Source organism: Mycobacterium sp. NGS41 (assembly GCF_059812725.1).
This window is the reverse complement of record NZ_JCALDF010000006.1, coordinates 172,595-226,894: the sequence shown is the minus strand read 5'-3', so window position 1 is coordinate 226,894 and position 54,300 is coordinate 172,595. Positions and strand designations below refer to the sequence as shown.

Annotated in this window: 44 protein-coding genes and 2 pseudogenes (1 of these 46 running past the window's edge); 13 read left to right on the top strand and 33 right to left on the bottom strand. The window is 65.4% G+C overall.

Annotated elements, in window-relative coordinates; translation table 11 throughout:
- Both AC5Y21_RS08765 and AC5Y21_RS08760 read right to left on the bottom strand, forming a co-directional pair.
- On the bottom strand, positions 1–6,315 hold a 6,315-nt coding region (locus tag AC5Y21_RS08765; protein ID WP_499911347.1), incomplete at its 3' end, for an amino acid adenylation domain-containing protein.
- On the bottom strand, positions 6,285–6,584 hold the full coding sequence (locus AC5Y21_RS08760) for an MbtH family NRPS accessory protein (protein WP_499911345.1): 300 nt from the start codon (positions 6,582–6,584) through the stop codon (positions 6,285–6,287). The genes AC5Y21_RS08760 and AC5Y21_RS08765, both read right to left, overlap by 31 nt.
- A 683-nt stretch (positions 6,585–7,267) precedes the next feature.
- On the opposite strand from AC5Y21_RS08760, the gene AC5Y21_RS08755 reads away from it, so the two are divergent.
- Genes AC5Y21_RS08755 through AC5Y21_RS08740 form a run of 4 tightly spaced genes read left to right on the top strand, consistent with a single transcriptional unit; the run spans position 7,268 to position 13,815 of the window.
- Positions 7,268–7,543 (top strand): hypothetical protein, encoded by a 276-nt coding sequence (locus AC5Y21_RS08755; RefSeq protein WP_499911344.1) that lies wholly within the window; start codon positions 7,268–7,270, stop codon positions 7,541–7,543.
- Complete coding sequence (locus AC5Y21_RS08750) at positions 7,540–7,959, top strand: MmpS family transport accessory protein (RefSeq protein ID WP_499911375.1); 420 nt, start codon at positions 7,540–7,542, stop codon at positions 7,957–7,959. Before AC5Y21_RS08755 ends, AC5Y21_RS08750 begins: the two co-directional genes overlap by 4 nt.
- On the top strand, positions 7,956–10,841 hold the full coding sequence (locus AC5Y21_RS08745; protein WP_499911342.1) for an MMPL/RND family transporter: 2,886 nt from the start codon (positions 7,956–7,958) through the stop codon (positions 10,839–10,841). Before AC5Y21_RS08750 ends, AC5Y21_RS08745 begins: the two co-directional genes overlap by 4 nt.
- A 28-nt stretch (positions 10,842–10,869) precedes the next feature.
- Positions 10,870–13,815: an MMPL/RND family transporter gene (locus tag AC5Y21_RS08740; RefSeq protein ID WP_499911340.1), complete on the top strand. Its 2,946-nt coding sequence runs from the start codon at positions 10,870–10,872 to the stop codon at positions 13,813–13,815.
- Between the two features lie 24 nt (positions 13,816–13,839).
- On the opposite strand, the gene lipL is transcribed toward AC5Y21_RS08740, so the two are convergent.
- The 4 genes from lipL to mutA all read right to left on the bottom strand — a co-directional run bounded on the left by lipL (position 13,840) and on the right by mutA (position 20,361).
- Positions 13,840–15,123: an esterase/beta-lactamase LipL gene (gene lipL, locus AC5Y21_RS08735; RefSeq protein ID WP_499911337.1), complete on the bottom strand. Its 1,284-nt coding sequence runs from the start codon at positions 15,121–15,123 to the stop codon at positions 13,840–13,842.
- 63 nt (positions 15,124–15,186) lie between these two features.
- Positions 15,187–16,176, bottom strand: a complete 990-nt coding sequence (meaB, locus tag AC5Y21_RS08730; RefSeq protein ID WP_499911336.1) for a methylmalonyl Co-A mutase-associated GTPase MeaB — start codon at positions 16,174–16,176, stop codon at positions 15,187–15,189.
- A 13-nt stretch (positions 16,177–16,189) separates the two neighbouring features.
- Complete coding sequence (gene scpA, locus AC5Y21_RS08725; RefSeq protein ID WP_499911334.1) at positions 16,190–18,463, bottom strand: methylmalonyl-CoA mutase; 2,274 nt, start codon at positions 18,461–18,463, stop codon at positions 16,190–16,192.
- Positions 18,464–18,468: 5 nt separating this feature from the next.
- A complete protein-coding gene (gene mutA / locus AC5Y21_RS08720; protein WP_499911332.1) occupies positions 18,469–20,361 on the bottom strand; it encodes a methylmalonyl-CoA mutase small subunit in 1,893 nt (630 codons plus the stop codon).
- Positions 20,362–20,544: 183 nt separating this feature from the next.
- Between mutA and AC5Y21_RS08715 the strand changes: the two genes are divergently transcribed.
- On the top strand, positions 20,545–21,312 hold the full coding sequence (locus AC5Y21_RS08715) for a TVP38/TMEM64 family protein (protein WP_499911330.1): 768 nt from the start codon (positions 20,545–20,547) through the stop codon (positions 21,310–21,312).
- A 6-nt stretch (positions 21,313–21,318) separates the two neighbouring features.
- Here AC5Y21_RS08715 and AC5Y21_RS08710 read toward each other — a convergent pair whose 3' ends face one another.
- Positions 21,319–22,815 (bottom strand): sensor histidine kinase, encoded by a 1,497-nt coding sequence (locus tag AC5Y21_RS08710; RefSeq protein WP_499911328.1) that lies wholly within the window; start codon positions 22,813–22,815, stop codon positions 21,319–21,321.
- The gene (locus tag AC5Y21_RS08705; protein ID WP_499911326.1) at positions 22,812–23,555 is read right to left on the bottom strand and encodes a response regulator transcription factor; all 744 of its coding nucleotides are present in this window, start codon (positions 23,553–23,555) and stop codon (positions 22,812–22,814) included. Before AC5Y21_RS08705 ends, AC5Y21_RS08710 begins: the two co-directional genes overlap by 4 nt.
- A gap of 180 nt (positions 23,556–23,735) precedes the next feature.
- Between AC5Y21_RS08705 and AC5Y21_RS08700 the strand changes: the two genes are divergently transcribed.
- Together AC5Y21_RS08700 and AC5Y21_RS08695 are read left to right on the top strand one after the other, a co-directional pair.
- Positions 23,736–24,242, top strand: coding sequence for a hypothetical protein (locus AC5Y21_RS08700; protein WP_499911324.1), 507 nt, complete (start codon positions 23,736–23,738; stop codon positions 24,240–24,242).
- A 115-nt stretch (positions 24,243–24,357) separates the two neighbouring features.
- Positions 24,358–24,825 carry a nitroreductase family deazaflavin-dependent oxidoreductase gene (locus tag AC5Y21_RS08695; protein WP_499911323.1) on the top strand — a complete coding sequence of 156 codons (468 nt, stop codon included), beginning with the start codon at positions 24,358–24,360 and terminating at the stop codon, positions 24,823–24,825.
- Here the strand turns inward: AC5Y21_RS08695 and AC5Y21_RS08690 are convergent.
- The 4 genes from AC5Y21_RS08690 to AC5Y21_RS08675 are packed head-to-tail and all read right to left on the bottom strand — an operon-like array spanning position 24,822 to position 27,762.
- On the bottom strand, positions 24,822–25,760 hold the full coding sequence (locus AC5Y21_RS08690; protein WP_499911321.1) for an NHL repeat-containing protein: 939 nt from the start codon (positions 25,758–25,760) through the stop codon (positions 24,822–24,824). The genes AC5Y21_RS08695 and AC5Y21_RS08690 overlap by 4 nt on opposite strands.
- A 12-nt stretch (positions 25,761–25,772) precedes the next feature.
- Complete coding sequence (locus AC5Y21_RS08685; protein WP_499911318.1) at positions 25,773–26,129, bottom strand: DoxX family protein; 357 nt, start codon at positions 26,127–26,129, stop codon at positions 25,773–25,775.
- Positions 26,130–26,138: 9 nt separating this feature from the next.
- Positions 26,139–27,284, bottom strand: coding sequence for an SPFH domain-containing protein (locus AC5Y21_RS08680; protein ID WP_499911316.1), 1,146 nt, complete (start codon positions 27,282–27,284; stop codon positions 26,139–26,141).
- 43 nt (positions 27,285–27,327) lie between these two features.
- Entirely contained in the window at positions 27,328–27,762 is a 435-nt protein-coding gene (locus AC5Y21_RS08675) for an NfeD family protein (RefSeq protein WP_499911313.1), read from the bottom strand.
- A 57-nt stretch (positions 27,763–27,819) separates the two neighbouring features.
- On the opposite strand from AC5Y21_RS08675, the gene AC5Y21_RS08670 reads away from it, so the two are divergent.
- Complete coding sequence (locus AC5Y21_RS08670; protein ID WP_499911311.1) at positions 27,820–28,677, top strand: Rv1486c family protein; 858 nt, start codon at positions 27,820–27,822, stop codon at positions 28,675–28,677.
- On the opposite strand, the pseudogene AC5Y21_RS08665 reads toward AC5Y21_RS08670, so the two are convergent.
- The 3 genes and pseudogenes from AC5Y21_RS08665 to fabG1 all read right to left on the bottom strand — a co-directional run.
- Positions 28,646–29,709 (bottom strand): annotated as a pseudogene (locus AC5Y21_RS08665) (ferrochelatase); the annotation flags it as partial. The gene AC5Y21_RS08670 and the pseudogene AC5Y21_RS08665 overlap by 32 nt on opposite strands.
- Before the next feature lie 22 nt (positions 29,710–29,731).
- Positions 29,732–30,541, bottom strand: a complete 810-nt coding sequence (gene inhA / locus AC5Y21_RS08660; RefSeq protein ID WP_499911309.1) for an NADH-dependent enoyl-ACP reductase InhA — start codon at positions 30,539–30,541, stop codon at positions 29,732–29,734.
- A 24-nt stretch (positions 30,542–30,565) separates the two neighbouring features.
- The gene (fabG1, locus tag AC5Y21_RS08655) at positions 30,566–31,315 is read right to left on the bottom strand and encodes a 3-oxoacyl-ACP reductase FabG1 (RefSeq protein WP_499911307.1); all 750 of its coding nucleotides are present in this window, start codon (positions 31,313–31,315) and stop codon (positions 30,566–30,568) included.
- A 146-nt stretch (positions 31,316–31,461) separates the two neighbouring features.
- Between fabG1 and AC5Y21_RS08650 the strand changes: the two are divergent.
- Positions 31,462–32,280, top strand: a pseudogene (locus tag AC5Y21_RS08650) (type IV toxin-antitoxin system AbiEi family antitoxin).
- Positions 32,281–32,389: 109 nt separating this feature from the next.
- On the opposite strand, the gene AC5Y21_RS08645 reads toward AC5Y21_RS08650, so the two are convergent.
- The 6 genes from AC5Y21_RS08645 to AC5Y21_RS08620 all read right to left on the bottom strand — a co-directional run bounded on the left by AC5Y21_RS08645 (position 32,390) and on the right by AC5Y21_RS08620 (position 38,552).
- Positions 32,390–33,397 carry a VWA domain-containing protein gene (locus tag AC5Y21_RS08645; protein ID WP_499911305.1) on the bottom strand — a complete coding sequence of 336 codons (1,008 nt, stop codon included), beginning with the start codon at positions 33,395–33,397 and terminating at the stop codon, positions 32,390–32,392.
- A complete protein-coding gene (locus AC5Y21_RS08640; protein WP_499911373.1) occupies positions 33,394–34,305 on the bottom strand; it encodes a DUF58 domain-containing protein in 912 nt (303 codons plus the stop codon). The genes AC5Y21_RS08645 and AC5Y21_RS08640 overlap by 4 nt, the downstream gene beginning before the upstream one ends.
- Before the next feature lie 50 nt (positions 34,306–34,355).
- Positions 34,356–35,477: a chaperone MoxR1 gene (gene moxR1, locus AC5Y21_RS08635; protein ID WP_499911303.1), complete on the bottom strand. Its 1,122-nt coding sequence runs from the start codon at positions 35,475–35,477 to the stop codon at positions 34,356–34,358.
- A 140-nt stretch (positions 35,478–35,617) separates the two neighbouring features.
- On the bottom strand, positions 35,618–36,331 hold the full coding sequence (gene ripB / locus AC5Y21_RS08630; protein WP_499911302.1) for an NlpC/P60 family peptidoglycan endopeptidase RipB: 714 nt from the start codon (positions 36,329–36,331) through the stop codon (positions 35,618–35,620).
- A gap of 9 nt (positions 36,332–36,340) precedes the next feature.
- Complete coding sequence (gene ripA, locus AC5Y21_RS08625) at positions 36,341–37,765, bottom strand: NlpC/P60 family peptidoglycan endopeptidase RipA (RefSeq protein ID WP_499911300.1); 1,425 nt, start codon at positions 37,763–37,765, stop codon at positions 36,341–36,343.
- A 247-nt stretch (positions 37,766–38,012) separates the two neighbouring features.
- A complete protein-coding gene (locus tag AC5Y21_RS08620) occupies positions 38,013–38,552 on the bottom strand; it encodes an Rv1476 family membrane protein (protein WP_499911299.1) in 540 nt (179 codons plus the stop codon).
- 219 nt (positions 38,553–38,771) lie between these two features.
- Here AC5Y21_RS08620 and AC5Y21_RS08615 point away from each other — a divergent pair, with 219 nt between their 5' ends.
- Complete coding sequence (locus tag AC5Y21_RS08615) at positions 38,772–41,603, top strand: aconitate hydratase (protein ID WP_499911297.1); 2,832 nt, start codon at positions 38,772–38,774, stop codon at positions 41,601–41,603.
- Between the two features lie 32 nt (positions 41,604–41,635).
- Positions 41,636–42,199: a TetR/AcrR family transcriptional regulator gene (locus AC5Y21_RS08610; RefSeq protein WP_499911295.1), complete on the top strand. Its 564-nt coding sequence runs from the start codon at positions 41,636–41,638 to the stop codon at positions 42,197–42,199.
- Positions 42,200–42,292: 93 nt separating this feature from the next.
- On the opposite strand, the gene AC5Y21_RS08605 is transcribed toward AC5Y21_RS08610, so the two are convergent.
- The 4 genes from AC5Y21_RS08605 to trxA form a co-directional block, all read right to left on the bottom strand.
- Positions 42,293–42,487 carry a helix-turn-helix domain-containing protein gene (locus AC5Y21_RS08605; RefSeq protein ID WP_499911371.1) on the bottom strand — a complete coding sequence of 65 codons (195 nt, stop codon included), beginning with the start codon at positions 42,485–42,487 and terminating at the stop codon, positions 42,293–42,295.
- Between the two features lie 112 nt (positions 42,488–42,599).
- A complete protein-coding gene (locus AC5Y21_RS08600; protein WP_499911293.1) occupies positions 42,600–44,237 on the bottom strand; it encodes an ABC-F family ATP-binding cassette domain-containing protein in 1,638 nt (545 codons plus the stop codon).
- Between the two features lie 17 nt (positions 44,238–44,254).
- Positions 44,255–45,064, bottom strand: a complete 810-nt coding sequence (locus AC5Y21_RS08595) for an enoyl-CoA hydratase (protein WP_499911291.1) — start codon at positions 45,062–45,064, stop codon at positions 44,255–44,257.
- 40 nt (positions 45,065–45,104) lie between these two features.
- Positions 45,105–45,455 (bottom strand): thioredoxin, encoded by a 351-nt coding sequence (gene trxA, locus AC5Y21_RS08590; RefSeq protein ID WP_499911290.1) that lies wholly within the window; start codon positions 45,453–45,455, stop codon positions 45,105–45,107.
- Positions 45,456–45,616: 161 nt separating this feature from the next.
- Between trxA and AC5Y21_RS08585 the strand changes: the two genes are divergently transcribed.
- Positions 45,617–47,446 (top strand): acyl-CoA dehydrogenase, encoded by a 1,830-nt coding sequence (locus tag AC5Y21_RS08585; RefSeq protein WP_499911370.1) that lies wholly within the window; start codon positions 45,617–45,619, stop codon positions 47,444–47,446.
- On the opposite strand, the gene AC5Y21_RS08580 is transcribed toward AC5Y21_RS08585, so the two are convergent.
- Entirely contained in the window at positions 47,418–48,086 is a 669-nt protein-coding gene (locus AC5Y21_RS08580; RefSeq protein ID WP_499911287.1) for a hypothetical protein, read from the bottom strand. The two genes, AC5Y21_RS08585 and AC5Y21_RS08580, sit on opposite strands and share 29 nt — an antisense overlap.
- A 4-nt stretch (positions 48,087–48,090) precedes the next feature.
- Between AC5Y21_RS08580 and AC5Y21_RS08575 the strand changes: the two genes are divergently transcribed.
- A complete protein-coding gene (locus AC5Y21_RS08575) occupies positions 48,091–48,312 on the top strand; it encodes a hypothetical protein (protein WP_499911286.1) in 222 nt (73 codons plus the stop codon).
- Positions 48,313–48,345: 33 nt separating this feature from the next.
- Here AC5Y21_RS08575 and AC5Y21_RS08570 read toward each other — a convergent pair whose 3' ends face one another.
- The 7 genes in view from AC5Y21_RS08570 to AC5Y21_RS08540 are tightly spaced (at most 57 nt apart) and all read right to left on the bottom strand, a layout consistent with a single transcriptional unit that may run on beyond the window.
- Positions 48,346–48,693 (bottom strand): metal-sulfur cluster assembly factor, encoded by a 348-nt coding sequence (locus AC5Y21_RS08570; protein ID WP_499911285.1) that lies wholly within the window; start codon positions 48,691–48,693, stop codon positions 48,346–48,348.
- The gene (gene sufU / locus AC5Y21_RS08565; protein WP_499911283.1) at positions 48,690–49,181 is read right to left on the bottom strand and encodes a Fe-S cluster assembly sulfur transfer protein SufU; all 492 of its coding nucleotides are present in this window, start codon (positions 49,179–49,181) and stop codon (positions 48,690–48,692) included. Before sufU ends, AC5Y21_RS08570 begins: the two co-directional genes overlap by 4 nt.
- 5 nt (positions 49,182–49,186) lie before the next feature.
- Complete coding sequence (locus tag AC5Y21_RS08560) at positions 49,187–50,440, bottom strand: cysteine desulfurase (protein WP_499911281.1); 1,254 nt, start codon at positions 50,438–50,440, stop codon at positions 49,187–49,189.
- Positions 50,441–50,442: 2 nt separating this feature from the next.
- A complete protein-coding gene (gene sufC, locus AC5Y21_RS08555) occupies positions 50,443–51,279 on the bottom strand; it encodes a Fe-S cluster assembly ATPase SufC (protein WP_499911279.1) in 837 nt (278 codons plus the stop codon).
- Entirely contained in the window at positions 51,276–52,466 is a 1,191-nt protein-coding gene (gene sufD, locus AC5Y21_RS08550; RefSeq protein ID WP_499911277.1) for a Fe-S cluster assembly protein SufD, read from the bottom strand. The genes sufC and sufD overlap by 4 nt, the downstream gene beginning before the upstream one ends.
- On the bottom strand, positions 52,463–53,908 hold the full coding sequence (gene sufB / locus AC5Y21_RS08545) for a Fe-S cluster assembly protein SufB (protein ID WP_499911275.1): 1,446 nt from the start codon (positions 53,906–53,908) through the stop codon (positions 52,463–52,465). Before sufB ends, sufD begins: the two co-directional genes overlap by 4 nt.
- Before the next feature lie 57 nt (positions 53,909–53,965).
- Positions 53,966–54,300, bottom strand: the 3' end of a protein-coding gene (locus tag AC5Y21_RS08540; protein ID WP_499911368.1) for a helix-turn-helix transcriptional regulator. Its footprint extends 466 nt past the window's final position; the window shows 335 of its 801 coding nt (coding positions 467–801); its start codon lies beyond the right edge, outside the window; its stop codon occupies positions 53,966–53,968.

Sequence of the window (54,300 nt, the reverse complement as noted above, 5' to 3'; positions counted from 1 at the left end):
AATCAGATACGCGATATCGTCGGGTGCCGGCGCCGCCAACCCCGTACTCGGTTGCGCGTCGATTCTGGGGTCGTCGACATCCAGGACCGCCACCGCACACCCATCCAGGCGCCCCCGCAAATCCGCGGTCGTCAGCGCCACCACCGGGGCGGCATCGGCGAGCATGAACTCAATCCGCGCCCCCGGCAACGCCGGATCAATCGGCACATACGCCGCCCCCGACTTAAGCACCGCCACAATCGCCACAATCGCCTGCGTCGAGCGCGACAACAACAACGCCACACACTGCCCCGGGCCCGCACCGTGTTCAACCAGCAGATGCGCCAACCGCGTCGAAGCCTCATCAAGCTCCCGATACGTCAACGAGTGGCCTTCACACGTGAGCGCCACCGCCTCGGGCGTGCGGGCGACCTGCGCGGCAAACACCTGCGGAATCGACACAGACACCCCAGCAGGCCGGGTCAACACCGCACAATTACCCCAACCGTTTAGCCGGGCCAGCTCGTCGGCATCGAGCAAATCGATCGTGGACAGCCGCCGGGCCGGATCGGCGGTCATGGCCACCAGCACCCCGCGCCACCGTGCGAACAGCGCCTCGACGCCGGCCGCGTCGAACACCTCGGGGTCGTACTCGACACGGAGGCCCAGTTCGTCGCCCGGGATGGCCGCCACCGTCAACGGATAGTGGGTGGATTCGTGGAGGGCGAATTCGGTGATGGCCAACCCTTGGTCGCCTACCAACTCGGCGGTGTCCACGGGATAGTTCTCGTAGACGAACAAGGTGTCGAACAACTGGTCGTGACCGGTGAGGCGGTGGATTTCGGCCAGCGCCAGATGCTGATGTTCGAGCGTGTGGTTGTGGGCCTCTTGCAGCTGATCCAGCAAGCCTGCGATGGTGGTCGCCGCAGTGCTGTGGGCCCGCACCGGCACCGTATTGATCAACAGCCCCAGCATCGAGTCCGCGCCGGCCAGCTCGGCCGGCCGCCCCGAGACCGCGGTGCCGAAGGCGACATCGTGCTGGCCGGTCAGCCACATCAGCAGCTGCGCCCACGCGGCCTGCAGCACGATGTTGACGGTGGTGTGCTGCGCGCGCGCCAATTCGCCAAGAGCCCGGGTGGTCTCCCTAGACACCCAGAACAATGCAGCGTCTCGCCGCCCCTGCCCTAACCGATTCAGCCGAGCAAGCAGGGTGGGGGTGTCAAAATCGGCCAGCACTTCGCGCCAGGCAGCGTGGGCCGCGCCGCGATCCCGCCCGGCCAGCCAGGTCACAAAGCTGCGATACGACGCGGCCGCGGGCAGGCGCTGTTCGTAATAGGCGGCGAAGATCTCCCGCAGCAGGATCGGCAGCGACCACCCGTCGAGCACGATGTGGTGATTGGTCAGCACAAATCGGTGCCGATCTGCTGCGATGCGGATCAGCGCCGCCCGAAAGGCCGGCGGGTCACCGAGATCGCACACTGCGGCACGCTCAGCCGCGCACACCTCTTGGACCTGCTCGTCGACATCTGGGCCGTCGACGTCAATGACGTCCAAGTCGACATACCGCCAGGGCAGCACCGGATCGGCCGGGATGACCTGCACCGGCTCGTCGAACTTGGCGCAGAAGCGCGCCGCCAGGTTCGGATGGCGAGCCAGCACGGTGTGGACCGCGTCGCGTAACCGCTGTGAATCCAGAGCGCCGCCCAAAGCGATGTCCAGCTGCACGGCATACACATTGTCGCCGCCCTGCGTGGTGCTGGCATGAAACAGCAGACCCTGCTGCAATGGTGTCAGCGGCAACACATCGGCGACCCGGTCGTGCTGCTGGAGTTCGTCGAGCTGCTGCTGGGTAAACCGGGCCGGCGCGATGTCCGACGGCGTCAACCCGCCCCCACCGCGGCGCACATGCGCGCAGATCCCGGCCAGGGCCTCGAACCACAACCGGCCAAGACGACTGACCTGGCCGTGATCCAGCGCCGACGGCGCCCACGACCAGTTCGCGTCCAATCGCGGTCCGGCGTCGGTGTCAACGGCGCCGGCGTTGAGCTCCACGGTATGCAGCAGGGGCATAGGTATAGCCGCGGCAGCGCCGGTCAGCGACAACGCGTCCTGGGCGAGCCGCCACACATCACCGGAATCCTCGGCTTCTGCCCCCAGCCGCCCCAGATAGTTGAACCCGATTACCGACACCGCGCCGGCCAGCTCAACATCGGGGTTCAGATACCGCAGCAGACCGTAGCTCAGCGGGTCGGGCAGCGCGCGCAGCTGCTCTTTGGCATCCTTGACCAGCGCCCCCAACGCCGCCTCGCCGGCCATCACCTGCGCCCAGGTCACATCGCCGTCCGGTCCCCCGACAGTCAAAGCCACCGGATATTTGGTGGTGAACCAACCCACCGTTCGGGTCAGGTCCACATCGGCGGCCAGCTCCTCGTGCCGCCCATGGCCCTCGACGTCGATGCCGATCGGCGCGCCACTGCTGCCGACAAACTCGGCGATCGTCAGCCCGAACGCGATCAACAAAATGTCGTGCACCCCGGCATGGAACGCCGCCGGCACCTCGCCCAACAGCATCCGCGTCGTCTCGGAATCCAGCGACACCGACAGGTGTCCGGCCGTGGCGAACGTATCGACCTCAGGCTGCACCGCCGGCAACGCGGGCGGGGTCGCCGCCACCTGACACCACGTCTCGGCCTGATCCACCACCGCCGCAGTGCGTGCATGCTCGGCCAGCAGCGACGCCCACCGGGCAAACGACGTCCCCGCCGCCGGCAACGCGATCGGCTGCCCGCTGTGATGCTGAACCCAGGCGATATTGACGTCTTCCACCAACACCCGCCAGGACACCCCGTCGACGGCCACGTGGTGAATGACCAACGCCAACTGGCCAGTCGACGCCGCCCACACCGCGCTCAGCATCACCCCGGCGGCCGGGTTCAACCGCGAGCGCGCCTCGACCAGCGATTCCTCCGACAGCACGTCCACCGCCCGCAGGCACCCGCGGGCATCCACCGACCCCACTTCGGGCACCTGCAGCGTCCAGCCGCCGGAGCCGTCGTCATCGACCCGCAGCCGCAACATGCCATGCCGATCCACCAGCGCCTGCAACACCGCCACCACGTCGGCCTCGGTCACCCCCGCAGGGGCCCGCAGCACCATGGTCTGGTTGAACTGCTCGACCGGCCCATCGACACTGGCCAGCCAGCGCATGATCGGCGTCGCCACCACCGGCCCGATACCCTCGTCGACCGGCCCACCGGCGCCCTCGGCCACCCCCGCCACCCGGGCCAGCTGGGCCACGGTCTGCTGGACGAAAACATCGCGCGGCCGAAACAGCAGACCGGCCGCCCGCGCTCGAGTCACCACCTGCATCGACAAGATGCTGTCGCCGCCCAGCTCGAAGAACGACTCGTCGACGCCGACTCGATCCAGCCCGAGCACCTGGGCGTAGATGCCGGTCAGGATTTCCTCGATCGCGCTGGCCGGTGCCCGATAACGGTCGCCGTCCTGGTATTGCGGGGCCGGCAGGGCGCGGACGTCGAGTTTGCCGTTGGCGGTCAACGGCAGCGTTTCCAGCACCACCACCGCGGCGGGCACCATATATGCCGGAAGTCGTTCGGCCAGCGCGCTCCGCACGCCGGCCGGGTCGGCGGTGCCAATGATGTAGCCGACCAGACGCTTGTCGCCGGGACGGTCCTCACGCGCGATCACCGCCGCCTGATCCACCCCGTCCAGCCCGCAAAGCGCCGCCCGGATCTCACCCAGCTCGATCCGGTACCCGCGGACCTTGACCTGCTCATCGGCACGACCCAGGTAGACCAGCTGCCCGTCAGCACCCCAATACACCAGATCCCCGGTGCGATACATGCGCTGTCCGGCGCCGCCAGCGCCGCCGAACGGGCATGCCACAAACCGCGACGCGGTCAACCCCGCCCGGCCGACATACCCACACGCCACACCCCGGCCGGCCACATACAACTCGCCCACCACACCGGCCGGCACCGGACACAACCACCCGTCCAGCACAAACAAGGCCGCCCCGGGTACCGGCGAGCCAATCGGAACCGTCCCCGACCCCGCCGGCAGCGGCGCGCTGAACGTCACAACCATTGTCGTCTCGGTCGGGCCGTAGGCATTGCGCATCAGCCGCCCCGGCGCCCACCGATCCACCACCTCAGTCGGACAGGGCTCGCCGGCCACCGCCAACGCCAGCTGCCCCAACCCCTGCGGCGACAACACCCCCAACGCCGACGGGGTACGGGCCAGCGCAGTGACCCGCTCAGCTACCAGCAACGCGTGCAAGTCGTCCGGCGAACTGGCCACCGAGTCGGGCACCACCACCAGCCGCCCACCATGGAGCAGCGCACCGAAAATCTCCCACACCGAGGAGTCGAACCCAAACGAATGACACTGCGTCCAGACCCCCGACGGCAGGTAGCTGTCCACGACCTCCAGCAACTGGGTCGCGTTGCGGTGGCTGACCGCCACTCCCTTAGGCACACCGGTCGTACCGGAGGTGTAAATGAGGTAGGCGATGTCGTCGGCCGCGGGCGCCGGCAAATCCGTGCCCGGATAGGTCTGGACACGCGGGTCGTCGACATCGATGACCGCCAGATCATGCTCTTCCAGCCGCGGCCGCAGGTCCGCCGTGGTGACCGCGGCCACCGGAACGGCATCGGCCAGCATGAACTCCACTCGCGCCGCCGGAACCGCCGGGTCGATCGGCACGTAGGCCGCCCCCGTCTTCAGCACCGCCAAAATCGCCACAATCGCCTCAGCCGACCGGGGCAACAGCAGCGCCACCCGCTCACCCGGGCGCGCACCGTGCGCGGACAGCATGTGCGCCAACCGATTTGCGGCTTCGTCAAGCTCCCGGTAGGTCATCGAGCGACCATCACAACCGAGCGCCGCCGCGGCCGGGGTTCGCGCCACCTGCGCGGCAAACAACGCCGGAATCGACCTCGGGGTGCTCGCGGGCTGAGTCAGCGCCGCCCGGTTACCCCACTCCTGCAGCCGGGCATGCTCAGCCGCATCGAGCAGATCGAGCGAGATCAGCCGCCGCCCTGGATCGGCGGCCATTGCCGTCAACAGCCGCTCCAACCTTCCCGCCAGATCAGCGACGTCATAATTCGAAAACGGCTGCCCAGCGCCCGCTGTACTGAGAAAGAGGTCGTCGCCGTCGCTGGAAAACAACAGTCCAAAGCCGCTAACCAGGCCGCTGTAAGTCAGTGACGCCGATGCCGTGACGCCGCCGAAGGCCACGGTGAACCTGGACGGAAGAAAATTGATGGTCACCCGGTCGGGTGGTGGCTGTCCGACCCCGCGATGGCGGGCTTTGCGCTCCAGGGCCTGTACCGGAAATCGCTGGTGCTGCACCGCTTCCCGTATTCGGGAGTCAACATATCTGCACAGGCCGGCAGCCGTAGCTTCCGGCGATATCTCCAGCACCAGCGGCACGACGCCGGCAACCATGCCGGGAAGCGTCTTCGACTCCGGAGACACGCGCCTGCTGACTGGGAAGTCGAACACCACCTCTGAATTCCCGGCGCGCCACCCACGCACTAATAGCGCGCAGGCCGCGGTGATCACCGATGATCGAGGCACATTCCACATGCGGGACAACGCCTCGACTCGGCGAAGGACCACCGGGTCCAATCGAACCGGCGCAGAAGGCCAGTACGGATCACGCTCGCCCGCAGCTGGGGGCAGCGGATCGTGGACGGCGCTTTCCGCTGGAAGATTCCTGGTCCAGTAGTCCTGATCCGCCAGATAATCCTTGGATTCTTCGTATCCGAGCTCGCAGTCAATCAAGTCCTGCAGGGATCCGAAAAACGCGGCCGGGATTGGTGTGCCAGAAACAATTGCCGAGTAGAGCGCTGCAATCCGCTGACCAATCAGCGCAATGCCTGATCCGTCCGCGACGATGTGATGGCAGCACCAGAATAGGTAGAACTCATTGGGTTGCACCTCAAACAATGCGAATTTGAATAATGGGCCGGTAATCGGCATTGGCGTGCGCTGGATCGATGCCGCGATCTCGTGAGCATCGTGAAGCGGATCGCTCGAGCCGCACAGATCATGGAAGGCCACCGTGACATCAGGGTCATCGATGACCGTTTGGAAAACCTCGCCATCCGCCTCGAAAAAGCCGGCCCTGACTGGTTCGGCCTCGTTTACGGCCCGCCGGATCGCCCACTCCAACGCGTCACGTTCAACCGGACCGTCGATCCGCAAGAAAAGGCCGAGTTGCCACTCCGTACCGAGCTGAGCCGTTTCCTGCGCAAGCCAGATTTCCAGCTGGGCCCGCGTCAGCGGAAGCGCCCGGTCCCTAGGCTCCATAGACTCCCCCAAGTCACACGGCTTATTTCTGTGAAAACCCCACCCGCTGGTAATCGCTCGCACCGACTCAACGGCCAGATATCGGCCCAGTTCTGTTGGATGTAGTCGAAACGCGCAGCGGGATCGGCTTCGCGGTAAACCACCCGCCAACTGACTGGAACATCGGTAAAGGCCGGCCACTGGCTGTGTTGCTGCTCGTCGTTGATCAAAACGACGCTGACCAAAACCAAAGAGCTTCCGCTGTCGTCGTCGAACGGATTGATGCTCACAGGTTCCCCAGACGGCCTAGTCGATACAAGTGAAACCGTCCCAAACCCTAGTGGAGGGCAGCAGGGCCTGTGCGGGTTTCGCCAAACATTCTGGTGTGGCACTTTCCTGTGCCGCAATAATCTGTGTGCACTTGGTTTCGGGTGCTGTGAACTGCAGCGATGGGTACGGTTGTGGTGTTTCGCCACTCCGCGGAGAGCAGCCCGTCAGGCGTCCGCGGCGCCAAAAGCACAACCGAATCGAGAGTGGTTACGCGCTAAAAGAATTAACGGCTTCTTCAATATTCATGGCGCAGCGGCCGGCCGGTGTTCTTGGCTCCCGGTCGGCCTCGCGTAATACGAAGACCAAGTAGCCGCGCCAACCTCAGCCGCGCTTTGTCAATGTCGTTAGTCGGTTCGCGAAGCCGCTGTTCGCGTCTGCTCCGGAGAGCGCCGGACGGTAACGACACGACCGCCGCGGACGATGCACATCACGTGATTTGCGAGTGGATGCGGCAGGTCGGTTGCGTGCCGTGCGCGCGGCGTGCATTACGATCCCATATCGCGTTGGAAACGGCTCGATATGGACGTCACCGACATGGTTTACTCGGCAAGATCGGGTTGCGTTCACCGATGCGCTGCAGGGCTGTAAAAACCGTCGCACGGTTCGCCTGCGACGACAACCACATTCCATGTACCGTCGACGGGTGTTGCAGCCGGGTCGTAGTTTCGCACTGGGCGGCTGCGACGACGCCGGCTCTGGAACGGGTGGGAGGTTGATGCGGTGGTGGAACGCGGTGTGCATGATGTTGCGCAGGCGCGGACCGATGTCGCTAACGTGGGTGCTCCCGACGTTGGCCAACAATCAGGTCACCGACCTACTCAATGGCGACGTGCTGACGAGCCTGCAGCCGCGCCTCCAACGCCGAACGGATCTCGGCAGAGTCGTCGAAATCGGGGGTTTCCAATTACCAGGGTGCTGAGGCGGCTGTGGGTCCTGCTCGTCATAGTCGCGGTGGTGGTAGCCGGCGGCTTCACCGTGTCGCGATTGCACGGCATCTTCGGCTCCGAGAAGCGACTCTCGTATGGGGACACCAGAATCGACGAAAACAAGCCGTACAACCCCAAGCACCTGAAGTACGAGGTCTTCGGAGCCCCAGGAACGGTGGCCGACATCAGCTATTTCGACGCCGAGGGCGAACCTCGACAGCTCAAGAAGCAACCCCTGCCGTGGACGCTGGACTTCCCGATCAGCGCGGCGACGGCCGTCGGAAATGTCATGGCGCAGGGCGACAGTGACAGTATTGGCTGCCGCATCTCGGTCGACAATGAGATCAAAGCCCACAACGACTCGAACGAAACCAACGCGTTCACCTACTGCCTGTTGAAGGCAGCATGAGCGCCAACCACGTGGACACCCAGCACGCGGAGCGACCACCCGCAGCACGGTGGATTTACCGGCTGTCGGTCCCGATCATCTTGGCGTGGTTGTTGATAACCGTCATCGTGAGCGTCGTTGTCCCGCCCTTGGAGCAGGTCGAGAAAGCGCATTCGCTATCGCTGAATCCCACCGATGCACCGTCGTTCAAGGCGATGACCCGCATGGGCCAGGACTTCGGGGAAAAGACTTCCGACAGTGTGGCGATGATCGTCCTGGAGGGTCAGCAGCCCCTACGCGACGAAGCGCACCGGTACTACGACAGCCTGATTAATCAGTTACAGGCCGATACGAAACATGTGACGCACATCCAGAACTTCTGGGGCGATCCACTCACGACAGCCGCAGCGCAAAGCTCAGACGGCAAGGCCGCATATGTGCAGCTAGACCTGGCCGGCAGGCCGGGCTCGACCCTGGCGAACGAATCGGTCGAGGCGGTGCGGACCGTTGTCGACCGCACCAAGCCCGTCCCGGCGGGGGTCAAGGCGTACGTCACCGGGCCGGCGGCGATCGTTGCGGAGATGAGCACCAGTGGTAACCGCACGGTCGTCATGATCACGCTGGTGAGCCTCGCGGTCATCTTCACTACGTTGCTGATCGTCTACCGTTCGGTTATCACCGTAATTCTTTTACTGGTAATGGTCGGAATAGAATTGCAGGTGGCGCGAGGAATTGTCGCGCTCGTCGCCGATCACGGTTTCATCGGACTTACTACATTCGCCATTAATCTCGTGGTATCCATCGGGATCGCGGCGGGAACCGACTACGGAATATTCTTCTTCGGTCGATATCACGAGGCGCGCCAAGCGGGTGAAGACCGGGAAACGGCCTTCTACACTACATATCACGGAGTCGCAAAGATCGTCTTAGCCTCCGGTTTGACGATCGCCGGCGCGCTCTTCTGCCTCAAGTTCACCCGGCTGCCCCATTTCCAGGCGCTCGCCATTCCGTGCGCACTTGGTGTGATCGTTGCGGTCATCGTCGCGCTCACGCTCGTTCCGGCAGTTATTCATGTCGGGGGTAGTTTCGGTCTGTTCGATCCCAAGCGGCGGTTCTCAGCACGCGGCTGGCGACGAATAGGCACATCGATCGTCCGGTGGCCGGCGCCTATCCTCATCGCGACAACGGCAGTCGCGCTTATCGGGCTATTGACGTTGCCGGGATACAAGCCCAGCTACAACGATATGAAGTTCCTCCCGAAGAATATCCCTGCCGCGCTGGGGTACGAGGCTGCACAGCGGCATTTTCCGCAGTCGCGAATGATGTCGCCCGAGGTCCTGTTGATCGAGGCCGACCACGATCTGCGAAACTCGGCGGACGCGCTGGTATTGCACAAGGTGGCCAAAGAGATCCTCGCGGTTCCGGGCATTTCCCGCGTGCAAAGCCTGACCAAGCCCGAGGGCACCCCGATCGCCCACACGTCGATACCGTTCCTGCTCAGCATTCAGAACGCTGCGCAGCTGCAGATGATGCCATTCCAGAAGGCCCGCATGAATGAAATGCTCACGCAGGCCGACGAATTGGCGAAAACAATCGACATCATGCGCAACATGTATAACGTCATGCAGCAGCTCGTGGCCACCACTCATCACATGGTGGGCAATACGCACGAAATACAGGCGATCACCGAAGAGCTGCGCAACCATATTGCGGACTTTGAAGATTTCTGGCGGCCGATTCGCTCCTACTTCTATTGGGAAAAGCACTGCTACGATATTCCGATATGTTGGTCGCTGCGATCCGTATTCGACGCACTCGACGGTGTCGACTATATCGATGACAACCTGAGGAATCTGGTTGGCGACCTCGATCACCTGGACACGATTCTGCCGCAAATCGTCACGCAATTCCCGCCGATGATCGAGACCATGCAGAGCATGCGGACCATGATGCTGACCATGCACAGCACCATGAGCGGGATCTTCAACCAGATGGATGCCGCCGGCGACAACGCGACAGCCATGGGGAAAGCTTTCGACGCATCCAAAAACGACGATTCCTTCTATATCGCACCGGAAGTCTTCAACAACAAGGACTTCAAGCGCGTCATGAAGATATTCCTGTCACCAGACGGGAAAGCAGCCCGCATGCTGATCACGCAAAGAGCCGACCCGGCGTCGCCAGAGGGAGTGACCCGAGTCGACGCGATAAAAACTGCGGCCGAAGAGGGCCTCAAGGGGACTCCCCTGGAAGACGCGAAAGTTTACCTCACCGGCACGGCAGCAATGACCAAGGATATTGTTGACGGCTCCAAGTTCGATCTCATGATCGCGGGAGTCGCGGCGGTCTGCCTGATTTTCATCATCATGCTGATCATGACGCGAAGTTTCGTCGCCGCCCTCGTTATCGTAGGCACGGTTTTGCTCTCGCTGGGCGCGTCCTTCGGCCTCGCCGTTCTACTCTGGCAATATCTACTGGGCATCCAAATACACTGGCTCGTGCTCATCATGGCGGTGATAGTCCTGCTGGCAGTGGGGTCCGACTACAACTTGCTATTGGTAGCCCGTATGCAAGAAGAAGTGGGCGCCGGCATAAAGACGGGCATCATTCGCGCGATGGGTGGCACCGGCAAGGTGGTGACAAATGCGGGCCTGGTGTTCGCGTTCACCATGGCGTCCATGATCGTGAGCGACCTGGTGGTCATCGGTCAGATCGGCACGACCATCGGTCTTGGTCTGCTGTTCGACACACTGATCGTGCGCGCCTTCATGACGCCGTCCGTGGCCGCACTGCTGGGGCGCTGGTTCTGGTGGCCCCAACGGGTGCGCCCCCGGCCCGCAAGCCAGCTACTTCGGCCGTCGGGACCCCGTCCGCTGGTACGCGCGTTGCTGAGACAGCCGTAACTGGCTGTGGTAATCGGTTGAACGCCGCATGAGTATCCAGCGCATGGACACCCAGGACCCCCAAGCTCCGTCGTCGTTAGCGCGGACGATCCGCAAGCTTTCGCTGCTCATCATCCTGGCTTGGGTAGCACTGACTCTGATTGTGACTCTGGCGGTTCCATCGCTTGAGCGCGTCGGCGAAGAGCATTCGGTACCGCTGAGTCCCCAAGACGCCCCGTCGGTTCAGGCCATGAAGCGTATGGGCAAGGACTTCAACGAATCCAATTCGGACAGTTTCGCGATGGTCGTGCTCGAGGGGCAAAAGCCTCTGGACGAGCAGGTTCACGCCTACTATGCCAAGTTGATCAGCGCGCTCAAGGCCGACAAGACGCATGTCCAGCATGTGCAGGATCTATGGGGAGACCGATTAACGGAGGGCGGCGCGCAAAGCGCGGATGGAAAGGCCGCGTATGCGCAGCTGAACCTGGCCGGCAACCAGGGCACGACGTTGGGCCAGGAATCGGTGCAGGCGGTCCGGAATATCGTTTCGCGGTCGCAGCCGCCGTCCGGCGTGAAGGCGTACGTCACCGGCCCCGCGGCGCTCGTCACGGATTTGCAGGGCAGCGGTAACAAGTCGATTTTGAAGATCACCGCGATCACCGTCGCGATGATTTTCGTGATGCTGTTCCTGGTCTACCGTTCGATCACCACCGTGATCCTGTTGTTGGTGATGGTTGGCATCGAATTGGGCGCGGCTCGGGGCATAGTCGCGTTTCTCGGCCATAACAATCTTCTTGATCTATCGACATTTGCCATCAACCTCTTGGTGTCTTTAGGACTCGCGGTCGGAACCGACTACGGAATATTCTTCTTCGGTCGATATCAGGAGGCACGGCAGGCCGGCGAGGATCCGGAAACGGCTTACTACACGACCTACCGCGGCGTCGCTCCTGTGGTTTTGGCCTCCGGTCTGACGATCGCCGGGGCGCTCTTGTGTCTGAGCTTCACCCGGATGCCCATCTTCCAGACCATAGGCGTGCCGTGCGCAGTGGGCATGGTCGTTGCGGTATTGGTCGCCCTCACGCTGATTCCGGCAGTTCTGACCCTTGGCAGCCGGTTCGGGCTATTCGACCCCAGACGCCGGATCGGCTCCGGTCGATGGCGCCGGGTCGGCACGGCGATTGCCCGCTGGCCCGCCCCCATCCTGGTCACGACGCTAGCGATCGCAATCATCGGTCTGCTGACTCTGCCGGGCTACAAAACCAGCTACAACGACCGGCTGTATATGCCCGGCGATATTCCGGCCAATATGGGGTACGCCGCCGCCGATCGTCATTTCTCCCAATCTCGGATGATGCCCGAGATTTTGATGATCGAATCAAATCACGATATGCGCAACCCGGCAGATTTTCTGGTGTTGCACAAGCTGGCCAAGTCGATCTTCCGAGTTCCAGGCATTTCTCGGGTGCAGGGCATAACCAGGCCCGAGGGAACCCCGATCGAACATACGTCGATACCATTCTTGATCAGCATGCAAAGCGTGAGCCAGTTGCAGGCCATGCATTATATGAAATTACGCATTGATGACTTGCTCAAGCAGGCCGACATACTGACCTCACAGATCGCGAGTTTGAAGCGCATCTATGCACTGCAGCAGCAGATGACGGAGATCACCCACCAAACCATCGCCGAAACCAAAGAAACGGTCGCCATTGCGAACGACTTAAAAGACCGCATTTCGGTGTTCGATGATTTTTTCAGGCCGATTCGGAGTTACTTCTTCTGGGAAAAGCACTGCTACGATATTCCGATATGCTGGTCGTTGCGATCAATATTTGAAGCAATCGACGGTGTCGACATGCTGAGCGATAAACTCGGCGATGTTGTACAGGACCTCGACAAGACGGACGCGCTGCTACCCCAGTTGTTGGCGCAATTCCCGACGTTTATCGCGACCGCGGAGCATGCGCGCACGATGATCCTGACCGCGCACAGCACCATGTCGGGGACGTTCAAGCAGATGGACGAGGGGACCGCGAACGCTACCGCCATGGGACAGGCGTTCGACGCGTCCAAGAACGACGACACGTTCTATCTGCCGCCCGAGGCGTTCAACAACAAGGACTTCCAGCGCGCGGAGGCTTCCTTCCTGTCTCCCGACGGGAAAGCGGCTCGATTCATCATTTCGCATAAGGGCGATCCCGCCACACCCGAGGGCATCGCGCGTATCGATCAAATTAAGACGGCGGCCGAGGAGGCGCTGAAGACCACGCCGCTCGAAGACGCCAAGATCTATATGGCCGGCACCGCGTCAACCTTCAAAGACTTCCGAGACGGCGCCAGATACGACCTATGGATCGCCGGAATCGGCGCGCTCTGCCTGATTTTCATCATCATGCTCATCATCACCCGAAGTTTTGTTGCCGCCCTGGTGATCGTGGGTACGGTCGCAATTTCATTGGGTGCGTCATTCGGGCTATCGGTACTGATTTGGCAGTACGTGCTTGGCATCAAATTGCACTGGATGGTGCTTCCGATGTCTGTCATAGTCCTGCTGGCGGTGGGGTCTGACTACAACCTGCTGTTGGTCTCCCGGATGAAAGAAGAAATAGCCGGCGGTATCAACACCGGCATCATCCGTGCAATGGGGGGCACCGGCAAAGTCGTTACCAACGCGGGCCTGGTGTTTGCGTTCACTATGGCGTCGATGGTGATCAGCGATTTGCGGATCATCGGTCAGGTCGGTAGCACGATCGGCCTGGGCCTCTTGTTCGACACCTTAATCGTGCGGTCCTTCATGACGCCGTCGATCGCCGCGCTGCTCGGGCGTTGGTTCTGGTGGCCGCAGCGGGTCCGCCCGCGTCCGGCCAGCACCATGCTTCGGTCGGAGGCCCCACGTCCGGTCGCGCGGGCGTTGCTGCTGAGGGAGCCGGAGCCCCCTCGCGACGACGACCCGGACACCGCCCCGATACCGATAGCGCCGCGATACCGATAGCGTCCCGCTAGGGCGAAGGGCAGGTCAGCCGGCGACGGCTCCCGTCTTGGGGAATGGCGACCCGGACTCGGTGATCGACCGGTATCCGCGCTTGCGGGCCCTCGCGACACCCTGCCGGATCAGGTTGCCCAACGTGGCGAGCCCGACATGATCGAGCACCACGAACGGCGACAGCAGCCGGTTGTGCACGAACGCGAAAGCCAGCCCGGCCGCCGGGTCCGCCCACCCAACTGAGCCACCCAGCCCGGCGTGGCCGAAGCCTGGCGGGTTACCGAAGGGCACGCTGTGGTAGCCGAGGTGGAATGACAACGGCACCATGATGTTCCGGTCCCGGTGCCGGTTGCGCTGACCGGTCAGCCCCGCGACCAGCGCGCGCGACAAGAACTGGGTGCCGTCGATCTCACCGCCGTTGGCGATCGCACCGTACATCCGGGCCAGAGCCCGGGCCGTCATCACTCCATTGGCTGCCGGCATTTCGGCGTCGAGCAGCGGAATTTCACCCTTGACCGCGGCCAGCACGCCGCTGAAGTACATGGAGCGGAATCCACCGGAGAACGTGTCGGCGACCTTGCACGCGACCTCGTTGATGAGCGGTAGACCGGCGAAGTTCTGCGGCATGATGATCTGCGCGACCCGCGTCTTCGAGTCGGCGGGCGGCCGGCCCAGATGCATGCCGTCCGCGCCCAACGGCTCGGCGATCTCCTCGCGGATCAGCGTGCGCATGCCTTTTCCGGTCACTGCCCGGGCCAGGCCCGATGCCAACCAGCCATAGGTCAGCGCGTGGTATGCGGGTTTGCCCAGCAATCGTCCTGGAGCCGCGGCGGCCAGCCGTTCCTCCATCGCGAGATGATCCAGCAAGTCTTCCTGAGTGGCACCCCGCAGGCCCGACAAGCCCGCCTGGTGTCGCATCACCTCACGAATCGTCATCTCCGACTTGCCATTTGCGCCGAACGCCGGCCAATAGTCGGCGACCGGAGCGTCATAGTCGAGCAGCCCCCGGTCGGCCAGTCGGTGGATCACGGTAGAAGCGACGCCCTTAGTTGCTGAGAACACCATCGGCGCAGTGTCCGCGGACCACGGCACTTCGCCACGTCGATCGGCCCAGCCCGTCCATACGTCGACGACGGGCTGCCCGTCCAGGTACACGGCCAGAGCCCCGCCGCCGAATCTGCGGCCGGGGAACATACGGGCAAAGCTGCGGACGGCGCAGGAGAAGTTGGAGTCCGCCGCACCGGACACACGATGACCTGCGTCAACACCATCGTGGCGAGGGACCGCGCGGCGAGCGACCCGGGGTGGAAGCTTCACGTCTTCAATTTACTTGCTCTCCGGCGCGACTCACGGGCAAACAAAGATTAAGTTACCTTTCTGTTAAACTGACGCAGCCTTCAAAATTTGCTGAGCAGCCATGGCCGGGGTCAGCTCGCCGGTCTTGACCTGGCGCTCCATCTCGGCGCGCATCTTGCGGACCTCCGGGTTGGACAGCAACCGGTCCAGCACGGTGTCGCGGACCATCTGCCAGGTCCAGTCGACTTGCTGTGCCCGCCGGCGGGCCTCGAACTCCCCCGCATTGCTGAGTACCTGGCGATGACGCTCCACGGTGTCCCACAGCTCGGACAAACCCGTCTCCTCCACCGCACTCATGGTGAGAACCGGTGGCCGCCATAATGTTTCGCGCGGGTAGATCAACCTGATCGCCGACGAGAGCTCCCGCGCGGCGGACCGCGCCTCGGACAGGTGATTGCCGTCGGCCTTGTTCACCACCACGATGTCGGCCAGCTCCAGCACGCCCTTTTTGATGCCCTGCAACTGATCGCCGGTGCGCGCCAGGGTCAGGAGAACGAACGTGTCGACCATGTTGGCCACCGCGACCTCGGACTGCCCGACGCCGACGGTTTCGATCAGGATCACGTCGAACCCGGCAGCTTCCAGCAGCACCACCGTTTCCCGAGTGGCCTTTGCCACGCCGCCGAGCGTGCCCGACGTCGGCGAGGGCCGGATATAGGCGTCCGGATGCACTGCCAGCCGCCCCATTCGGGTCTTGTCACCCAGAATCGACCCGCCGGTACGGGTCGACGACGGGTCGACGGCCAGCACCGCGACCCGGTGCCCCCGCTCGATCAGATGCATGCCGAGCGCGTCGATGGCGGTGGACTTGCCCACCCCCGGCACCCCGGTGATACCCACCCGATGGGCGTTCCCGGAGTCCGGCGTCAACTCCAGCAGCAGCTGCTGCGCCTGCTCACGGTGGTCGTCGCGGGTGGACTCCAGCAGCGTGATGGCCCGCGGCAGCGACGCTCGATCACCATCGCGGACAGCCCGGACCAAGTCGTCGACGGTGTGGTTGTTCTGCGACGTCATCTAGGTTCGGACACTAGCCAAGGTCGCCGAAGTCGTAACCCCGCCGTTCGGCGAGCTTGTTCAGCAGGCCGATCGCGGCGTCGGCGATCACGGTCCCGGGCGGATAGATCGCGGTGGCGCCCGCCTCGTACAGCTCGTCGAAGTCACCGGGCGGAATGACGCCGCCGACCACGATCATGATGTCGGGCCGTCCCACCTCGGCCAGCGCCGCACGAAGTGCCGGCACCAACGTCAAATGCCCTGCGGCCAGCGACGACACCCCCACCACATGCACGTCGTTGTCCGCAGCCTGGCGGGCCACCTCCTCCGGCGTGGAGAACAGCGACCCGACATCGACGTCGAACCCGATGTCGGCGAACGCCGTCGCGATCACCTTCTGACCGCGGTCGTGGCCGTCCTGGCCCATCTTGGCCACCAGAATTCTGGGCCGGCGGCCGTCGGCGTCGGCGAACTTCTCGACCAGCTCGATAGCGCTTGCGATGTTGGAGGCCTTTCCGACTTCGTCACGGTAGACCCCGGAGATGGTACGGATCTCCGCTTGGTGACGCCCGTACACCTGCTCCAGCGCGTCGGAGATCTCGCCGACGGTGGCCTGGGCCCGGGCCGCGTCGATGGCCAGTGCCAGCAGGTTGTTGCCCAGCCCGTCTCGATCAGACGCGCCGCCTCCGCCGGACTGTGCCGCGGCGGCGCGTCTCAACTCGGCCAGGGCGGCTTCGACCGCCGCGGAGTCCCGGCCGGCGCGCAGCTCCTGCAACTTGGCCAGCTGCTCGGCACGCACCCGGCTGTTTTCGACCTTGAGCACCTCGATCTCTTGGTCCTCGTCGACCTGGTACTTATTGACCCCGATCACCGGCTGCTGACCGGAGTCGATGCGGGCCTGGGTGCGCGCGGCCGCCTCCTCGATGCGCAGCTTGGGGATGCCGTCGCTGATGGCCTGGGCCATGCCGCCGTGCTCGGCGACCTCAGCGATGTGGGCACGCGCCCGCTGCGCGAGCTGATGGGTCAGCCACTCCACGTAGTACGAGCCACCCCACGGGTCGATCGGCCGGGTGGTGCCCGACTCCTGCTGCAGCACCAGTTGGGTGTTGCGGGCGATTCGGGCGGAGAAATCGGTCGGCAGCGCCAGCGCCTCGTCCAGGGCATTGGTGTGCAGCGACTGGGTGTGACCCTGGGTCGCGGCCATCGCCTCGATACAGGTGCGGGCGACGTTGTTAAAGGCGTCCTGCGCGGTCAGCGACCAACCGGAGGTCTGCGAATGAGTACGCAGCGACAACGATTTAGCGCTTTTCGGGTCGAACTGCGCGACCAGTTCGCTCCACAGCAGCCGGCCGGCCCGCAGTTTGGCGACCTCCATGAAGAAGTTCATCCCGATGCCCCAGAAGAAGGACAGCCGCGGCGCGAACTTGTCGATGTCCAGGCCCGCGTCCAGGCCGGCCCTGATGTAGTCCACCCCGTCGGCCAGCGTGTACGCCAGCTCCAAATCCGCTGTGGCACCGGCTTCTTGGATGTGGTAGCCGGAGATCGAGATGGAGTTGAACTTCGGCATCTTGGCGCTGGTGTAGGCAAAGATGTCGGAGATGATCCGCATCGACGGCTTCGGCGGGTAGATGTAGGTGTTGCGGACCATGAACTCTTTGAGGATGTCGTTCTGGATGGTGCCGGCCAGTTTCTCCGGCGGCACTCCCTGCTCCTCGGCGGCCACCACGTACAGCGCCAGAATCGGCAGCACGGCACCGTTCATGGTCATCGACACCGACACCGCAGACAGATCGATGCCGTCGAACAGCTGTCGCATGTCCAGAATGGAATCGATTGCCACACCGGCCATTCCGACGTCACCCTGCACGCGCGGATGGTCGGAGTCGTAGCCCCGGTGGGTGGCCAGGTCGAAGGCCACGGACAGACCCTTCTGACCCGCGGCCAGATTGCGGCGGTAGAAGGCATTGGAATCCGCCGCGGTGGAGAACCCGGCATATTGCCGAATCGTCCACGGCTGGTTGACATACATCGTCGGGTAGGGCCCGCGCACGAAGGGCGGCTCGCCGGGGAAACTGTTCAGCGGATAGCCCTCTTGCTCGGCCGCATGACGGTCCTGCGCGATGTAGACCGGGTTGACGTCGATGCCTTCCGGCGTCTGCCACACCAGCTGATCGGGTGTGTACCAGTGCGCGGCTGCGGCGGCTTCAACCTGCTCCTTGACCGCGGCTTCGGTAGGCGCTGCCACCGCCCGATCGCCGCGCAGCGGGATGTCGGCGAAATTGCCGATAACGGGCGTACTGGTCGTCATCGTCGCTAGGCTCCCAACCGGGTGAGCAGATTCGAAAGCGCTTCGACCGCATTGATTTTCGCGGTCAAGAACTCGTCGGGCCGATGCCCTGGATCTTCAGCCGCGCCGAGCGCCTGCTCGGGCCCGGCCAGATAGACCCGCTCAATGCCGGCGCCGCGGGCCGCCCGCACCATGGCGGCCGCCTCATCCTGGTAGCGCTTGTCGGTGCCGCAGATGACCGCCACCTGGAATGCTCCAGCGTCGGTCTCGGCTACCACCTTGCCGACGCCGTCGGCGTCCTCGACGTCAATGGTTCCCGGGTTGACCGCCTCGATGCCCCCCGAGGCCAACAGGTTGGTCGCGAACGTGGTCCGGATGTTGTGCTCGGACAGCGGCCCCAACGGCAGCAGCAACACCTGCGGTCGGTCGCCTTCGCGGGCCAGATAGCCGTCGGACCGATCGCGCAGCGCCTCGAACTCGGCGGCATAGCGCAGCACGTGTCCGGCCCTGCCCAGCGAATCACCTTGAGGCAGTGGCGGTTCGCCGAGGTTGGGGAACTCGTTGACGCCGGTGACCGCGATGCGTCGATGCGCGATGTCGTCGGCGCGTCGTGCGGCCAGCTCATCGATTTGAGCCGCCAGGTAATCATGCGCGTCGACGAAACCGCCGTGGGACTCGATGGACTGGAAATGCTGCCACGCCTGTTCCGCCAGCTGTTCGGTGAGGTCCTCGACGAACCACGACCCGCCGGCGGGGTCCAGCACCCGGCCCACGTGTGACTCTTCCAGCAGCAGCAGCTGGGTGTTGCGGGCGATCCGGCGGGCGAAGCTGGTCGCCGTGCCCGGCCAGCCGCCGGGGATGGCCACGTCGAACGCGTACACCAGGACGGTGTCGGCGCCCCCGACGCCGGCGCCGAAGGCCGCCAGCGTGCAGCGCAGCATGTTCACCCACGGGTCCCGCTGGGTCATCATCGGCAGCGAGGTCTCCGCGTGTACGACGGCTGCACCGCCATCCGGGTCGCCCGCGACCTCGGCGACCCGCGCCCACAGCCGGCGCAGCGCACGCATCTTGGCCATCGTCATGAATTGGTCGTCGTCGGCGGCGAGCCGGAAGCTGATCTGCCGCAACGCCTGACCCACCGACAAACCGGACTCCGTCAGCATCCGCAGGTAGGTCACCGCGGCGCCGATAGTGCCCGCCAGCTCCCAGGCCGCGGTGGCGCCCAGGTTGTGGAAGGCGGGTCCGTCGACGGTGATCGCCCGCACCCCTTGCTTGCCGGCCGCCCGTGCGGCGACGACGACGACGTCCTCGATGGCCGGGGCATGACGATCGCTCAGGGTCCCCGTCAGTGGGTCGGCGGCCAGATCGACCGACACCGTGCCGCGCTGCTCGGCTTCCACCTGGTCAACCAGCGCCAGCATGACGTCGGCGGCCGCGACATAGTCGGAGCCCGCGTCGAGGATGACCGGTGCCATGCTCAGGTACACACCCTCGAGCAGCTTTTCCAGCCGGCCGGGAACCACCCCGGACTCCCCCACCCGGATCAGCAGCGCGCTGACTCCGTCGCCGAGCGCGCCCAGCACCGCCGAGTTGACGTCACCGGTCGCCTGGCCCGGCAACGGAAACGCCTCGACAACTTTCCAGCCCGACTTGACGTCGCGGGATGCAGGGTGTCCTAGGCCGCCCCGCACGAACGGCCATTGACCCGGCAGCGGCGGCTCCGGCAGCTCGTCCAACGCGGTGTAAAGCGGCCGAATGGCGAACCCGTCGTAGGTCGGCGTCTCCAGCCGCTGCTCGGGTTGGTCGCCCAGCTCGGCGGGGTCTTTGCGAGTACTCTTCGACAGCACACCGGCGACCGCGCTGCGCCAGCGCACCCGAACCTGTTCCAGGTCGGCGCGCTCGGGTACGTCAATGGACACCGACTGCTCCTGTTTCCGCAGCAAACGCAGCGATTTCTTCGGGTTGCCCCGGGGTTGCATTTGGTATGCGACTTACTAATCAGGCTAATTGATGGGGCTGGCCGCGAAAAAGCAGCGGTGCGGTGGTGAAACGCCGTCCAAAGCGAAGGGAGTTATTCGGTGCGGCCCCGTACCCTGGGACACGTGACGACCGCCGCCACCTCGAAAACCGCCGATACCCTGCGCAGTCTTGCCAGCGGGGTCGGTGCTGCGGCGCGTCAGTTGTCGCCGGTGCGGACGGTCGCGACAGTGGTCGTTATCACAGTGCTGGTCGCGGTGGCGCTGTTGGTCAAGCTGCCCACCGCGGTGCAGCTGCGTGATTGGGCCGAGTCGGTGGGTCCCTGGTTTCCGCTGGCGTTCCTGGCCGCGCAAATCATCGTCACGGTGGTGCCGGTCCCCCGCACGACGTTCACCCTGGCCTCCGGTCTGTTGTTCGGTCCGGTATTCGGCGTGTTGATCGCGGTTGTCGGCAGCACAGCGAGCGCGGTGATCGCGTTTCTGCTGGTCCGCGCCGCAGGTTGGCGGCTCAATCGGCTGATTCGTCACCACGCGGTCGACAGGCTGGACGAGCGCCTGCGTGCGCGGGGCTGGCAGGCCATCCTGTCGATGCGGTTGATTCCCGCCGTGCCGTTTTCGGCGCTCAACTATGCCGCCGGCGCGTCCGCCGTCCGGCTGGCGCCCTACACGTTGGCGACGCTGGCCGGCGTGCTCCCCGGCACGGTCGCGGTGGTGATCCTGGGCGACGCGCTCGCCGGTGACGTCAACCCGCTGCTGATCCTGGTGTCGCTGTGTACCGGAGTTCTGGGCCTATCCGGGCTGGTGTACGAGGTCCGCCACTACCGCCAGCACCACCCCAAGCGGCCGCACAACACCGCCCGCCAGGACGAGCGCGAGCCCGCGGTCACCCACTGAGCGGACCTACTCGCCGCGTGCGGGCAAGCTGAGCCGGAACTGCGCCCCGCCTTCGTGCGGCACACATACCAGCTCACCGCCGTGGGCCCGGGCCAGCGCCCGGGCGATCGGTAAGCCGAGCCCGGCACCGCCACGGTCGCGGGCGCGGCCCGCATCCAGGCGCACCAGCCGCTCGAAGATGCGGTCACGCTCGTCATCGGGAACTCCCGGACCCGTGTCGGTGACGGTCACTTCGGCCATCGCGCCGGCCGCCTCGCCGACGCTGGTCAGGTCGACGGTGATGGACCCGCCGGCCGGGGTGTATTTGCGGGCGTTGTCGAGCAGGTTGGACAAGATCTGCGCCACCCGGATCGGGTCTGCGGTGATGTTCAGCGCGGTCAGGCCGGTGCGGGTGACGGTCACCCGTGGCGCCAGCATGGCGGTCCGGTCGACTTCGGCGCCGGCGATGGCCCCTAGGTCGGCATCGCGCAGGTCCAGCGCAAGCCCGGCGTCGATACGGCTCAGATCCAGCATGTCGGCGACGAGCCGCCCGGCGCGGCGCGCATCGGAGAGCAACAAGCTGGCGCGGCGATACTGACCACGCGCCTCGTCGTCGTCGGTTTGGCCGGCGCTGGTGGCGAGCTGTTCGGCCGCGGCCTGGATACCGGCGATCGGGGTCCGCAATTCGTGTGCGGCGTCGACGAGGAAGCGGCGGGTCGCCGTCTCGGCACGTTGCGCGGCGTCGGCGGCCCGCTGGGCCCGGCCCTCGGAGCTTTCCAATGCGTCGAGCATGTCGTCGAACGCGCTCGCCGCGCGGCCCAGCTCGGTGTCGGTGTGCTCGGGCCGCAGTCGTCGGCCGCGATCACCGGTGGTGATGTCTTTGGCCAGCGCCGTCATGCGGTCTAAGGGCCGTAATGCCGCCCGGCTGACCGCCATCATCAGCAGCGCGGCCAGCATCAGGGTCGCCAGGCCCGCGCCGATCATCAGTTGACGCAGCTGCCGGGTCACTTGGGTGGTCTGGGTGGTGTCGGCGACCAGGATCAGCCGGGCGCCGTCCGGCAAGGTGTGTACTAGCGCCGTCGCGGTCGCATCCGGGGGCGGGCCCGGTGGCGGAGGCGGTGGGCCCCGACTCGGGTCCCCGCGCGGGCCGGGCGGCCCCGGCGGCGGGCCGGGCGGCAGCGCCTGCACCGCGGGGCCGCCGGTGGTGTCAGGACTGATCCGGCGATCACCGTAGGTCGCGCCGTCGGCGGTCACCAGCAGCGCCCGCACGCTGCCGCCGTTGAGCTCGGCCGCGAGCAGATCGGGTTCGGTGTGCGCGGCCCACAGCGCGTCGGCGCGCGACGTCGCCGCAAGCAGCCTGTCGTGCAGATTTCGCCGCGCCTGGACACCCAGCACCACGTCGATGGTGAGGCCCAGCACCACCAGCAGCACCGCCAGCAACAGCACCACGATCAACGTGACCCGTCGTTGCAGCGACGGCGTGGGCGTGGCCGGATCGGTGATGCCGGGCGGGGCGCTGCTCATGACCGCTGCGGTTGCAGGCGATAGCCGATACCGCGGACGGTGTGCAAAATCCGCGGCCCGTGGGCCTCGAGTTTGCGCCGTAACCCGCTGACGTGCACCTGCACCAGGTTGGGGTCGTACGCGTCGTAACCCCATACCGCGTCCAGGATCTGGGCGGCGCTGACGATCCGGCCGCGCTGCGCGACCAGGAAATCCAACAGCCGCAGCTCGGTGCCGGTCAGGTCCAAACGATGGCCGTCCCGCGACGCGACGCCGGCGTCGACGTCGAGCACCAAGTCGCCCACCTGAACCACCTGCGGCAGCCGTCCCCGTCGGCGCAGCACCGCGCCGACCCGCGATACGAGCTCGGCGAGCTCGAAGGGCTTGACGACATAGTCGTCGGCGCCGCCGTCGAGGCCACGCAACCGATCCGCGAGCCCGTCGCGCGCGGTAATCAACACGATGCCGATATCGGCCCATTCGCGGATGACGTCGATCAGCGCGAATCCGTCCCGCCCCGGCAGCATCACGTCCAGCACCACCAAGTCGGGCCGCAGGCCGTCCAGCACCTCTTCCAGTCCTTCTCCGTCACCGCGGCTGTCGGTGTGGTACCCGACGTCGGTCAACGCCTCGCTGACCATTTCCCGGATCGTCTCGGAGTCCTCGACGACCAGTACCCGCGGTGCCCCGACACTGAATTGATCGGTTCGGCCCGCACTCGAACGACTGCCGGTATGTGCCGTGCGCGAGCAATCGGTCATGGCCCCATTGTTAACGCGCCGGGCTGAGATCCGGCTTAAGCAGCTGTTGTTCCAGTACGATCGCACCGGTAACTGGGCACCGAAGCAGCCGTTTGGGCGGCAATCCTGAATCTTCAGCTTCGCTTCAAGTACGGCCCCTACCTTCGCGGTTGCCGAGAAAACAACGACGTGAGGAGCCGGATGACCTCCGACGAGATCAACACCAGCACCAGCACCGAGCCACCCAGCATCGAACACCCCAGTGCCGAGCACTCCCACATCGAGCACCAGGCGCCCGCCGCACCCCCACCCGCCGCGGTCGTCCCACCAGCGAAAATTAAACGTCGCCACTCCACCGGTGTCGTGATCGGCGCCGGGGTGGTGGGCGGGCTGGTGGGAGCCATGTTCACCGCAGCCGCGTCCTTCCTGATCTTTGCCTTCGGTTTCGGACCTCCCCCACCACAGCCGCCGGGATTCGGGCCCTCGGCGCCGCAGTTCGGCTTCCCGCCGCCGGGCGGCCCACCGGGACCGATGGCCGGACCGCATGGTGGCCCGGGTATGGGGTCAATGGGTCCCGGACCTCTTGGGCCTCGGCCACCGTTCCCGGAAGGACCTCCGCCCATCGGTCTGGCGCCGGGCGCTCCGCCACCTCCGGCGCCCGGGCAGTCAACGGCGTCACCGACACCGCAGCCGCCCAGCCAGCGCTGACCCAGTCAACAACCTCAGCTTTCAACCGGCGAGCAGACGCAGAATCGCACGCGCAAAGCACGCGCGGCGCGATTCTGCGTCTGCTCGCGGAAAAGACCGCCGAACGGGGGCACCGATGTCACGATTCGCCAGAGCCGGCGGATGGGTGCTGCGCTCCCGCCCTTTGATGCGGGCGCCGATCTGGATCTACAAGGCCCGCGGCGGCGCCCTGTTCGGCTCCCGGTTCCTGATGCTCGAACACATCGGCCGCAAGTCCGGTGCGCCCCGCTATGCGGTGCTCGAGGTGGTCGGCCACCCGGCTCCCAACACCTACGTCGTCGTTTCCGGCTTCGGCCGAAAAGCCCAGTGGTTCCGCAACATCCAGGCCAATCCGAGGGTCCGGGTCTACGCCGGAAGTCATGCGGCCGCGTCGGGCACCGCGCGCGTGCTCGGCCAACAAGAGGCCGACCGCACGCTGGCGGACTACCGCAGCCGCCATGCCCGAGCATGGCGTCAGCTCAAGCCGGTGCTCGAGGAGACGTTGGGGACTCCGATCACCGACACCGACACGCCGCTGCCGATGGTCGAGTTCCGGCTGGATTAACCCCGCGACGGCAGCTTCAACACCCGGCCGCCGCCGACGATGTCGGTCACGTAGACGCTGCCGTGTGCGCCGATCGCAATCCCGAGTGGATCCATCAAATCTGTGAACGGGACTTTCACCGGAACGCTGGCACCAGACGGAAGTTTCGACACCTCATCCTGCGAGGTGAGGTAGATCGCGCCGGCGGAGTCGAGCGCCAGCGAATGCAGAGCTGAGTGCAGACCGCCCGGTAGGACGTCGGTGTAGCCACTGGCTCCCACCGGGAGTTTCTGAATGCGATAGACGCGGTCGTCGGAGCTGCTGTTCTCGTCCAAAGCCAGGACATAGACCGAGCCGGTGGCGTCCACCGCGACTGATTGCGGGAAACCTCGCGGTAGCGGCAGCTCCTGGAAACTTCCGGCTTCCGGCGCGAGCTTCCCGACGGCCCTGAGGCCGGCCACATACACGACCCCGGTAGCGTCGACCGACATTTGAGCGTTGACTGCCTTGCTGGCCGGCAAGTCGGTGGCAGACGACGCACCCGGCGGCAGCTTCGCGAGCCGGCTGCCGTGGTAGTCACTCTGGATGCCGTAGACGGTGCCGGACGAGTCGACCGCCACGCCGTTGGGTTTGTCCAAGCCGGGAAAAGGCAACGCCGTGGGCTCGGATGCCCCGACGGCGAGTTTGAGGATCCGTCCGTTTTGCGTATCCGCGACGTAGACATTGCCGACCCGGTCAACCGCGACACTGGATCCGTTGCTGCCAGCTGACAGGTGCAAGCGGCCGAACGGGAGGACGAGTTGACCATCGCCGCCCGGTTTGGGGTGGTCAGGCGGGCGCAACAGGACGCCCGGGAGCTTCGGCAGCACCGCCGCCACCACCAAGACAATCGCGACGACGACCGCGACCAGCGCGGCGATCCCCGCCGCGAGCCACGCAACTCGCTTCGGCGACATCGGCAACTTCCGTTAAGCCGTGTCCGGTCCCTTCGCCGTCATCGCCGCGAACAGCGCCAGAAACGACGCCGCCGGAATGGCATTGACCACCTTGTCCCGCACCCGGATATGCGCGCCGAGGGCGCAGACGAAGTACAACGTCAGCAACGCCGTCGTCAGCCTCGCCACGGCGGGGAACCTATTGACCGACAGCAGACCGATCGCCGAGGCGGCCTTGACCACCGGCAGCACCGGACGCACGTTAACCGGAAGCCCCACCGTGTCCAAGGACTTTTCGATGGGCGGCAGCGGGATGGCGCAGGCCACCGCGTCGCCTGCCTGGAAGGCGGCCAGGGTCACGTAGGTCTTCGGCGAAGTCAGAGCACTCATGCCGCGATCCTATTGAGTCAGCTGAGGCGGTGTTCCCGGCGGACCGTCGACAGGCTGGCGGGCGATCGCCTCCGCCTTGGCCACCGCCTGAGCGATCGCCGGATCGGTGTCGGTGGAGAACCAGTCGGCGACGTCGGCGTCGTCGTCGCTGGCATGCCTTGGCGCGTCATCGGCCGGAGACGGCTCGAACCGGAACACCCCGTCCTCGCCGGGCGCCCCCAGCAGCCTGGTGAACCCCTGCAACGCTGCGCTGAAGTCGCTGGGCACCACCCACACCTTGTTTGCGTCGCCGCGCGCCATCTCCGGCAGAGTCTGCAGGTACTGGTAGGCCAGCATCTCCGGGGTCGGCTTGCCGGCCTTGATCGCGGCGAACGTCTTCTCGATCGCCTTCGCCTGCCCCTGCGCCCGCAGGTAGGCCGCGGCGCGCTCACCCTGAGCCCGCAGCATGCGGGACTGTCGGTCGGCCTCGGCGGCCAGAATGGCGGCCTGCTTGGCGCCCTCGGCGGCCAGGATCTGGGCCTGCTTGTTGCCCTCGGCCTGTTTGATCGCCGCCTCCCGGGTGCCTTCGGCGGTCAAGATCATCGCCCGCTTCTCCCGGTCTGCCTTCATCTGCTTTTCCATCGAAGCCTGGATCGACGGCGGCGGGTCAATGCTGCGCAGCTCCACCCGCGCCACCCGTAGGCCCCAGCGGCCGGTGGCCTCGTCGAGCACGCCGCGCAACTTGGTATTGATCTGGTCGCGCGACGTCAGCGTCTGCTCCAGCGTCATGCCGCCGACCACGTTGCGCAGGGTGGTTGTGGTGAGCTGCTCGACGCCGACGATGTAGTTGCTGATTTCGTACACCGCCGCCTGCGGCACGGTGACCTGGAAGTAGACCACGGTGTCGATGTTGAGGGTCAGGTTGTCCTCGGTGATGACCGGCTGCGGCGGGAAGGACACCACCCGCTCGCGCAGGTCCACCCGGGCCCGGATCCGGTCGATGAACGGCACCAATAACGTCAGCTGGCCACTGACCGTGCGGCTGTACCGGCCCAGCCGTTCGATCACCGCGGCCTCGGCCTGCGGGATGAGCGCGATCGACTTGGCCACCACGATGATGGTGAAGAACACCAGGACGACGAAAAACACCAGGACAGCAGTTCCACCTGAACCCACCGAAGTTCCTTTCTCGCAGCTTCTACACGTTCTTGAAAACCACTTAAATGTTTTTGAAAACCACTGCGGTGGCACCGTCGATGTGGATCACGGTCACCGACTCGCCGGCCTCGTAGACGTCGCCCTCGTTGAGCGGACGGGCGGTCCACACCTGGCCGTCAAGCTTCACCTGGCCCTCGTGGCTGGCGACCCGATCGAGCACCAGCGCATGCTTGCCCTCCAGCGCCTCGATGCCCATCTGGATTTTCGCGGCGGGCGCAAGCCGGCGCCGCAGCGTGGGCCGAACCAGCGCCAACAGCAACACCGAGACGATCAGGAACACGACGCCGTCGGCCCAGAGCGGCCAATCGGTCAGCCAGCTGGACCCGGCCGCGGCAAGTGCGCCGCCGCTGAGCATCAGCAAGAACATGTCGCCCGTCAGCGCTTCTGCGGCGGCGAGCACCAGTGCGAAGATCAGCCAGATCAGCGCGACGGGCATGCGGCCAGAATACGCGTGATCGGCCTTTGCCGGGCTGAACAACTACACTGCGAGATCATGTGGTGTCCCAGTGTTTCGCTGTCGCTGTGGGCCAACGCCTGGCTGGCAGGCAAGGCCGCGCCCGACGACGTCTTGGATGCGTTATCACTGTGGGCGCCAACGCAATCGGTGACGGCGTACGATGCGGTCGCCGCAGGCCACACCGGGCTGCCGTGGCCCGACGTGCACGACGCCGGCACTGTCTCGCTGCTGCAGACACTGCGCGCCGCGGTTGGCCAAAACCGGTCACGAGGGACGATTCATGTGGTGCTGCCGGTGCCGGGTGACGTGCGCGGGCTTACGCCCGGCACGCAGTTCGAACGCGACGCGATTGCCGCGGGCGAGGCGGTGATCATCACCAACCGCGACGATTCCACGACCGCAATCGGGCTGGTGCCCGAATTCACCTATGGCGACACCGATACCGACGACGGTTCACCAGAACTGTGCGCGCTGTCGTGGATGGTGTACTCCCTGCCCAGCGCACCCACACTCGAGCACCACGAATTGGGCGACGCGGAATACACGTTGCGGTCGGCAGTGCGCTCCGCTGCCGACGCCCTCGGCACCATCGGACTGGGGTCCGCCGCCAGTGACGTCGCCGACCCGCGGGGTCTGGTCGAGCAGATGCTGGAATCCGCACGGCAACACCGAATTCCCGAGCACGCACCGTCGCGCGCACTGCGGGTGCTGGAAAATGCCGCGCATGTGGACGCGATCATCGCGGTGAGCGCTGGCCTGAGTCGATTGCCGACCGGAAACTCCTCGTCGGAAACCCAGATCGCCAACGACGCCCTGCGACCGCTTGCCGCCGTGGTTCGCACGGCGCGGATGGCCGCGATCGTGGCGATCCTGCGCTCCGCCTGGCCGGAGTAGCCAGATGGTCTAGCCGCATTCCGGCGCAACGCAGTGCGGAGGACGGCAGGGCTCACCATTGCTGCTGGCCAGACAGCCCGGCACCGGATCCGCGCCGCTGACCCGCGCGGGCGGGCGACCGTACCGCAGTTCGTCGATCAACCTCGCGGCCAATGCCGCGAATCGTCGATCGGCGTTGGGCGTGGCGGCGCGGGCGAATCCCATCCCCGCCGCCTCGGCCTGCTTCCGCAGTTCGTAGTCGAGATCCCACACCACCTCGATATGGTCCGCGACAAACCCGATGGGACAGAAGATTACCGCCCCGGCGCCGGCTTTCTTGCCAGTCTGAGCCAGCGCCGCCAAATGGTCGGCGACATCGGGCTCTAGCCAGGGAATCTGCGGCGGACCCGATCGCGACTGCCACGCCACGTCATAGTCCGCATATCCCGCGGCCGCCGCGACCAACCTTGCGGCATAAGCGACTTGCCTGCTGTAGAGCTCGGGACCGCAACGCCGGTCGGCGGCGACGGGGATCGAATGTGCGGTGAACACCAGCCGCGCGTCAGGGGGCACGGTCCTGGCCGCAGCCGCAATGGCGTCGGCGAACATCTCGACGAAGAGTGGATGGTCGAAATAGGGTCGCAGCTTTACCAGTTCGGGCGCATCGGCACCCGCCGCCTGCCGCGCCCGGGCAATGTCCTCCACATACTGTGTGCAGCTGGAATAACCACTCCACGCCGACGTGACGAACACCGCTGCACGGCGGACACCGTTGTCGCGCATCGCCGTAACGGCATCTTCGACGTAGGGTTCCCAGTTGCGGTTGCCGAAATACACCGGCAGGTCCTGCTCTACCCGCAATTCGGTCATCAGCGCTCGGTTGATCGCGTTGATCGGCGATACGCCGCCGAAATGCATATAGTGCTCGGCTACGGCGTCAAGCCGCTCAGCCGGCACGCCGCGGCCCCGGGTGACGTTCTCCAGGAACGGCCGCACCTGCTCGGGTCCCTCCGGCCCGCCGAAGGACAATAGCAGGACGGCATCGAACTTCATTACGGTCTAAAGCAATCCGCTTTTAAAGCAATTGGGTGCTGGCGCCGCCGTCGGCGTAGATGATCGTCCCGGTGGTCGCCGGCAGCCATTCGGACAGCAACGCACACACCGTCTTGGCGACCGGCGTGGGGTCCTTCATGTTCCAACCGACCGGAGCCCGCTGGTCCCAACCCTCTTCCAGCAGCTGTATCTGGGCGCCGGCCTCGTCGCCGAGCGCACCACCGACGATCGCGCTCATCGCCAACGTCCGGATTGGGCCTGCGGCAACAAGATTCGAGCGAACACCGAACTTACCGGCTTCGCGTGCCACGAATCGGTTGACCGACTCCAGCGCGCTCTTGGCCACCGTCATCCAGTTGTAGGCCGGCATGGCCCGGCTCGGGTCGAAATCCATGCCGACGATGGAGCCGCCGGAATTCATAATCGGCAGTACCGCTTTGGCCAGCGAGGCATACGAGTAGGCCGAGATGTGAATGCCCTTGGCAACGTCTTCGTACGGTGCGTCGAAGAACGGGTTGATGCCCATTCCCGTTTGCGGCATGAAGCCGATCGAGTGCACCACCCCGTCGATCTTGTTGCCTTCGCCGATCACCTCGGTGATCCGGTCGGCCAGGGTGTCGAGGTGCTTCTCGTTCTGCACGTCGAGTTCCAACAGCGGCGCCTTTTCCGGCAACCGGTCTGCGATGCGCTGAATCAGCCGCAGCCGGTCGAATCCGGTCAGCACCAACTGCGCCCCGGCTTCCTGGGCCACCTTGGCGATGTGAAACGCGATCGAGGAGTCGGTGATGATCCCGGTGACCAGGATCCGTTTGCCTTCGAGCAGTCCTGCCATGTCCGTCCTAATCTTGTGGTTCCGTCAGTGCCCCATGCCCATGCCGCCATCGACGGGGATGACCGCGCCGGCGATGTAGCTCGCATCCTCGGACGCCAGGAAGCTGACCACCCCGGCGACCTCCTCGGCAGTGCCGACCCGCTTGGCCGGGATGAATTCCAGCGCACCCGCCTGAATCCGCTCGTCCAGCGCGCGGGTCATCTCGGTGTCGATGTAGCCGGGGGCCACCACGTTCGCGGTGACCCCGGCCTTGGACAGCTCCCTGGAGATCGAGCGGGCCATGCCGATCAGGCCGGCCTTGGATGCCGCGTAGTTGGACTGGTTGCCGATGCCCCAGCTACCGGAGACCGAACCCACGTAGATGATCCGGCCGAAGCGCTTATTCTGCATGCTTCGCGATGCCCGCTGGGTCACCCGGAACGCCCCGGTGAGATTGGCGTTGATGACCTTCTCGAACCTCTCCTCGGTCATCCGGATGAGAAAGGCGTCCGCGGAGATGCCGGCGTTGGACACCAGCACCTCGACCGCGCCCTGGTGCTCCTCGACCTCTTTGAAGGCGCGGTCGACGGCGTCGTTGTCGGTGACGTCGCACTCGACGGCGAACAGCCCCTCGGGCGCACCGGATCCGCGATGCGTCACGGCCACCTTGTGGCCGTCACCGGCGAGCCGCTGTGCGATCGCCAGACCGATGCCGCGGTTTCCGCCCGTCACCAGGACTGAGCGGGATACGAAGGGCGGCTTGCCCCCGGCGGGAGCGCTCTCGGTGGCAGTCACCCCGACAACCTATCCTCTCGGCGCGGCAGCACCGCAATGTCCCCCTCTGGCTCGCGAGCGTAACGCCACGGCGAATTTCGGCCGGCGGATTCGCCGCAGGGTTACGCTCGCGAGCGTTGTCGGCCTCTATCGGCACACTTCGGTCCATGAACGACCCATTCTTGGGCAGCGAAGCCCTGGCCGCGGGCATCTTTACCCGCTATGAGTTGCGCAGTCGGTATGTCGTGCTGCACAAAGACGTGTACGTGCCGCGGAACACCGAGTTGACGGCGGCGCTGCGCCAAGGCGTGCTGGCTGCGGTCTCGTCGTCGCGGCGGCCTCGCCGGTTTCTCGGCGTCTGCTCTGCACGGCGCGCGATGGATTGACTCGGATGAGCCGGCGGCGATCATTGACACCAACCGCCGCCATGCTGCTGGCGTGGTGGTCTGGGAGGAGCGGATCGAGCCCGACGAGATCGCGGTCGTTGATGGTGTCCGTTTGACTACGCCGGCTCGGACAGCGCTTGACCTGGCCCGACGATGCCCGCTGGACGCCGCCGTCGCTGCGGTCGACGCCCTCGCGCAGGCGACTGAGTTGAAAATGGCCGACGTGGAGCTGTTGGTCGACCGCTATCGGGGGCGCCGGGGTATGAAGGCCGCGCGAGCCGCCCTCGAGCTGGTAGACGGCGCGCTCAGTCACCCAAAGAGACTTGGCTGCGCCTGCTGTTGATCCGGGCAGGCTTCCCGCGACCCCAGACGCAAATCGTGATTCGCAACGAATGGGATTGGACCGATGCGGTTTTGGATATGGGCTGGGAGGACATCAAGGTCGCAGTGGAGTACGAAGGCGACCAGCATCAAACCAGTCGCTACCACTACGTGAAGGACATTCGACGGCTGGAGAAAGTGGAGCGGCGCTACGGCTGGATCGTGGTTCGGGTGGTCGCCGAAGATCACCCCCTGGACATCATTCGCAGAGTGCGGTAGGCACGGGATTCGCGAGCGTAACCCCACTGCGAAATCTCGAGGCAAAAATCGCCGCCCGGTTACGCTCGCGGGCAGGAGGGTCCGCCGGAACGCCGAACGCGGAACTGGCTCAGTTGGGCAGGCGCCGGTTGATCAACAGCGCCGCCACCGCGGCCAGCGCCAGCACCAGCGAACCCAGCCGCAGCCAGCCGACACTGGCGTCGCCCTTGATCGTCTCGTGGCCGATCTGCTCCTGCAGCGTCGCGTACACCTGCTTCAACTCCTGCAGAGTCGCGGCGCTGTACGCATTACCGCCGGAGAGCGAGGCCACCTTCTTCATCGTCTCGTCGTCGACGGGCACCGGCTGGCGCTGGTCGTTGATTTCGACGAACCCGTACGGGGTGCCGAACGAGATCGTCGAGATCGGCACGCCCTGGTCCTTGGCGGTACGCGCAGCGGTGTAGGCCCCCTTGGGGTTATCCGGGTTGGTCGGCATCGTTTCCTTGCCATCGGAGAACAACACGATGCGCGCCGGGGGTGGCGTGTCACCGCCGCCGATTACCGCACCGACCGTGGCGATGGCCTGCAGGGCGGTGAAGATGGCCTCCCCGGTGGCGGTGCGGTCGGCGAACTGCAACTTGTCGAGGCCGACCTTGGTCGCCGTCCGGTTGGTCGTCGGCTGCACCAGCACGGTGGCGGTGCCCGCGTACGCGATCAGCCCGAGGTTGATGCCCGGGGTCAGCTCGTCGGCGAATTGCTTGGCGGCCTCCTGCGCGGCGACCATCCGGTTTGGTGCGACGTCGTTGGCGCGCATCGACTGCGACACGTCGATCACCAGCATCACCACTGCACGGTTGCGCGGAATCTGGACATCGGTCGTCGGCCCCGCCATCGCGATGGTGAGCAGCAGCAACGACAACACCAGCAAAATCGCCGACAGGTGCCGCCACTGACTGGGCCGCTTGGGAGCGACGCTGTCCAGCAGCTCGGTGTTGGCGAACCGCAGCATCCGCCGCTGGCGGGCCAGCTGCATCACGACATACAGCACGGCGATGCCCACGACCACGAACAGGAAGAGGAAATACCACGAGTGTGCGAAGCCGGACAGCGTCATCGGTCCGAGCAGCGGCAGCGTCACTGGCGCCCCGCCAACGACCCACGCCTGCGGGACTCAACGAAACGGACGATGTCGGCGATCCAGTCCCGGTCGGTGCGCAGCGACAGCAGCGGCGCACCGCAGCTGCGCAGCGTGCGCGCGACCTCGGCGCGGTGGGCCGCCGCGGCCCGGGCGAAGTCGTCACGCAATTGCGCATCGATGGTGTACTCGCGGGTGACTCCGCTTTCGGCGTCCTGCAGGACGACCTCACCGACATCGGGAAGCTCGACGTCGCGAGGATCGAGCACCTCGATGCCGAGCACCTCGTGCCGTCCGGCTATCCCGCGCAGCGGACGGGTCCAGTTGATCGGGCCCAGGAAATCGCTGATGATGACGGCCATTCCGCGGCGGCGCTGGGGCCGTCGCAACGCGTCGATGGACCTGCCCAGATCACCGCGCACCCCCGGCGGCGCCTTGGGCATGGTCGCGATGGTGCGCAGCAGTGTGTGCTGATGCTGACGCCCGCTGCGGGCCGGCACTCGCGTCATGGTCGCGCCGTTGTCGATCAGGGCGCCGAACCGGTTGCCGCCACCGCTGTTGAGGAAGTTGATGGCGGCCGCCGCCGCCACGGCGAGATCGCGCTTCTCGCAGAAGGCGGTGCCGAAGTCCAGGCTGGCCGACAGGTCGACGACCAGCCACGTCTCCAGTTCGCGGTCGGCGATCATTTGCCGAACATGCGGGTGAGTGGTGCGCGCGGTCACCGACCAGTCCATCCGGCGCACGTCGTCGCCGGGTTGGTAGAGCCGTGACTCCCCCGGCTCGGAGCCCGGGCCCGGGATCAGCCCCAGGTGATCGCCGTGCAGAACACCGTCGAGCTTGCGGGTCACCGTCAGTTCAAGAGTGCGCAGCGCCGCCGCGAGCTTCGGGTCATCGAGGTCGCCACGCTGCATCGACGGCGGGTGCACGGGAGCCCCGGCTTTTGCGGCGGGGTGCGTGTCGGTCACCGACCGGCAACGGTAGCGGCGGTCGCGGTCTGCATCACCGGACTCACCGAATGTCCTTGTTGCGGAACGGCGTTGATCTGCGGCATGGCAACCGTCTGCATGACACGGCTGATAACGATCTCCGGCGAGATTTCGTCGGCGAGCGCGTCATAGGTGAGCACCAACCGGTGGCGCAGCACGTCGGGAATGACGTCGACGACGTCCTGCGGGATGACGTAGTCGCGGCCTCGCACCAGCGCCAGCGACCGCGCGGCCGCAATGATGCCCAGCGACGCACGCGGCGACGCACCGAAGGCGATCCAGCTCTTCACGTCGTTCAGGCCCAGCTGCTCGGGGGTGCGGGTGGCGAAGACGACCCGCACCACATAGTCGACCAGCGCGTGGTGGACGAAGTTGTTGGCCGCGATGTCCTGCAGCCGCACCAGATCACCCGTGCTCAGGATCTGCTTGGGCTCCGGCGGCCGCACACCCATCCGGTAGATGATCTCCCGCTCTTCTTCGGGCGACGGGTAGCCGACGTTGATCTTGAACAGGAAGCGGTCGCGCTGCGCCTCCGGCAGCGCGTACACGCCCTCGTGCTCGATCGGGTTCTGCGTCGCCATCACCAGAAACGGGTTCGGCAACGGGAAGGTCTTACCGCCGATGGACACCTTGCGTTCCTGCATGACCTCCAGCAACGCCGACTGCACCTTGGCCGGGGCCCGGTTGATCTCGTCGGCGAGCAGGAAGTTGGCCACCACCGGCCCGAGCTCGGTGTCGAACTCTTCCTTGCCCTGCCGGTAGATGCGGGTACCGATGATGTCGGTCGGCACCAGGTCGGGCGTGAACTGGATGCGCGAGAACGTCCCACCGACCACGCGGGCGAAGGTCTCCACCGCCAGCGTCTTGGCCACACCGGGAACACCCTCGAGCAACACGTGGCCTTTGGACAGCAGCCCGACCAGCATCCGCTCCACGAGCTGGTCCTGGCCGACGATGATTCGCTTGACCTCGAAGATTGCCCGCTCCAGCGTGTGTACCTCGGCGGCCAAGGCGTCACCGCTGCCGGACGGCGCCTCATGGGCGCCCGCGCCCGGGTAACCGCCGGCGCCCGGGGGCAACCCACCTGCTGATGTCATCAACACCCTCCACAGCTCATTCAGACACGACTGCTGACACGACCGAATGTCGCGGGGCAGCGGCGTGCCCGCGTTCAACTATTCCAGGCCTCTTGGATTCCGTCGACGCCACCGTTCGCTGAGGCGCGATTCGACCCGGGTCAGTACTCGATGATCCGGGTCAGAAACGGCGTCATGCCGGGCTTACGTACCGGGCTGACGGTGACTTTGCCGGCCAGGCTGGATGCCTCCAGCATCTGGCCGTTGCCCAGGTACATGGTGACGTGCTGACTGCCGTTCGGGCCGTAAAAGATCAGGTCACCGCGCCGGGCCTCATTCTGGGGGATGTGACGGCCGGCGTTGTACTGGTCACCGGAGAACCGCGGGATCAGCACGCCGACTCCGGCGAAGGCGTAGCGCATCAGCCCCGAGCAGTCGAAGCCGGTGATGTTGGCGCCGTCGCCGACACCCTTGCTCGGGCCTTCCGGACTGCCGCCGCCCCACGAGTACGGGACGCCCATCTGTGATCCGGCCCGCCGGATCACGTACTCGATGGCCTGCCGGCCGTTGGCCCGGGGGATGCGGCTGGGGCTGGTGTTGTCACCGGCCGGGGTGCCGCCCAGGTTGATGCCGAGCCCGCCGAGGAATTGCTTACCCAAGTCGAGTGTGGTCTGGGTGGCCTGAGCGGTGGCCTGCAGCGAGGCGTTGGCGACGGACAGCGGATCTCCCGGCGCCCCGGCACTGATCGTCGCCGGCAGGGTGGGGTCCCACTGGCCAGGGTCGGCGGTGGCGCCAGGGGCGACAGACAACAGCAGCCCGGTCACCACGGCGGTGATCCAGGCCAGGTTGAAAAGGCGAAAAGGTCTGCGGCGCATGGCTCCTCGTTAGTACTCGATATAGCGGATTACGAACGGCGTCATGCCGCTGGTGCGCACCGGCGCGACGCGCACCTTCAAGCCGATGTCGGGAGCCTCGAGCATCTGGCCCTCGCCGAGGTAGATCGTCACGTGCTGGCTGCCGCCCGGGCCGTAGAAGATGACGTCACCACGGCGCATCTGTGAGGACGGGATCTTGCGGCCCATGTTGTACTGCGAACCCGAGTAATGCGGCAGCCTGATGCCCACCCCGGCAAACGAGTACAGGACCAGCCCCGAGCAGTCGAAGCCGGTGATGCCGGCGCCGGAGTCGATTCCCTTGCTGGGGCCGGCGGCGTTGCCGCCACCCCAGGAATAGGGCACCCCTATCTGCGACATCCCGCGCCGGATCACGTACTCCGAGGCCTGCCGCCCGTAAACCCGCGGAATCCGTCCCTGCGCCGACCCCGTGGGGGCGTTGGTGATGCCGGTGTCGGTGGGTTTGAGGATGCCCAACTGCTGCAGGAAGTTCCGCCCCATCTGCCCGGTGACCTGTGCGGAGGTTGCCGAGTAACCCAACACCTGGTTCACCACCGCGATCGGGTCGCCGGGGATGTTGGCGCTGGGAATCGCCGGCAAGGTGGGGTCCCAGCCGTCCCACTTGCGTCCACCCGGCGGCGGGGGGCCGCCAGGCGCTCCGGGATCCCAGCGGTCGCCCGACACCGGAACGGTGCCCTGCCCGCCTCCGGCGGACCAGCGCGCGGCGTCGAGTTTGGCCTGTGCCGCGTCACGTTCGGCGGCCAGACGAGCGACCTGCTCGCGTTGCTGGTCGAACTTTTGCCGGCTGTCGGTGAGCGCTTTCACCGCGGCGTCCTGGCTGGATTTGGCGTCGGCGGCCGCCTTGTCGGCCTTCTCCTTGGCTTGTCGCGCCGCGGACTCTTTGTTCACCTGTTCTGTCCTCGCACGCAGCAGGTTGGCCATCATCGTCTGGGAGCTGGCCGTCAATGTCTGAGTGGTGGTCGCGGCGGCGATGATGTCTTCGGGACTTCTGGCGGTCAGGTAGCTGCCCGACGGGCCACCCATATAGGTGGCGGCCGCGAAGGTGTTGAACCGGCGTTGGGCAGCCGCGATGGCCGTGTTGGCGTCCTTGACCGATTGCTGGCTGACCTCGAGCTCATGCGTGGCGGCGCCGGCGTTGTCGCGCGCGGTTTCCACGTCGACCAGGGCCTTGTTGACGCTTTGTTGTTCGGTCTGGACTTCGGCGCTCAAATCTTCCAGCCGTTGGTTGGCCTTGGCGACCTCGGCGATCAGCGCGCCCATGGTGTCGGCGCCGGGGTCGGCGGCCGACAGCCCCGGTGTGCAGGCCAGCAGGGCGACACTCAGGAGCGACGGAATGGCCGGCCGCACCAACCTTGCGGCTGGTCGCGAAGCAGCGCCACGACGGGTCCGTCTCATTCGCAGGTCTCCTACGGCTTAACGCACACGGGAGGCGCAGGTCACAATTTTCACACAAAGCGCCAAAGACAACAGGAGCATCATTTGCACCGTACGTCACATCTGATGGCGGGGAAACGTGAGTCACAAACTGCGTTCTGGAAGTGCGTTTAATGTGACCGAATGGTGACCTGCGGGGTTTGCCGCACGAAATTACGGACTCGCAAACCAAGCCTCGTCGTAGCCCGGAAAAGGTGAAAGCGAGTGCTTAGACGCCCTTGGCGGGCACTACCACCTCAGTCTCGGCGACATCTGCCGAAGTTGCTGATCGCCTGCTTCGCAGCTGCATGTACCGGGTGCCGACGGCCGCCGCGAGCACCGCAATCAACAGGAAAATTGTCAACCCGGTCCAGGGAAACTCCGGAGTGCTCAGTTCGTTCAGAAAGTTGTTTGCGGACTGCACCGGGTTGCCGGTTTTGGAGTGGTCTTCGCCTGCCTCGAGCGTGACGCGCGGGTAATGCGTGCTGTAGCTGCCGACGTAGTTCGGGCTGAGTGTCAGGACCGTGGCGTCCGGGTAGTCGGCGCCGACCACCGTGGCGATGTCTCGCAGGGGTGTGTCATTGGGCGGGTTGTGGTCGAGCAGCACGATCTTGAGGTCGATGCCCTCGGCGTGGGCCTTGCCGACCACCTCGAGCAGCCCCGGCACAGCAACCGGGGGCGCGCTGATGCCGTCCGCCTTCACCTGGGCCTTGATGACGGTCATGTCCACGTCCTGCGGGATATAGAGCGGCAGCATGTCCCCGGTCATGACGTCCTTCCTGCCTCACCACCACACGAGTGCTAAGGGCACGTTACGCGACCTCACCCAAGGGGCTTCCAACACGCGCCTCGCCCGACAAGACTGAACTATGAGTGCCGCGTATTGCAGGACAAGCGTACTGTTAAAGTGGCATCGTTTGTTACACGCTGTAAGGAGCACCGCCGACACAGCCCCGTCGGCGGAAGAACTTAATTCTCGGGAGTTGATGTGAGCAGCAAAGATTCGGTGAACTCGTTCGAAGCCCGCGACACCCTGGAGGTCGGCGACAAGAGTTACCAGATCTATCGTCTCGACGCCGTTCCCAATACCAAGAAACTCCCCTACAGCCTCAAGGTCCTGGCCGAGAACCTGCTGCGCAACGAGGACGGCAGCAACATCACCAAAGAGCACATCGAGGCCATCGCGAACTGGGATCCGGACGCCGAGCCCAGCATTGAGATCCAGTACACGCCTGCGCGTGTCGTGATGCAGGACTTCACCGGCGTGCCCTGCATCGTCGACTTGGCGACCATGCGCGAGGCCATCGGCGATCTGGGCGGCAAGGCCGAGAAGGTCAACCCGCTGGCGCCGGCCGATCTGGTGATCGACCACTCGGTGATCGCCGACCTGTTCGGCCGCGAGGACGCCTTCGAGCGCAACGTCGAGATCGAGTACGAGCGCAACGGCGAGCGCTACCAGTTCCTGCGCTGGGGGCAGGGCGCGTTCGACGACTTCAAGGTGGTGCCGCCGGGGACCGGCATCGTGCACCAGGTCAACATCGAATACCTGGCACGAGTGGTGATGTCCCGCGCCGACGGCGAGGGAAAGCTGACTGCCTATCCCGACACCTGCGTCGGCACCGACTCGCACACCACGATGGTCAACGGCCTCGGTGTTCTCGGCTGGGGCGTCGGTGGCATCGAAGCCGAGGCGGCCATGCTCGGCCAGCCGGTGTCGATGCTGATCCCGCGAGTCGTCGGCTTCAAGCTGACCGGCGAGATCCAGCCGGCCGTCACCGCCACCGACGTCGTGCTGACCGTCACCGAGATGTTGCGCAAGCACGGCGTGGTCGGCAAGTTCGTCGAGTTCTACGGCGAAGGTGTGGCCGAGGTGCCGTTGGCCAACCGCGCCACGCTGGGCAACATGAGCCCCGAATTCGGTTCCACCGCAGCCATTTTCCCGATCGACGAAGAGACCATCTCGTATCTGAAGTTCACCGGACGCAACGAGGAGCAGCTGGCACTGGTCGAGACCTATGCCAAAGAACAGAGCATGTGGCACGACCCCAAGCACGAGCCGAAGTTCTCGGAGTACCTCGAGCTCGACCTGTCCACCGTGGTGCCGTCGATCGCCGGACCCAAGCGACCGCAGGACCGCATCGCGTTGTCGGAGGCCAAGTCCACGTTCCGCGAGCAGATCACCAACTACGTCGGCGACGACCCCGACAAGAAGGAGTACTCGAAGCTCGACGAGATGGTCGACGAGACCTTCCCGGCCAGTGACCCGGGCCAGCCCACGAGCTGCGACGACGAAGGCCACGAGGTGTACTCGGCCGCCGCACATGCGAATGGCCGGGTCAGCACCCCGATACCGGTGAAGTCCGAGGAACTGGGCGATTTCGTGCTCGACCACGGCGCGGTGGTGATCGCGGCCGTCACGTCGTGTACCAACACGTCCAACCCCGAGGTGATGCTGGGTGCAGCGTTGCTGGCCCGCAACGCGGTCGAAAAGGGACTGTCCTCCAAGCCGTGGGTGAAGACCACGATGGCGCCCGGATCCCAGGTGGTCAGCGACTATTACGACAAGGCCGGCCTGTGGCCGTATCTGGAGAAGCTCGGCTTCTACCTCGTCGGCTACGGCTGCACCACCTGCATCGGCAACTCCGGGCCGCTGCCCGACGAGATCTCAAAAGCGGTGAACGACAACGACCTTTCCGTCGCGGCCGTACTGTCGGGCAACCGCAACTTCGAAGGCCGCATCAATCCGGACGTGAAGATGAACTACCTCGCGTCGCCGCCGTTGGTGATCGCCTACGCGCTGGCCGGGTCGATGGACTTCGACTTCGAGGAGGAGCCGCTGGGCACAGATAAAGAGGGCAAGGATGTCTATTTGAAGGACATCTGGCCGTCGCAGCAGGATGTCTCCGACACCATCGCCTCGGCGATCAACCAAGAGATGTTCACCAAGAACTACGCCGACGTGTTCAAGGGCGACGAGCGTTGGCGCAACCTGCCGACCCCGAGTGGCAATACCTTTGAGTGGAACCCGGATTCGACGTACGTGCGCAAGCCGCCGTACTTCGAGGGGATGTCCGCCGAGCCGGAACCGGTCAGCGACATCGCCGGCGCCCGGGTGCTGGCGCTGCTGGGTGACTCGGTGACCACCGACCACATCTCCCCCGCGGGCGCCATCAAGCCGGGCACCCCGGCGGCGCAGTACCTCGACGAGCACGGCGTGGAACGCAAGGACTACAACTCCTTCGGCTCGCGGCGCGGCAACCACGAGGTGATGATTCGCGGCACGTTCGCCAACATCCGGCTGCGCAACCTGCTGCTCGACGACGTATCCGGCGGCTACACCCGCGACTTCACCCAGGATGACGCGCCACAGGCCTTTATCTACGACGCCGCGCAAAACTATGCGGAACAAGACATTCCGCTGGTGGTGCTCGGCGGTAAAGAATATGGCTCCGGCTCGTCTCGTGACTGGGCGGCCAAGGGCACGCTGCTGCTGGGCGTGCGGGCGGTGATCGCCGAGTCGTTCGAGCGCATCCACCGCTCCAACCTGATCGGTATGGGCGTCATCCCGCTGCAGTTCCCCGACGGAAAGTCCGCGAAGGATTTGGGACTGGACGGCACCGAGGTCTTCGACATCACCGGTATCGAAGAGCTCAACGACGGCAAGACACCCAAGACGGTGCATGTCAAGGCCAGCAAGGACTCCGGCGATCCGATCGAGTTCGATGCCAAGGTTCGCATCGACACCCCCGGTGAAGCCGACTACTACCGCAACGGCGGCATCCTGCAGTACGTGCTGCGCAACATGCTGAAGTCCGGCTGACACCGGACTCGCCCCAACTACAAAGCCATCCCGTGCCTAAGGTCAGCGAGGACCATCTGGCGGCTCGCCGCCGTCAGATCCTCGACGGCGCCCGCCGTTGCTTCGCCGAATACGGATATGACAAAGCGACGGTTCGGCGTCTCGAGCAGGCCATCGGAATGTCGCGCGGCGCGATCTTCCATCACTTCCGGGACAAGGACGCGCTGTTTTTCGCACTGGCGCACCAGGATGCCGAGCGCATGGCCGACGTCGCGACCCGCGAGGGTCTCATCCAGGTGATGCGCGACATGCTCGCCGCGCCTGACCAGTTCGACTGGCTGGCCACCAGGCTGGAGATCGCCCGCAAGCTGCGCAACGACCCCGAGTTCAGCCGCGGGTGGGCGGAACGCTCCGCAGAGCTGGCGGCGGCGACGACCGATCGGCTGCGTCGGCAAAAGGAAGCTCACCGGGTACGCGACGACGTCCCCGGCGATGTCTTGCAGTGCTATTTGGAACTCGTGCTCGACGGGTTAGTGGCACGGCTGGCGTCGGGCGAAGACCCGCAGCGGCTCGCCGCCGTACTCGACCTGGTGGAAAACTCGGTGCGGCGCCACTGATTTGGTGGCCGAGCGTAACGCCACTGCGAACAAAGGGACAGGATTTCGCAGTGGCGGTACGCTCGCGGCCTATCGGGATGGTGGCGGGAGACGCTACCTCTGGCGGGAGACGTGATTGGGGCCGCCGCGGCTGCGCATCGTGGTCCCCGACTCGAGCAGCATGCTGTGAACGGATCCGTATGATCTGCCGGTGGTAGCCACCAGCTTGCGGATGCTGGCCCCGCCTTCATAGGCGTTGCGCAGCTCGTGCAACAACTGATCGCGTGTCTTCTTCGACTTCCTGGTCAGGTTTTTCACGGGCCCCCTCCACGCTTCAACACCAGCCGAAGCATTTAGCGTAAGAACCCGTCGTCGATGGCGCGGCAGTTTGGCCGAAATCGTTTGCGGCTCCGCGCTTAACTCAGGCCAGCTCGATCAGATCCCGGTACTCGTCGGACCAATAGTCCTCGGTGCCGTCGGGCAACAGCACGACACGCTGGGGGTCCAGCGCCTCGGCGGCGCCCGGGTCGTGCGTCACCAGCACCACCGCGCCCCGGTAGCTGCGCAACGCGTCGAGCACCTGCTCGCGCGATGCGGGATCGAGATTGTTGGTCGGCTCGTCGAGCAGCAACACGTTGGCCGTGGACGCCACCAAGCCGGCCAGCGCCAGCCGGGTTTTCTCTCCGCCGGACAGCGTGCCCGCCGGTTGGTCGAGCTGCGGGCCGCTGAACATGAACGCCCCGAGCAGGCCGCGCAGATCCTGTTCGCCGGATTCGGGTGCGGCGTGCCGGATGTTCTGCCAGACAGTCGCGTCGTTGTCCAGGGTGTCGTGCTCCTGCGCGAAATAGCCGATCCGCAAACCGTGTCCGGGTTCGAACACCCCGGTGTCGGGCTTCTCGACGCCGGCCAGCAGTCGCAGCAGGGTGGTCTTGCCGGCGCCGTTGAGGCCCAGCACGACCACCCGCGAACCGCGATCGATAGCCAGATCGACGCCGGTGAACACTTCGAGCGACCCGTACGTCTTGCTCAGACCCTTGGCCACCAGTGGTGTGCGTCCGCATGCGGCCGGCGTCGGAAACTTGATCCGGGCCACCTTGTCGGCGACCCGCTCCTCGTCGAGTGCGGCCATCATCCGATCGGCGCGGCGCAACATGTTCTGCGCCGCAACAGCTTTGGTGGCCTTGGCGCCCAGCTTGGCGGCCTGGGTGCGCAGTGCGGCCGCTTTGCGTTCGGCGTTGGCGCGTTCCCGGCGGCGACGCTGCTCGTCGGTGGCCCGGGCGTCGAGATACTTCTGCCAGCCCATGTTGTAGACGTCGACCTCGCCGCGCACGGCGTCCAGGTACCACACCCGATTGACGACGTCGGCGATCAAGTCGACGTTGTGGCTGATCACCACCAGCCCGCCGGTGTGGGTCCGCAGGAATTCCCGCAGCCAGCCAAGCGAGTCCGCATCGAGGTGGTTGGTCGGCTCGTCGAGCAACAATGTCGTCAGTGAACCTGTGGCCCCGGCTCCTCCTTCCGATGCGGCGAACAGGATGCGCGCCAGTTCCACCCGTCGACGCTGTCCGCCGGACAGGGTGCGCAGTTGCTGCGTCAGTACCCGTTCGGCCAGGCCCAGGCTGGCGCAGATGCGGCCGGCTTCGCTTTCGGCGCCGTAGCCGCCGAGGGCGACGAAACGTTCCTCCAGCTGGCCATAGCGGCGGATCGCGCGGTCGCGCGCGTCGTCGTCGGCGACCTCGGCCATCAGCGCCCGCTGCTTCTCCAGCTCGGTCAGCAGCACGTCCAGTCCGCGAGCCGACAGCACCCGGTCGCGGGCCAGCACGTCAAGGTCACCCTCTTTTGGATCCTGTGGCAGGTAACCGATTTCGCCGATTCGGGTCACCGACCCGGCATACGGTTCGGTTTCGCCGGACAGGATGCGCAGCGTGGTGGTCTTGCCCGCCCCGTTGCGTCCGACCAACCCGATGCGGTCGCCGGGCTGCACCCGCAGGTCCGGCCCGTCCGGCGAGAGCAGGATGCGCGCACCAGCGCGGACCTCCAGGTCCGTGGCCGTGATCACGATCGAGCTCCTGTGAGTTATTTGTCGTCGGTGAACACCGGTGGCCGCCGCTCGGCGCGCGCGGCAACCGCTTCTTCGAAGTTGGCGGTGAGCAGACGGACGAAAAGCTGTCCCAAGCCTTCGGCTTGCATGTGCCCTTCCAGGCTACCGGCGTCCAGTCCACTCCAGAGTGTGCGTTTGGTCAACTCAATTCCGGGCCGGGAGAACATCGTCATCCGTGCCGCGATCGCATAGCAGGTGTCCAGCAGCTGGCCTTCGGGCACCTGACACGACACCAGCCCGATCCGCTCGGCTTCGTCGGCGCTGACGTCCCGGCCGGTCAGCATGATCTCGAACGCACGCGACGATCCGATGGCCCTGGGCAACAGGTAGCTCAGCCCCAGCTCGCTGGCGGTCAGCCCGTTGTTGATGCCCGCGGCGCGGAAATAGGCGCTGGTCGAGGCCACCCGGATGTCGGCGGCCAGCGCCAGACACAGTCCGCCGCCGATGGCTGGGCCGTTGACCGCGGCGATCACCGGCTGGTGCAGCCGCCGCAGCGCCAGGATGACGTCGTCGAGGAGCTCCATGGACCGCAGCGCATAGGTCGGCCGGGTCAGACCTTCGACGTTGGGCACAGCACCCGCCGACTTGTGATCGGCGCCGGACGAGAACCCCCGGCCCGCACCGGTCAGCACCACCACCCGGACGGAATTGTCGTAGCTGACTTTCTCCAGCGCCTCTTTGAGCGGCACCATGACGTCGAACGCCATCGAGTTCATCCGCTCGGGCCGGTTGAGGGTTATCAGTGCGACCCCGGGACGCGGGTGTTCAACGAGGACCAAATTCACCCTAGAAAGGTAGCGCGTGCGGCCCTCGTACCGCGCTTCGTCAGACTTCTCGAGGCTCCGCCGCGTCCACGTCGAAGGCCTTGACCTGCTGTACCAGGTCCTCCAGGGCCGCCGGTGGCAGCGCCCCGGGCTGGTTGAACAGCAGTTTGCCCTTCTTGAAGGCCATCAGCGTGGGGATGGACCGGATCTGGGCTGCCGCCGCCAGCTGTTGTTCGGCTTCGGTGTCGACTTTGGCGTGCACCACGTCGGGATGCTTTTCCGAGGACGCCTGGAACGTCGGCGCAAACGCCCGACACGGTCCGCACCAGGACGCCCAGAAGTCCACCAGCACGATGTCGTTGCCGTTGATGGTGTCGTTGAACTGCTCAGCAGTGAGGTCTTGGGTAGTCACGTCCGGGTAACGCGGCGAAGCGGCCCGGTGTTCCCGAGCATCAGCGCTTCTGCGCCTGCTCGGCACTCATCTCCGCAGGTTACGGTTGCGTACGTTTTCCCACGTCAGCCAGACTATGCGCGAGATCAGCCACCTTATTGAAGTTCAGTGAGGGGACCGCATTGGGCCACTACATCGCCAATATCCGCGATATTGAGTTCAACTTGTTCGAGGTCCTCGATGTAGGCGCCGTCCTCGGCGCCGGACAGTACAGCGACCTGGACGTCGACACGGTCCGGACGATTGTGGCGGAGGCCGCTCGCCTGGCTGAAGGGCCGATCGCCGAATCGTTCGCCTACGCCGACCGCAACCCACCCGTGTTCAACCCGGCGACCCACACCATCAGCGTGCCGGACGAGCTGGCCAAATCGGTCGAGGCGATCAAAGAAGCCGGGTGGTGGCGGCTGGGTCTGGCCGACGAGATCGGCGGGATCGCCGCGCCGCCGCCGCTGACCTGGGCGGTCAACGAATTGATCTACTGCGCCAATCCCTCCGCCTGCTTCTTCCTGCTGGGGCCGCCGATGGCTCGAGCGCTCTACATCGAAGGCAACGAGGAGCAAAAGCGCTGGGCGGCAGAAGGGCTGGAGCGCGGCTGGCAGGCCACCATGGTGCTTACCGAGCCGGATGCGGGCTCCGACGTGGGTGCCGGCCGTACCAAAGCCATCCAACAGCCCGACGGCACCTGGCACATCGAGGGCGTCAAACGGTTCATCTCCGGCGGAGACGTCGGCGAGACCGCCGAGAACATCTTCCATCTCGTGCTGGCCAGGCCCGAAGGCGCCGGGCCGGGTACCAAAGGGCTGAGTCTGTTCTACGTGCCGAACTACCTGTTCGACCCAGACACCTTCGAACTCGGTTCGCGCAACGGGGTTTTCGTTACCGGGCTGGAACACAAGATGGGGCTGAAGTCCTCGCCGACGTGCGAATTGACGTTCGGCGCAACCGATGTGCCCGCGGTCGGCTATCTGGTGGGCGATGTGCACAACGGAATCGCGCAGATGTTCACCGTGATCGAGAGCGCCCGCATGACGATCGGCGTCAAGGCCGCCGGCACGCTGTCCACGGGCTACCTGAACGCGCTGGCCTACGCCAAAGAGCGGGTCCAGGGTGCGGATCTGACCCAGATGACCGACAAGACCGCGCCGCGGGTCACGATCATGCACCACCCCGATGTGCGCCGCAGCCTGCTGACGCAGAAGGCCTACGCCGAGGGCCTGCGGGCACTGTATATGTATGCCGCGGCACACCAGGATAATGAAGTCGCACAACGTGTTTCGGGTGCGGACCCCGACATGGCACACCGCGTCGACGATCTGCTGTTACCGATCGTCAAGGGCGTGAGTTCGGAACGTGCCTTCGAAATCCTGACCGAGTCGCTGCAGACGCTGGGCGGCTCCGGCTACTTGACCGACTACCCGATCGAGCAATACCTGCGCGATTCGAAGATCGACTCGCTCTATGAAGGCACCACCGCCATCCAGGCATTGGATTTCTTCTTCCGCAAGATCGTGCGCGACCACGGCAGTGCCCTGCAGCATGTGACGGCCCAGATCAATCGCACCATCGAAACGTGTCACGAGTCGCTGAAGCCGGTAGTCGGACACCTGCAGACCGCCCTCGAAGACGTCACCGCGATGACGGGCGCCCTGACCGGGTATCTGATGTCCGCCGCCGAACACCCCACCGAGATCTACAAGGTCGGCCTGGCGTCGGTGCGGTACTTGCTGGCCGTCGGCGACCTGCTCATCGGCTGGCGACTGCTGGTGCAGGCCGACATCGCCCGTGCCGCGCTGGAGCAGGGGCCGTCGGGCAGCGACGAGGCGTTCTATACGGGCAAGATCGCGACCGCCGGTTTCTTCGCCGCGAACATGCTGCCCAGGCTGACGTCGCTGCGCAGCATCGTCGAGTCGCTCGACTGCGACATCATGCGCCTGCCCGAAGAGGCGTTCTAACGCACAGACTGCGCACAGCTCCATCGGGTAAACCCATTCGTCGAGACCCATTCACGATCGGAGAAGCGATGAATGTCCATCGGGCCCCCGGACTCAGCCGAGTCGCGATCCTCGCGGCCACCGGTGCCACCGCACTGACACTCGCGGCGTGCAGCTCGACCAGCAACCCACCGAGCGCGACGACGGCATCAAGCACCGCGGTGACCTCCTCGACGGCCGGCCCGACGAAACCATCGCGAGGACCGTCGCCCACCGGCGAACCGCAAGTCAGCGGACTGATCGCGTCGGTGTCAGGCAACTCCGCCCAGGTCACCCAGAAGGGCGGCGACGCGACGGTCAACTTCACCGACTCGACCAAAATCACCGAGGTCACCGATGCCGCGCTCACCGACGTGACCCAGGGCAGCTGCGTCAGCATACGGTCGGCCCACGGTTCCCGTGGCGGCAAGCCGATCACCGCGAAAAGCGTGCGCGTGAGCCCCGCCGTTGACGGCAAATGCCCGACGGGCAAGGAGTCCGCGCCGGATTCGACTACTACCCCACCGTCCAGCCCCTCGACGCCGACGTCCACTCCCTCGACGGCGCCGGCACGGAAATCCGACGTCGTCGGCACCGTCGCCTCCGTGGCGGATAAAACCATCAACGTGACCACCACCGACGCCAGCGGCAACCCCACGCAAACGGCCGTGACGGTCGACGATAAGACGACGTTTACCAAGCAAGCCCCGGCCAACGCGCAAGCGATCACTCAGGGCAAGTGCATGACGGCCAAGGGAACCAAGGACGGTAACGGCCCACTGCAGGCGACGACGATCAACCTGCGACCGGCTGTTAACGGCAAATGCAAACGCGACCACGACAGCTGACCCGCCGGCGTGGTCTGGCCGACATGCCAGATCTCAGACGGTAAAACCGAGAGCGCGGAGCTGCTCGCGCCCGTCCTCGGTGATCTTGTCCGGTCCCCACGGCGGGTTCCAGACCCAGTTGATCCGCAAGTCGTTGACCAGGCCGCTGCCGACCAGCGCGCTGCGCGACTGGTCCTCGATGACATCGGTGAGCGGGCAGGCCGCCGACGTCAGCGTCATGTCGATCAGCGCGACCGTGCCTTCGTCGCTCTCTTCCAGGTCCATGCCGTAGACCAGTCCCAGGTCGACGACGTTGATCCCGAGCTCCGGGTCAACCACATCGCGCATGGCCTCTTCGACGTCGGCCAGCAATTCCTCGTCGGGTGCGGCGGTTTCGCTCACTTATGAACCTCCTCAATGGCCGCGCTGGCCTGACCCACTGCCTGGTTTGCCGCGCTGGCCTGGGCCAGCGCATCTTTAAACGCCATCCAGCCGAGCAACGCGCACTTCACCCGGGCCGGGTATTTGGCCACTCCTGCGAACGCTACTCCGTCGCCCAGGACTTCTTCGTCGCCCTGCACACTTCCGCGCGAGGACACCATCTCGGTGAACGCGCTGATGGTCTTCAGCGCCTCCGGCACGCTTTGCCCGATCACCTGCTCGGCGAGCACCGACGTCGCCGCCTGGCTGATCGAACAGCCCTGTCCGTCATAGGAGACGTCGGCGACGCTGGCGCCGTCGTCAGACAACGCGACCCGCAGCGTGACTTCGTCGCCGCATATTGGGTTGACGTGAAACACCTGGGCGCCGAACGGTTCCCGTAGCCCGCGATGCTGCGGATGCTTGTAGTGATCGAGAATCACGTCCTGATAGATCTGCTCTAAGCGCACGATGCTCACGCCCTGCCGAAGAAATCCACGGCCCGCCGCACGCCCGCCACCAAACGATCGACCTCATCGAGGGTGTTGTACACCGCGAACGACGCGCGCGCGGTGGCCGCCAGGCCGAACCTGCGATGCAACGGCAATGCGCAGTGATGCCCGACCCGCACGGCGACGCCGTCGTCGTCGAGCACCTGACCGACGTCGTGTGCATGCACGCCGTCGACGACGAACGACACCGGTGAGCCGCGGTTTTCCATCGCGGCCGGCCCGATGACGCGGACACCCTCGATCCCGGACAGACCCTGCAGCGCGGCGGTCACCAGCTCGCGTTCGTGGGCTTCGACAGCGTCCATGCCGATGGCGCCCAGATAGCGGGCTGCGGCGGCCAACCCGACGACCTGCGAGGTCATCGGGGTACCCGCCTCGAACCGCTGCGGGACCGGCGCGTAGGTGGAGGCTGCCATGGTCACGGTCTCGATCATGGAGCCGCCGGTAAGAAATGGGGGCATCGCGTCCAGCAGCTCGCGACGACCGTACAACACACCGATACCGTTGGGGCCCAGCATTTTGTGTCCGGAGAAGGCGGCGAAGTCGATGTCTAACGCGTGCAGGTCGACCGGCCGGTGCGGCACCGACTGGCAGGCGTCCAGGATGGTGAGAGCACCCACTTCTCGGGCACGCGAGACGAATTCGCCGACCGGCGCCAGTGCGCCGGTCACATTCGAATGATGGCTGAATGCAACGACTTTGACACGCTCGTCGAGTTGCAGCGAGTCGAGGTCGATGCGGCCTTCGTCGGACACGCCGTACCACCGCAAGGTGGCGCCGGTGCGCCGCGCCAGCTCCTGCCACGGGACGAGGTTGGCGTGGTGCTCGAGTTCGGTGGTGACGATCACGTCGCCGGGACCGACAGCGCGCTCGAAGCGGTTGTCCCCCAGCACATACGAGATCAGGTTGAGCGACTCGGTGGCGTTCTTGGTGAACACCAGCTCGTCGGTGTCGGCGCCGACGAAGGCCGCGATGTCGGCGCGCCCTTGCTCGTAGGCGTCGGTGGCCTCTTCCATCAGCTGGTGCGCGCCGCGGTGCACCCCGCCGTTGGAGGTGGTCAGGAACTCACGCTCGGCGTCCAGCACCTGCAGCGGCCGCTGCGACGTCGCGCCGGAATCCAGATACGCCAACTGGTTTCCACCCCGCATGACGCGCTTGAGGATCGGGAAATCCGCACGGATTGCCGCGAGATCTAGAGGAGTCACCGAGACAGCCATGGTTAGGCTCCGGTTGCCGCCGTCCGCGGCGATTGCAAGCGCGGCGAAGCCGGGCGTTGCGGGTCGCCGCCATCGGCCTGGGTAAAGCGCACGTATCCGCTCTGTTCGAGCTCGTCGGCCAGTTCCGAACCACCCGATTCGGCGATGCGCCCGCCGACGAACACGTGCACATATTCGGGGTGGATGTAGCGCAGGATGCGGGTGTAGTGCGTGATGAGCAGGATGCCACCGTGCTCGGCTTCGGCGTAGCGATTCACACCCTCGCTGACCACCCGCAATGCGTCGACGTCCAGGCCAGAGTCGGTCTCGTCGAGGATGGCGATCTTGGGTTTGAGCAGTTCCAGCTGCAGGATCTCGTGGCGCTTCTTCTCGCCACCCGAGAAACCCTCGTTGACGTTGCGCTCAGCAAAGGCAGGGTCGATATCGAGGGAGGCCATCGCGGTCTTGACCTCTTTCACCCAGTGCCGCAGCTTCGGGGGTTCGCCCCGGACGGCTGTGGCTGCCGAGCGCAGAAAGTTCGACACCGAGACGCCGGGCACCTCGACGGGGTACTGCATGGCCAGAAACAGTCCGGCCCGCGCGCGCTCGTCGATGCTCATGTCCAGGACGTCGGCACCGTCCAGGGTGATCGATCCCGAGGTGACCCGGTATTTGGGATGCCCTGCGATGGCATAGGACAGCGTGGACTTGCCGGAGCCGTTGGGGCCCATCAACGCGTGCGTCTCACCGGATTTCACGGTGAGGTCGACGCCGTTGAGGATGGGGATCTCGCGCTCGCCATCGGCGGCGCTGGGATTCTCCACGCTGACGTGCAGGTCTTTGATTTCCAGAGTCGTCATGAGGCTGTTGATCTCGATTCCGTGATTTCCAGTTCGTGTTCGATGGCTGCGGTCAGGCGTTCCCGGACCTCGGGCACCGCGATCTTGGAGATGATCTCGCCGAAAAAGCCACGCACCACCAGTCGGCGGGCCTGCTCTTCCGGAATGCCGCGGGAACGCAGGTAGAACAGTTGCTCGTCGTCGAAACGTCCGGTGGCACTGGCGTGTCCGGCGCCGACGATCTCGCCGGTCTCGATTTCCAGGTTGGGCACCGAGTCGGCACGGGCGCCGTCGGTGAGCACCAGGTTGCGGTTCACCTCGAAGGTGTCGGTTCCGGTGGCTTCCGCGCGGATCAGCACGTCGCCCACCCAGACGGTGTGTGCGTCGGGCAGATTCGACTCCGGATCCCCTTGCAGCGCACCTTTGTACAGCACGTTGGACCTGCAGTCGGGGTGAGCGTGGTCGACCAGCAGCCGCGACTCGAGGTGCTGCCCATCGTCGGCGAAGTACAGACCCAACAGCTCGGCGTCCCCACCGGTGCTGGAGAACCGCACGGTGGTGGTCGTTCGCACCACCTCGCCGCCCAGCGTGACGGTGACGTGCCGCAGCACCGCATCCTTGCCGAGCCTTGCGTGGTGCGCGCTGAGGTGGACGGTGTCGTCGTCCCAGTCGGCAATCCACACGACGGTCAGCCGGGCTGCGTCGTTGACGACGAATTCCAGGTTGTCGGCGTAGGTTCCGCCGCCGCTGTGGTCTATGACGACGACCGCCTCGCCGAGTTCCTCCACCCGAATCTGCAGATGCCCGTAGGCCACTGCTCCCCTGCCCGGTCCGGTGACGGTGATGTTCACCGGCTCGGCGACCTGCGTGTCACGCCCCACGGTGACCAGCGTCGCGGAGTTGAACGACGAAAACGCTTGAGCGGCAACCCGGTCAGCGGGAACGCCGCCCTGCCCCAGCCGTTCGTCACCGCGGCGGACGGTCTCGGTTTGCACGCCGGGCTGTTCGCTCACAGTGATGCGGGCGCTGCCGCTGGCCGGCGCTGAGCCGTCGTGCAGACCGCGCAACCGGCGCAGCGGGGTGAACCGCCAGATCTCGTCGCGGCCGTGCGGGACCTCGAATGCGTCGACGTCAAAGGAGGAGAACAGCTCTCCCTTATTCAGTGCGGCTAATGAGGATCCCTGGGCTGCTGCTGTTTCAGCGGTCATCCGACCGCGCCCTCCATCTGCAACTCGATCAGCCGGTTGAGCTCCAGCGCGTACTCCATGGGCAGTTCCTTGGCGATCGGCTCGACGAACCCACGCACCACCATCGCCATCGCCTCGTCTTCGGTCAGCCCGCGGCTCATCAGGTAGAACAGCTGGTTCTCGCTGACCTTGGACACAGTGGCCTCGTGGCCCATCGTGACGTCGTCTTCGCGGATGTCGACGTAGGGGTAGGTGTCGCTGCGGCTGATCGTATCGACCAGCAGCGCATCACATTTCACGCTCGACCTGGAGCCGTGCGCTCCCTTGTTCACCTGCACCAGGCCGCGGTAGGACGTGCGGCCGCCGCCGCGGGCCACCGACTTGGACACGATGTTGCTCGACGTGTTGGGTGCCAGGTGCAGCATCTTGGCGCCGGTGTCCTGGTGCTGGTCCTCGCCGGCGAAAGCCACCGACAGTACCTCGCCCTTGGCGTGCTCGCCGGTCATCCAGACCGCCGGGTACTTCATCGTCACCTTGGATCCGATGTTGCCGTCAACCCACTCCATCGTGGCGCCGGCCTCGGCCCGGGCGCGCTTGGTGACCAGGTTGTAGACGTTGTTCGACCAGTTCTGGATGGTCGTGTAACGGCAACGGCCACCCGGCTTTACGATGATTTCCACCACCGCCGAGTGCAGCGAGTCCGACTTGTAAACGGGCGCGGTACAGCCTTCGACGTAGTGAACATAAGCGTTCTCGTCGACGATGATCAGCGTTCGCTCGAACTGGCCCATGTTCTCGGTGTTGATCCGGAAGTAGGCCTGCAACGGAATGTCGACGTGCACGCCTGGTGGGACGTAAATAAAACTGCCACCACTCCAAACGGCTGTATTCAACGCAGAGAACTTATTGTCTCCTGCTGGAATAACCGTACCGAAATATTGCTGGAATATCTCTGGTTGCTCCCGCAAACCCGTATCAGTGTCGAGGAAGATGACCCCTTGAGCCTCTAGATCCTCTCTGATCTGGTGGTAAACAACTTCCGACTCATACTGAGCCGCTACTCCAGCAACTAATCTTTGCTTTTCTGCTTCGGGAATTCCTAATCTGTCATAGGTATTTTTAATGTCTTCTGGCAAATCATCCCAAGTCGCGGCCTGCTTTTCCGTGGACCGCACGAAGTACTTGATGTTGTCGAAGTCGATGCCCTCGAGGTTGGAGCCCCAGCCCGGCATCGGCTTGCGATCGAAGATGCGCAGCGCCTTGAGCCGGTTGTTCAGCATCCACTCCGGCTCGTTCTTCTTCGCCGATATGTCGCGGACAACGGCCTCGGACAGCCCGCGCTGCGCGCTGGCGCCCGCGACGTCGGAGTCCGCCCAGCCGTAGCCGTACCGGCCCAGCGAGGCGATGGCCTCTTCCTGGGTCAGCGGTGCGGCCGTCTTACTGGCCTCTGGCGTCAATGTCATAGGGACGCTCCTTTGATGCTCGTGTTGTGTTCGGCGCGGGCTGGGCGCCGTTTGGTGCTAGGTCTTGCCGGCCGTCGGTGTGAGCGGCACGTGGGTGGTGCAGGCGCAGTCGCCGTTGACGATCGTCGCCAACCGCTGCACGTGCGTTCCGAGCACCTCCGCCATTGCCTGCTGCTCGGCTTCGCACAATTCGGGAAATTCCTCCGCGACATGCGACACCGGGCAGTGGTGCTGGCAGATCTGCACGCCGTGGATCGGTCCACCAACCCGCGTGGTGGTGGCGACGTAGCCGGCCTTGGTCAGCGCGCCCGCGACCCGCTCGGAGGCCGCCTCGACGTCGGCGTCATCGGCGCTGCCGGCCGCCTCGACACCGGCCAGGATCGAGTCGATAC

Coding starts and splice junctions, on each gene's coding strand:
- AC5Y21_RS08745 (WP_499911342.1), top strand. CDS start 7,956: ATGAGCGCCAACCACGTGGACACCCAGCACGCGGAGCGACCACCCGCA.
- AC5Y21_RS08740 (WP_499911340.1), top strand. CDS start 10,870: ATGAGTATCCAGCGCATGGACACCCAGGACCCCCAAGCTCCGTCGTCG.
- meaB (WP_499911336.1), bottom strand. CDS start 16,176: ATGACGTCGCAGAACAACCACACCGTCGACGACTTGGTCCGGGCTGTC.
- scpA (WP_499911334.1), bottom strand. CDS start 18,463: ATGACGACCAGTACGCCCGTTATCGGCAATTTCGCCGACATCCCGCTG.
- AC5Y21_RS08710 (WP_499911328.1), bottom strand. CDS start 22,815: ATGAGCAGCGCCCCGCCCGGCATCACCGATCCGGCCACGCCCACGCCG.
- AC5Y21_RS08705 (WP_499911326.1), bottom strand. CDS start 23,555: ATGACCGATTGCTCGCGCACGGCACATACCGGCAGTCGTTCGAGTGCG.
- AC5Y21_RS08700 (WP_499911324.1), top strand. CDS start 23,736: ATGACCTCCGACGAGATCAACACCAGCACCAGCACCGAGCCACCCAGC.
- AC5Y21_RS08695 (WP_499911323.1), top strand. CDS start 24,358: ATGTCACGATTCGCCAGAGCCGGCGGATGGGTGCTGCGCTCCCGCCCT.
- AC5Y21_RS08690 (WP_499911321.1), bottom strand. CDS start 25,760: ATGTCGCCGAAGCGAGTTGCGTGGCTCGCGGCGGGGATCGCCGCGCTG.
- AC5Y21_RS08685 (WP_499911318.1), bottom strand. CDS start 26,129: ATGAGTGCTCTGACTTCGCCGAAGACCTACGTGACCCTGGCCGCCTTC.
- AC5Y21_RS08675 (WP_499911313.1), bottom strand. CDS start 27,762: ATGCCCGTCGCGCTGATCTGGCTGATCTTCGCACTGGTGCTCGCCGCC.
- AC5Y21_RS08670 (WP_499911311.1), top strand. CDS start 27,820: ATGTGGTGTCCCAGTGTTTCGCTGTCGCTGTGGGCCAACGCCTGGCTG.
- inhA (WP_499911309.1), bottom strand. CDS start 30,541: ATGGCAGGACTGCTCGAAGGCAAACGGATCCTGGTCACCGGGATCATC.
- AC5Y21_RS08640 (WP_499911373.1), bottom strand. CDS start 34,305: ATGCAGCGTGGCGACCTCGATGACCCGAAGCTCGCGGCGGCGCTGCGC.
- moxR1 (WP_499911303.1), bottom strand. CDS start 35,477: ATGACATCAGCAGGTGGGTTGCCCCCGGGCGCCGGCGGTTACCCGGGC.
- ripB (WP_499911302.1), bottom strand. CDS start 36,331: ATGCGCCGCAGACCTTTTCGCCTTTTCAACCTGGCCTGGATCACCGCC.
- ripA (WP_499911300.1), bottom strand. CDS start 37,765: ATGAGACGGACCCGTCGTGGCGCTGCTTCGCGACCAGCCGCAAGGTTG.
- AC5Y21_RS08620 (WP_499911299.1), bottom strand. CDS start 38,552: ATGACCGGGGACATGCTGCCGCTCTATATCCCGCAGGACGTGGACATG.
- AC5Y21_RS08580 (WP_499911287.1), bottom strand. CDS start 48,086: ATGGTTTTATCCGCCACGGAGGCGACGGTGCCGACGACGTCGGATTTC.
- AC5Y21_RS08560 (WP_499911281.1), bottom strand. CDS start 50,440: ATGGCTGTCTCGGTGACTCCTCTAGATCTCGCGGCAATCCGTGCGGAT.
- sufC (WP_499911279.1), bottom strand. CDS start 51,279: ATGACGACTCTGGAAATCAAAGACCTGCACGTCAGCGTGGAGAATCCC.
- sufD (WP_499911277.1), bottom strand. CDS start 52,466: ATGACCGCTGAAACAGCAGCAGCCCAGGGATCCTCATTAGCCGCACTG.
- sufB (WP_499911275.1), bottom strand. CDS start 53,908: ATGACATTGACGCCAGAGGCCAGTAAGACGGCCGCACCGCTGACCCAG.